Origin of the sequence: Xanthobacter variabilis (assembly GCF_043831965.2) — a bacterium.
Classification (GTDB): domain Bacteria; phylum Pseudomonadota; class Alphaproteobacteria; order Rhizobiales; family Xanthobacteraceae; genus Xanthobacter.
The window spans coordinates 4,435,495-4,493,165 of the sequence record NZ_CM195533.1; the positions used below are offsets into that span (position 1 = coordinate 4,435,495).

The window sequence follows — 57,671 nt, forward strand, 5'->3', positions numbered from 1 at the left end:
ACCCTCGGCACGCGCGGCTATCTCGGGCAATTTCTATATGAGTGGTTCGGCATCAGCCTGATGTTCACCACCGCGGGCGCCACCGTGGCAGCCGCAGTGGTGAGCTTCCCGCTGATGGTCAATGCCATCCGCCTCGCCCTCGATGGCGTCGACAGGGGCATCGAGACCGCCGCCCGCACCCTTGGCGCCAGCCGGCTCGACGCCTTCTTCACCGTGACCCTGCCGTTGATGACGCCCGGCATCCTCTCCGGCGCCCTCATCTCGCTGGCCTCGGCGCTGGGCGAATTCGGCGCGACCATCACCTTCGTGTCCAATGTCGAGGGCCAGACGCGCACCATTCCCCTCGCCATCTACAGCGCCACCCACATGCCGGACGGCGACGCCATGGCGCTGCGCCTCACCGCAGTCTCGGTGGTGCTGGCGCTGAGCGCGCTCGTGCTCGCGGAGATGGCAGACCGTCGCATCAAGATCGCGCTGGGCCGGATATGATCGATATTAACGTCACCCTTGACCGCGGCACCGGCTTCAAGCTCAGCGCGCAGTTCACTGCCCCGGATTCCGGTGTCACCGCTCTGTTCGGCCGTTCCGGCTCGGGCAAGACCACCATCATCCAGATCGTCGCCGGGTCCGTGCAGCCCAATAAGGGCCGCGTCCAGGTGGGCGACGAGGTGTTCGTGGACGTGGAGAAGGGCATCAACCTGCCCATCGAGAAGCGGCGCGTGGGCTATGTGTTCCAGGATGCGCGGCTGTTCCCCCACCTCTGCGTGGACAGCAACCTGCGCTATGGCCAGCGCCGCGCCAAGCACGACCACTCCATCAGCTTCGACGCGGTGGTGGACATGCTCGGCATCGGCCACCTGCTGAAGCGCCGGCCGCACACCCTTTCCGGCGGCGAACGCCAGCGCGTGGCCATCGGCCGCGCCCTGCTGGCCCAGCCCCGCCTGCTGCTGATGGACGAGCCGCTCGCCTCCCTGGACGAGCAGCGCAAGCAGGAGATCCTGCCTTATCTTGAGCGCCTGAGAGACGATCTGCGCCTTCCCATCCTGTATGTGAGCCACTCCATCGAGGAAGTCCTGCGCCTCGCCGACACGGTGACCGCCCTGAAGGACGGAACCATGATCGCCAGCGGCCCACTGGCGGATGTGCTCTCGCGCACGGATCTGGCCCCCGTTCTCGGCCGGTTTGATCTCGGGACCATCCTCGATTGCACCGTGAAGGCGCACGACACAAACCTCTCCCTCTCCACCCTCTCCTTCGCGGACGGGGAACTGCGCGTGCCACTGGTGGACCGGCGCGTCGGCTCTCCGGTGCGCGCGCGCATCCGCTCACGCGACGTGTCGCTGTGCCTCTCACGGCCCATTGATGTTTCGGTGACCAACCGATTGGCGGGCACCATCGGCTCCATCCGCAAGGAAGGCGGGCCTTATGCGAATGTGGAGGTGGTGCTGCCCCACGGCAAGCTCCAGTCGCTCGTCACGCTGGAAAGCGTGGAACGACTGGCGTTCGAGGAAGGCATGCCGGTGTGGGCCATGATCAAGGCTGTCGCGGTGGACAGCCGCTCGCCGAACTTCCCGCTGCAGGACGAGCCCTTCACCCCGCCTGCGCATTCAGCGGCGCCGGCTCTTCGCCTGGTTGCCGGGCGGTCTCATCCGCCAGAGCCTGAGTAAGCTCATCCAAGGTGGAGCGGGTGGCCTTGGCAGCCTGCCGCTCCATGGCGCGATAGAGCGCGATGAGCCTCTCGCCGAAAGCGGTCACCTCCGTCCCTGCCCCGCGCCGGCCGGGATAGGTCACGATCACCTTCTGCTCGAACATGCGATCGAGCTCATCCACCAGCAGCCACGCGCGGCGATAGCTCATGCCAATCGCCTTAGCCGCGGACAGGATGGAACGGTGCTCTCGAATAGCTTCGAGCAGCATGATCTTTCCCGGGCCCAGGCGGCGTCCATCGGGAAAATCGACCCGCAGGAACAGGCGGGATGACAAGTCTTGGCTCACGGCGCCTCCTCAACGTCTCAGGGCCACATGCTTTGTGCCCTGGGGCGGGCGGACGGCACCCCCCAGTATCGCCCGACAAGCTTTCCTTTTACCGCAGATCCGGTGCCCACGCCACAGATCAACTTTTGCTGAGCACGCTCGCCACCGGCGGCCGCATCCAGCGCCGCTTTAAACCCGCGAAAAGTGAGCAGCCGCAGGCTTGGAAACCACGGGGAGAACGTCGCGGGTGCCTCGCGGCCCGGCGGAAAAGCCAGGACCAGCGCTCAGCCTGCGCAACACGCCGCAGTGCAGGCCCCAAGGGAGGTTCAGGCCCGCGCGGGCCGTCCGATCTGCTTGGCCTTGGCAATGCGGTTGTTGACGAGGCTGGAGAGGATGACGATCACCGCCACTGTGGTCACATAAGCGATGACCTGCATGCCCGTGGGCTCCGCGCGGTAACCCACGAGGGTGCGTAGCACCCGCCCGAGGGCGCCCTCGTCCGACAGCAGCCAGCTGCTGTTCCACACCGGATCCGCGAGCGACTGGATGAAGCCGGAATCCTGCAAGATCCCAACGACCTGCGCAGAGAGCCCCGCCGCCAGCAGCGTGATGACGAAAGCCGTCACCTTGAACAGATATTTCAAGGGCACCGCGACCAGCCCGCGATAGAGAATGAAGGCCACCACCGCGCCGGCCAGCAGCCCGAGCAGGCCCCCGCTGACCACGTTCGGCACGCTCTCCATGCCCGTGGACATGATGCCGTAGACGAACAGGACGATCTCGACGCCCTCCCGCAACACCGCCATGCCTACCACCACGGCGAGGGCTGTGAGGGGCTTGCGCCCTTCCTTCACATCCTTGCCCACCGCCTGCATCTGAATGACCATTTCGCGGCCGTGGCTCGCCATCCACACGACGGTCCACACCAGCATGACCACCGCCACCGCAAGAATGGAGGCGTTCAGCAGCTCCTGGCCCGACCCGTCGAAGAGGTTGGAGATGCGTTCGGCAAACACCGCGAGAACCGCCGAGCCGAGCATGCCGCCGAGCACGCCGGCGCTGATCCAGAGCCCGCGCCCACGGATGCCCTCGGACGCCGCGAGCACCACACCAATGACGATGCCCGCCTCGAGCACCTCACGAAATACGACGAGGAGGGCCGCCAGCATGTCACATCTCCTTTCAGGCCACACCGGAACCAAAGGCCAGACACCCGCCGCGACCCCGCAGGGTCACAGCCGCGCCACGGCCCGGTGCACCAGGAACTGAGTTGAAGCGCGAAGAACCGCTTCTGGAAGATTTCGCGAACAATTTAGAATGACTCAAAAATTCAGAGCTCAGCCCCATATTCATGGGCCGGATAGATGCCACTTATTTCTAACACTGCCGCCAGCTCCATGTCAGCCGGGCGCCATTAGATTGGAATGAGTTTAAATTGGCCTGACAGGCAGAGGCGCGGTGGAGGACAACCAAAGAGCGGCCGTTGGCAGGCGCTGCGCGCAATTCAACAGGAGCCGCACCCACGACCGGCACTTTGCAGCTGCCGCGAGCAGCATCATCCGCGTGAACGTGACTTTCGTCGAAAATGGAATACCAGGACCTGCAGCGAAGATGCTTGCACGCTGATACCTGTAATGTAATTTGACCTAGGGTCATCGCGACATAGAACAATTCCATTATTTGGCCACGACCTTGCGAGGCCGGCGACCCCTCCCTAAGCTGCCCGCGCTGGGGAGGCGGAGCCTTTGCGGTCGCCCCTGTCGTTTGAATGTTATTGGCCCGAACCAGGAGACAGGTTGATGCGCGCGCATTTCATTGCCGGCGCGATCGCCGCCGTGGTGAGCTTCGCGGCGCCGGCTTTTGCCGAAGCGCCCAAGCCCCGCGATGTGATCACCCACTATGCCGACCTTGCACAGACCATGTATGGCGCGTCCTACGAGACCGCCAAGCAGATGCAACAGGTCATCGACGCCTTCATTGCAGCCCCCAGCGCCGAGACCCAGCAAAAGGCGAAGGATGCGTGGAAAAGCGCCCGCACCTTCTACCAGCAGACGGAGGCCTTTCGTTTCGGCAACAAGATTGTCGATGACTGGGAGGGCAATGTGAACGCCTGGCCGCTGGACGAGGGCCTCATCGATTACGTGGACAAGTCCAAGTATGGTGAAACCTCGGACGAAAATCCGCTCTACACGGCCAATGTCATCGCTTCCAAGACGATCCGCATCGGCAAGAAGACCATCGACGTCACCAAGATCACTCCGGACCTGCTGCACGACCTGAACACGGCCGGCGGGGTGGAGGCCAATGTCGGCTCGGGCTGGCACGCCATCGAATTCCTGCTGTGGGGTCAGGACCTCAACGGCACCGGGCCGGGCGCCGGCGCCCGTTCCTGGACCGATTATGACCTGAAGGCCTGCACCAACGGCAATTGCGACCGTCGCGGCCAGTATCTGAAGGTAGCCACCCAGACCCTGGTGGACGACCTGAAGGAAATGACCGACTCGTGGGCCCCCAAGGGCGCCGCGCGCAAGGCGCTTTTGAAGAAGAAGGACAATGCGGGCCTGGCAGTCATCTTCACCGGCCTCGGCTCCCTCTCCTATGGCGAGCTGGCGGGCGAGCGCATGAAGCTGGGCCTGATCCTGCACGACCCGGAAGAGGAGCATGACTGCTTCTCCGACAACACCCACAACTCGCATTATTACGACGAAGTGGGCATCCGCGACGTGTATTACGGCCGCTTCACCAAGCCCGACGGCACCACCGTCACCGGCCCGTCCGTCGCCGATCTGGTGCGCGCCAAGGATCCGAAGGTCGCCGACGAGATCGACCAGAAGTCGGACGCCGCCCTCGCCGCGCTGAAGGCCATCAAGGACACCGCCGATTCCGGCGAGATGGCCTATGACCAGATGCTGGGCGAAGGCAATGAGAAGGGCGCCAAGCTCGTGCAGGCCGGTGTGGACGCCCTGGTGGCCCAGGCCCACGCCATCGAGCGCGGCGTGGCCGTCCTCAAGCTGCAGATCAAGGTTGAAGGCTCCCAGAGCCTCGACGAGCCCGCGGCCATCGGCAAGAAGTGAGGCTTTGGCGGTGATCTCACGCCGTGCATTGATGCTGGGAGGGGCCGCGGCGGGAGCCGCGGCCTTCGTGCCGTCCGCCCTCGTGGGCGAGGAGCTTCCCAAGGCCATCGACACCCTGCCCCCCGATGCCCCCCAGCGGCGCCTGTCGCTGGCGGCGGAGGAGATCAAGGTGCCCCTGCTCGGCGCGGACAAGCCGCCCACGCCCCGCTTCTGCTCCTATAATGGAAAGCCGTTCTTCACCCTGCGCGCCCCGCAAGGCACGCGCCTGATGGTGGAGTTCGACAACAGGCTTCCCGACCCGACCACGGTGCACTGGCACGGCATTCGCGGGCCCTACATCTTCGATGGCGTCGCGCCCATCACGCAGCCCGTCGTGCCCGCCGGGGGCCGCTTCTTCTACAATGTGCCGCTGCCCGATCCCGGCTTCTATTTCTTCCACCCCCATTGCGACGAGACCGGCCAGGTGGGGCGCGGGCTGGTGGGCCTTCTGTTCGTGGAGCACCCGCGCGAGAAGGAGGTGCATTTCGACCTGGAGCACATCATCGTCGTGAAGGACTGGCGCCTGGATGAAGCGGACGGCCGCTGGCTCCAGATGTTCACCGATGAAGGCGCCTCCACGGCCGGTTCCTTCGGCAATGTGCGCGCGGTCAACGGCTCCGTCGTTCCGCCGCGGGTGGAGGCCCCCGCTTATGGCGATGTGCGCGTGCGCGCCATCGTCGCCGACGCCACCCGCGTCATTGATTTCGGCTGCGACGTCGAAGAGGCGGCGGTCATTGCCATTGATGGCCAGGCCACAAAGCCCTTCACCCTCGATGATGCCCCTGATGGCATCTGGCGCATGGGCCCGGCCATGCGGCTCGATGTGCATGTGCGCATGCCGGCGCCGGGGCAGGAGGTGAAGATCTATGATTACCGCACCGCCGAGCCGTATCTGCTGACAACCCTGGTGGCCGTGGACAAGGGGCGTAGGAAGGTCCCTTTCAAGCCCAAGGCGCTGCCCACGCCCTCCGAGCTGCCCCTGCCGGATGTGGCGAAGGCTTCCCACCTCGATTTCCTGGTGCAGACCGCAGCCGGGGCCACCGCCATCGCCCCGCCCTTGCCGCCGGACGATCCGCTGGCGAAGGCGCTCATCGATTCCCTGTGCGTGGGCGACAAGACCTTCTGGGCCATCAACCGCAATTCCTGGGGCGCGGGGGCGGACCTGCGCCTGCCGCCGCCGCTGAACGTGCTGCAGAACGGCGAGAGCTACGTGCTCACCATCACCAACGTGACCAAGCACGTTCACCCGATGCATCTGCACGGGCACGTCTTCAAGGTCCTCTCCTCCTCCAAGAAGAAGAACCTGCCGCAATTCCTGGCGGATACGGTGATCGTCGAGCCCAATGAGAGCGTCGAGATCGCCTTCAAGGCCGCCAGCGGCAACTGGGTGTTCCATTGCCACATCCTCGAGCACATGGATTCCGGCCTCATGGGCTGGTTCCGGGTGGCGTGATGGCCCGCACCAAGATTCATGCGGCGCTTCTCGCCACCGCCCTCGCCTGCGCCCTGCCGCTGGTGGCGACGCCAGCGCGCGCCCTTGACGATCTGGACGTGCACATGGGCAAGGCCCTGTTCAAGCGCCCCTGGACGCCCGCCCCCACCACAACCCAGGCCGATGATGGCCTTGGCCCCCTGTTCGATGCGCGCTCCTGCGCCTCCTGCCACCCGGCCAGCGGGCGGGCGGCGGCGGCCTTCGACGCAAAGGGCCAGGTGGAAGGGCGCGGCATGGTTCTGATGATCGGCCAGCCGGATGGCGCGGCCGATCCCGTTTATGGCCGGCGCCTGCAGATCGACGCGGTGCCGGGCCTCACGGCGGAAGGCATCATCGCGGCGGACGACACCGCCTTGCCGGATGGCCGGCGGGCGCGCAAGCCCCGCATCGACGCGCCGGCTTACGGCCCGCTCAGCGCCAGGAGCGGCCTCTCCCTGCGCGTTGCGCCGGACCTCCACGGTCGCGGCGCCATGGCGGCGGTCTCCGATGCCACGCTGTTGGCCTTGGAGCAGGAGCAGGCGGCGGGGCACGACGGCATTTCCGGCAAGGCGCGCCGCGTTCCGCAGGCGGACGGCAGCGTGCGCATCGGCCGGTTCGGCTGGAAAGCGAGCCACCCCACCATCGAGAGCCAGAGCGCGGAAGCCTTCTTCCTCGATCTCGGCCTGTCGAACCCGCTCCATCCCGAGCCCTGGGGGGATTGCACGGCGGCCCAGCCCGCCTGCCGCGGCGCGCCTCATGGCGCCCCTTATGGCGCCCCCGCCGCGGCGCCGGATGGCGCGCCGGACTTCGAGATCGGCGCGGCGGTGCTGGACCGCGTGGTGGCCTATGTGGCCTCGCTTCCGGTGCCCCACGGCGCGACGCCGAGCGGCGGCGAAGGCGCGCGCTTGTTCGCCTCCGTGGGCTGCGCCGCCTGCCACCGCCCCGAATTGCCGACAGCGGACGGCGGCAAGGCACGCCTGTATTCGGATCTGCTGCTCCACGACATGGGACCCGATCTGGGTGACACCATGCCGGAGCCCGGCGCCGGCGCGTCCGACTGGCGCACCGCGCCGCTCATGGGTATCTCGCAGGCCATCGGCCGTGATACCGGTCTGCTGCACGATGGCCGTGCCCGCTCCGTTTCGGAGGCGGTGGGATGGCATGGGGGCGAGGCCGCCCCGGCGGCGGCCCGCTTCCGCGCCTTGCCCGACCGCGAGCGCGCCGCATTGCTCGACTATGTTTCATCCCTCTAGGTTCTGGAAGTCGTAACGGATGCTTGAGAACATTGCCCGCCCAGCCTTCGCCACGGCGCGCAAGGCACTCGCCGGCCTCGCCTGCGCCGCGACGCTCGCCACGGCTCCTGCCCTCGCGGCGAACCCCACCTTCGACGCGCCCGCCGTCATCGAGAGCTGGCTTCTGCCACGCTATGACGCCTTGGCCGGCGCCGCCGAGGCCCAGAAGACCGCCTGGAGCAGCTTCTGCGCCAAGCCCGATGCCGACGGCATTGCGGGCCTGAAGGAGGCCTATGGCAAGACCGCCGACGCCTGGAACGCGGTGGAATTCATCACCTTCGGCCCCATCAGCAAGGAGCTGCGGGCCGACCGCTTCAGCTTCTTCCCCGACCGGCGCAACGGCATCGCCCGCGGCATGGCCGAAATCATCTCCGACAGCGATCCCGCGCGCCTCTCGCCCGAGCGTTTCCCGCAGGCGAGCGCCGCCGTGCAGGGCCTGCCGGCGCTGGAGCGGCTGCTTTATGAGCAGAGCGCCGCGGAGGCGCTGGCGACGGGGCCGGAATCGGCGCGCCGCTGCGCCTTTGGCGTCGCTGTCGCCATCAATCTCGCCACGATCTCCCACGACATTCGCAGCCAGTGGGGCGACCGCACCAGCGGGCTTCTGGGCGAGCTTGTCGCCGGCAAGGGCGACCCTGCCCTGTTCCCCGACGCGGCAGCGGTGCCCGGCATGATCCTCACTGACCTTTCCGGCGCCTTCCAGCGCGTGACCGACACCAAGATCCTGCCCGTGCTGGGCGCCGGCCCCTCGGAGGCCAAGCCCCTTTCCGCCGACAGCTGGCGTTCCGGCCGTTCCGGCCGCGTGGCCGCGAACATGGTGAAGAGCGCGGACGAGCTGCTGCGCACCATCGCGACCCAGATGCCGAGCCGGCCGCAATGGGTGGTGAACAAGGCCGCAAAGGAAGCGGACGCCGCCGCCGACAAGCTGCCCGCCGACCTCGGCGCCGCCGCGCAGACCGCCAGCGGCGCCGCGGCTCTGCAGGCGGACATCAAGACCTTCAAGGCCGCCCAGCTCGTGGTTTACCGGCCGATGGCCTCCTATTTCGGCATTTCCCTGGGCTTCAACGCCCTCGACGGCGACTGAGGAGTCCTTCGATGGGATCCGACGAAGAGCGCTCCACGTTTCTGCTCTCGCGCCGCGCATTTGTGGCCGGCGGGCTGCTGGCGGTTCCGGCCTTCTCGCGCCTCAAGGCGGCAACGGCGGACGCCGGCTGGCTCTCCACCGCCGGGCTCGCGGAGGGGTTTGCCGCCGTCTGCGTCGATGGCGCGGGTGACGCTGATGTGGATGCCCCGTCGGCTGCCCGCCTGCACGGGGTGGAGGCAAGCCCCACCGGTCCGCTGGCGGTGGCGGTCGGGCGGCGTCCCGGCAAGCTGGCGGTGGTGTTCCGGCGCGACCGGCCGGGCGTGCTCAGCACCCTGCAGCCGGGGGAAGGCCGCGTGTTCTCCGGCCATGGCCGGTTCTCTGCGGACGGCCGCTTCTTCTTCATGGCGGAGATCGAGCACAGCCAGCTGGAGAATGGCCGGCGGACCATGGGGCGCGGCGTGCTGACATGCCGCGACGTGGCCGGCGGCTTCGCCATCCGCGACCAGTGGTCCACCGGCGGCGACGGCCCCCATGACCTGATGCTCTCCGGCAACGTGCTGGTGATCGCCAATGGCGGCATTGAGCCCAACACGCCAGAGGCGCTCGACGCCGAGGTGACCGGCTCCACCATCGCGCTGCTGGACCCCTCTTCCGGCGGACAGAGGGGCGAGGGGCGGCTTAGCGCTGATCTCGCCAGCCTGTCGCTGCGCCATCTTTCCCGCGATGGAAACGGCAATACGGTGGTGGCCGCCCAGGACCTGCTGAAGGACGGGGTCGCCCGCCCGCTGCTATTCTCCATCGTCGCCGACGGCGCGCTGCGCCCGTTCGATGCGCCGGAAAACGCCTGGCGCGAGCTGCGCGGCTATGTGGGCTCGGTGGCCCATGATGCGTCGGGCCGCTTCGTGGCCTGCTCTTCCCCCCGCGGCGGACGAGTGGCCGTGTGGAAGGCCGACGGGCGCTATATCGGCGCCGTTCCATTGGTGGACGGCTGCGGCCTGGCCATGACTTATGAGCCGGGCAGCTTCATTGCCGCCAGCGGCTATGGCGAGGTGGTGCGCATCGCGGTGAAGGATGATGGCGTCGCCATCGTCGCCCGGCACACGGGCGGCCCCCGCTTCGACAACCACATGGTGCGCATCGGCTGAGCCCGGCCCGCAGCTTCCCCGGGACAGCTTAGCTAAAGGTATGACACCGGCGCGCAATTGTGCTGATCTTCAGGGCCGGCAATCGGCCGGCGCCTGAAGATGAGGTCTCGCCATGAAGTGGGTCGTTCTGGTGGGCAGCGTGCGCAAGGGTTCCTACAATGCCGCCATCGCCCGTGCGCTTTCGGGGCTCGCGCCGGAGGGCGTGAGCGTCGAGATCCTGCCGTCCATCGCCCTCTTGCCCATCTATGACGGCGACATCGAAGCAGCCGGCATTCCCGAATCCGTCACCGCTTTGTCGAACGCCATCACCGGTGCCGACGCGCTCGTGATCGTGACGCCGGAATACAACTATTCGGTCCCCGGCGGGCTCAAGAATGCCATCGACTGGCTCTCCCGGCTCAAGGAAAAGCCGCTGAAGGGCAAGCCCACCGTCCTCCAGTCCGCCTCCATGGGCGGGTTCGGCGGCGCGCGGGCGCAGTATCATCTCCGCCAGGTGCTGGTGTGCCTCGACGTGCCGGTGATGAATGTACCGGAAGTGATGGTGGGACAGGTCCATACCAAGGTTACCGACGGCACCCTGACCGACCAGGGCACCTTGAGCTTCATCGAGGGGCAGCTCGCCGCCTTCCACGATTTCGTGCGGCGCCAGAAGGCCGGCGCCGGCGCCTGAGCTGCCGCCGCGCGGCGTCCAGGCGATGCCGCGCGGCCGCACGGGCGTTGCAATCACAGGGAAGGTCCGCCAGCATGGCGGCCTGTTCAAGGGGCCCGGAAACAAGGGCCCGACAGCACCGCAGCCAAGACAGCATCGCGAACAAGACGGTGCCGGGAGGAAAGAGCTGATGCAGGGACTTGACCGCCACGGCGGCCGGAGTGTGCCTATTCGCGCCCCAGAGCAGGGAGACGGCAGCGCCGCCGCGACCCTGGCCCGAGCGCCCCAGCCCCCATCCCCTCACGGCCACGCGCATCATCCCCCGGCCGGCGCCGTCTTCTCCGGCCCGCCAAACGCGTTCACGCGCGCCGCGGCCGCGATCGAGAGCGTTCTGGCCGCGCTGGTGGAGTGGCCCGCCGGGCTGCTGGTGGCGGCGGAAATCGTCATTCTGTTCGCCGGCGTCATCTCCCGCTATGTCTTCCACGCGCCGCTCATCTGGTCCGACGAGCTCGCCTCCATCCTGTTCCTGTGGCTCGCCATGCTGGGGGCCGCCGTGGCGTTCCGGCGGGGCGAGCACATGCGCATGAACATCATTGCCGGAATGGTGGGGCCGGAGGCCCGCGCCTTCCTGGAGGTGATCGCGGTGGTGGCCGGCCTCGCCTTCTGCGCGCTGCTGCTGCCCCATGCGCTGGAATATGCCGAGGAGGAAGCCTTCATCCGCACACCGGCGCTGGACCTGCAGAATTCCTGGCGAGCGGGCGCCCTGTTCACCGGGCTCGGCCTGATGGTGGCCTTCGCGGTGCTGAAGCTGGCGCGGCTGGGCCGCCCGCTGCTGGTGCTGAAAGCCCTGGTGGTGGCCGGCCTCGTCATCGCCGGGTTCTGGATGGTGGGCCCGGCCCTGAAGGGGCTCGGCAACATCAACCTGCTCATCTTCTTCGTGGGCGTCGTGGCCTTCTGCGTGCTGGCGGGGGTGCCCATCGCGTTCGCCTTCGGGCTCGCCACCTTCGGTTATCTGGCGCTCACCACTCGCACGCCCATGCTCACCATGGTGGGCCGCCTGGACGAGGGTATGAGCCACCTCATCCTGCTGGCGGTGCCGCTGTTCGTGTTCCTCGGTCAGCTCATCGAGATGACGGGGATGGCGCGGGCCATGGTGAGCTTCCTCGCCAGCCTGCTCGGCCATGTGCGCGGCGGCCTGCATTATGTGCTGGTAGGCGCCATGTATCTCGTCTCCGGCATTTCCGGCGCCAAGGCGGCGGACATGGCGGCCGTGGCTCCCGTGCTGTTTCCCGAGATGAAGCAGCGCGGCGCCGACGAAGGCGACCTCGTGGCCCTGCTCTCCGCCACCGGTGCGCAGACGGAAACGATTCCGCCCTCCATCGTGCTCATCACCATCGGCTCGGTCACCGGTGTGTCCATCGCCGCCCTGTTCACCGGCGGGCTGCTGCCGGCGGTGGTGCTGGGGGCCATGCTGTGTTTCGTGGTGTGGCGCCGCCATCGCGGCGAAGACCTCTCCCATGTGAGGCGCGCCTCGGGGGGCGAGATCGGGCGCGCCCTGCTCATCTCGCTGCCGGCCATCGCCCTGCCCTTCGTCATCCGCGCGGCGGTCATCGAAGGGGTGGCCACCGCGACGGAGGTTTCCACCATCGGCATCGCCTATTCCGTGGTGGTGGGCCTTCTCATCTATCGTCGCTTCGAGTGGCGGAAGCTGAAGCCCATGCTGGTGGACACGGCCAGCCTGTCCGGCGCCATCCTACTCATCATCGGCACCGCCACGGCCATGGCGTGGGGGCTTACCCAGTCCGGCTTCTCGCGCGCGCTAGCGGAAACCATGACGCACCTGCCCGGCGGCGCCATCACCTTCATGGCGGTGTCGGTGGTGGCGTTCATCATGCTCGGCTCGCTGCTGGAAGGCATTCCCGCCATCGTGCTGTTCGGGCCGCTGCTGTTCCCCATCGCGCGGGCGGTGGGCATTCACGAGGTGCACTATGCCATGGTGGTCATTCTGGCCATGGGCATCGGCCTGTTCGCGCCGCCGTTCGGCGTTGGCTATTACGCCGCCTGCGCCATCAGCCGTGTCGACCCCGTCGCCGGCATGCGCCCCATCCTGGCCTATCTGGCGGCCCTGTTCCTGGGGCTCGTGATCGTCGCCGCCGTGCCGTGGATCTCCACGGGCTTCCTGTAATCGCGAAGGCTGGCGCCCGGGCTAGCCGGCGGCAGACATGAAAAGGCCCGCCGCATGCCTGCGGCGGGCCTTCTTTTTTGCGCGCGAAGTGGTCAGGCCGCGGCGACGAGACCGCCCTCGCCGGCCACCCGGCGCTGGTGATAGGGCGTGTCGCCGAACATCAGCTCGATCATGGCGAGGCGCCGGAAGTGGTGGGCGCCGATATATTCCATGGTCATGCCGATACCGCCGTGCAGTTGCACCGCCGTCTGCCCCACGAAGCGGGCCGAACGGTTGATCTGCACTTTGGCGGCGGAAAGGGCCACGCGGCGCTCGGCCGGGTCTTCCGCCTCCACCATCATGGCGGCGTAGAGGGCCATGGAGCGGGCCTGCTCCAGGGCCACGAACATGTCCACCGCCTTGTGCTGGAGCGCCTGGAACGAGCCGATGGCGACGCCGAACTGCTTGCGGGTCTTCAGATAGTCCACCGTCAGCGCGTTGAGGGCCTCCATCAGGCCCACCGCCTCGGCGCACAGGGCCCCGATGGCGCCTTCGACCACCCGCTCCACCACCGGCAGGCCCGCGCCCACGGTGCCGAGCACGGCGTCGGTGGGCACGAACACCTCGGTGAGGATGACGTCCGCCGCCCGGCCGCCGTCCTGGGTCGCATAGGCTTCAAGGGTGAGGCCAGCCGCATCCACAGGCACCACAAACAGGGTGATGCCCGCGTCGTCGCGCCGGTCGCCGGACGTGCGCGCGCTCACCACCAGGGTCTTCGCCGCGTCCGCGTTCAGCACCACGCTCTTGCGCCCATCGAGGCGGAAGCCGCCCTCCACCGCGCGGGCGGAGGTGGCGACATCGTTCAGGTCATAGCGGGCCTGGAGCTCTGAATGGGCGAAGGCCAGCCGGGCCGTGCCGTCGATGAGGCCCGGCAGCAAAGCCGCCTTCTGCGCCTCGCTGCCGGCAAGGCGCACCGCCCCACCGCCCAGGATCACGCTGGCGAGATAGGGCTCGGGCGCCAGAGCGCGGCCGAGAGCCTCCATCACCACCTGCGTTTCCACCGGGCCGCCGCCGAAGCCGCCATCCGCTTCCGCAAACGGCAGGCCCAGGAGGCCGAGTTCCGCCAGCTCCGCCCACTTGGTCTCGGCAAAGCCCAGATGTTCCGCGCGGGCAGCAGCCAGCTGCTCGATGCCGGGATACGTGTCGCTGGCCCAGCGCTGGGCCGTGTCCTTCAGGAGCGACTGTTCGTCGGTGAGATCGAAATCCATGCGCTCCTCCTCACAGGCCCAGGATCGCCTTGGCGATCACATTGTGCTGGATCTCGTTGGACCCGCCGTAAATGGACACCTTGCGGTGGTTGAAATAGACGGGCGCCGCCGCGTCCGCCCAGGCAAACAGGGCCTCGGCATCATTGTGCCCGGCATCGGGCCGCGAGGCGGGAAGCGCCTGGGGTCCGGCCAGTTCCACCAGGAGCTCGGTGGTCGCCTGCTGAAGCTCGGAGCCCTTGATCTTCAGGATCGAAGAGGCCGGATCGGGCTTGGTGGGATCGCGCGTCGCCTGCGCCGCCACCACGCGCATCTGCGTGATCTCCAGCGCCTTCAGCTCGATTTCCACCGCCGCGAGGCGCGAGCGGAAGTCGAGGTCGTCCCACATGGTGCCGGCACCGGCCGGGGTCACCTTGGCGAGACGCTTGATGCGGGCGATGCGCTCCTTCGACATGCCGATGCGGGCAATGCCGGTGCGCTCATTGGCCAGCAGGAACTTGGCATAGTCCCAGCCCTTGTTCTCCTCGCCCACCAGGTTCTCGACCGGAACCTTCACGCTGTCGAGGAAGACCTCGTTCACCTCATGCCGGCCATCGATGGTGATGATGGGCCGCACGGTGACACCGGGCGTCTTCATGTCGATGAGGATGAAGGAGATGCCCTTCTGCTTCTTCGCCTCGAAATCGGTGCGGGCAAGGCAGAACATCCAGTCGGCATACTGGCCGAGGGTGGTCCAGGTCTTCTGCCCGTCGATGATATAGTGGTCGCCCTCGCGCACCGCGCGGGTCTTGAGGGAGGCGAGGTCGGAGCCGGCGCCGGGCTCGGAGAAGCCCTGGCACCACCAGTCCTCCAGGCTCTTGATGCGCGGCAAAAAGCGCTCTTTCTGCGCCTCGTTGCCAAAGGTGGCGATCACCGGCCCCACCATGAAGCAGTTGAACTGCAAAGGCAGCGGCACCGCCGCCTGCATCAGCTCCTCCATGAAGATATAACGCTGCACGGCGCTCCAGGACTGGCCGCCATAGGCCACCGGCCAGTTGGGCACGGCCCAGCCCTTGTCGTTCAGGATGCGCTGGGAGGTCACGTAGTCCTCCCGCGCCAGCTTGCGGCCCTCGGAGACCTTGGCGCGGATCTCGGCCGGGATCTTCGTCTGGAAGAAGGTGCGCACTTCCTCGCGGAAGGCGATCTCTTCGGGTGTGAAGCGCAGATCCATGGCTCAGGCTCCCGGATTGATTTCGATGAGGCCCGCAGCCCCCATGCCGCCGGCGATGCACATGGTGACCACCGCATAGCGCACGCCGCGCCGGCGCCCTTCCAGCACAGCGTGGCCCACCAGCCGGGCCCCGCTCATGCCGAAGGGATGGCCCACCGAAATGGCGCCGCCATTCACGTTGCAGAGCTCGGGGTCGATGCCGAGGGTGTCGCGGCAATAGACGGACTGGGAGGCGAACGCCTCGTTGAGCTCCCAAAGGCCGATGTCGGACACCTTGAGCCCCTGGCGCTCCAAGAGGCGCGGCACCGCGTGGATGGGGCCGATGCCCATCTCGTCCGGCTCGCAGCCGGCGGTGGCATAGCCGCGGAAGATGCCGAGCACCTCCGCGCCCCGCCGCGCCGCCTCGGTGGAGGACATGAGCACGCTGGCGGAAGCGCCGTCCGAGAGCTGGCTGGCATTGCCCGCGGTCACGAAATAGTCGTCGCCGCGCACGGGCTTCAGCTTGGAAAGGCCCTCAAGCGTCGTCTCGGGGCGATTGCCCTCGTCCTTGGCGAGGGTGATGGTCTGGCGGGTGGTCTCGCCGGTGTCCTTGTTGGTCACCGCCTTCTCGACGGTGATCGGCACGATCTCATTGTCGAACAGGCCCGCCGCCTGGGCCGCCGCCGTGCGCTGCTGGCTCGCGAAGGAGAACGCATCCTGCGCCTCGCGGGTGACGCCATAGCGCTTGGCCACGGTGTCGCCGGTCTCGATCATGGTCACGTAGATGTCCGGCTTGTTGGCCATCAGCCAGTCATTGCGGAACAGCTCGCGATTGATGGGCTGCACCAAAGAGATGGATTCCACCCCGCCGGCCACCGCCACCGGCACGCCATCCATGACGATGCGCTTGGCGGCATGGGCAATGGCCTCCAGGCCCGAGGCGCAGAAGCGGCTCACGGTGACGCCCGTGGCGGTCACCGGGATGCCGGCCACCAGGGCGCCATGGCGGGCCACATTGCCGCCCGTCGCGCCTTCCGGATAGCCGCAGCCCATGACGACTTCCTCGACCTCCGCCGGGTCCACCTTGCCGCGCGAGAGGGCGTGGCGGATGGCGTGGGCGGCCATGTCCGCCCCCTTGGTGATGTTGAGCGCACCGCGCTGCGCCTTGCCGATGGGCGTGCGCGCGGTGGAAACGATGACGGCTTCGACCATGAACGCTTCCTCTTTTGATCTTCAGTGTGTTGTGTTGGCTTCCGCAGCCTTGATGGCCGCTTGTGCCGCGGCCTCGACCTCGGCTGCGGCTTCCGCCATGAGCACCTTGGGCAGGAGCTTGCCGACCGGGCTGCGGGGCAGTTGATCGCGAAATTCAAGGGCGCGGGGCATTTCGTGTCGCCCCAGCCGGTCGGCGAGGAACCCTGTCAGCTCCTCGAGGGTGAAGGGCGCGGCGCCGGCCTTGAGCTTCACATAGGCCTTGGCGGATTGGCCGCGATACGCATCGGGAACGCCGATGACGATCACCTCTTCCACCGCGGGATGCTCGTAAATGGCGTTCTCCACCGCCGCCGGATAGACGTTGAAGCCTGACGAGATGATCATGTTCTTGCGGCGATCCACGATCTCGAACAGGCCGCGCCCATCCATCCGCCCCATGTCGCCGGTGAGGAACCAGCCGTCATGGAAGGCGGACGCCGTTCCCGCCTCGTCATTCAGGTAGCCCTTGAACACATTGGGCCCGCGAATGGCGATCTCGCCCACCTCGCCCACGGGCAGCGCCCGCCCCGGCTCGTCCATGGCGACGATGCGCAGCACGAGCCCAGGGAGCGGAATGCCGATGAGCCCGGGCCGCCGCTCCACGCCGAACGGCACGCGCGAGCCGGCGGGCGCCGTCTCCGTCATGCCCCAGCCATTGTTGAGCTGGTTGCCGACCAGCGCCTCGATCTTCGATTGCACCTCGAACGGCAGCGGCGCCCCGCCCGAGACGCAGGATTTCAGAGTGGAGAAATCCACCGCCTCCACGCCCGGCCGATTCAGAAGCGCCACCCACATGGTGGGCACGCCGGAAAAGGCGCTGGCCTTCAGTTCGCTAATGTCGCGGATCAACGTTTCCACATCGAACCGCTGGCGCAGCAGCACCTCGTTGCCATCGCGCAGATGGCGCAGCAGCACGGTGGTGAGCGCGTAAATGTGGAACAGCGGCAGCACCGCCACCACCTTCTCGCTGCCCGGCACCAGCGGCCGGCCCATATCCCGCCACAGCCGATACATGCTCACCGCCGAGGTGAGATTGCCGTGGCTCAGCATGGCCGCCTTGGGCAGGCCCGTGGTGCCGCCGGTGAACTGCAGCACCGCAATGTCGTCCACCCCGGGCGGCGGTGCCATCAGGGGCGCATCGCTGAAGAGCTCGGAGAGGAGCCGCACGCCCGCGCACTCGGGAATCGGCAGCGGGGCCACCTCGCCCGCGCCCCAGCGGGCATCATCCCCCACCAGCACCTCATCCACCACGCCTTCCTCGAGCATTTCCAGGGCGCTGGGCAGGAAGCCGGGCAGATTGGTGGTGACGAGCCGGCGCGCGCCGGTCGCCTTCAGCTTGTGGACGATCTCGCGCCGGGCATCGAGGGCGCTGATGTGCACCACCCGCGCGCCCAGCCGCGTGAGGGCGAAAAAGCAGAGCGGGTGATAGGGCGTGTTGGGCAGGAGCAGCGCGACATTGTCGCCCCGCTTCACACCGGCCCCGGCCAGCCCGCTGGCAAGGCGCGCCACCTCGCGCGCCAGCTCGCCATAGCTGATCTTGGCACCGCGAAAATCGAGCGCCGGCTTGCCGCTGCCGGCCGCCACGCCAGCGGCGAGCAGATCCGGCAGAGTCGTGATTTCCAGCCCCGCCGCCCAGTCGCAGACCTCCGGGAAGGCGGCCTGCCAGGGGAGCGCCGATGGGTGCGGCGCCGAAGCGCCAGAAGCCGCCATCACGCCGCTTCCTTCGCCGAGAAGGTACCGGCGCCTTCCGCCAGACGCTTCAGAAGCGGCGCGGGCTTGAGGCTGTCGTCCCCCGTCTCGGCGGCAAGCTCTTCCAGGCCGGCGACGATCTTGGCGAGACCCACATCCTCGGCCCAGTGCATGGGACCGCCGGTGAAGGACGGCCAATTGTAGCCGTTCGCCCAGATGATATCGATGTCGCCCGCCCGCGCGGCGATGCCCTCTTCCAGGATCTTCGCGCCCTCATTCACCATCGGGTAGAACAAGCGAGCCTGGATCTCCTCCTTGGAGAAGCTGCGGCGGGTGATTCCCCGCGCCTGCGACAGCGCCACGATGAGCGCCTCCGTCTCCGGATCGCGCGCACCGGCGCGGGCGCCGGCGGGATAAAGATAGAAGCCGCGCCCCGTCTTCTGGCCGAAGCGACCCTGCTCAGCCAAAGCGTCCGCCACCGGGGCCTTCACCGCCTTGTCACCGGCCGCCTTGCGCGCGCGCCAGCCAATGTCGATGCCGGCCAGGTCCGCCATGGCGAAGGGGCCCATGCGGAAGCCGAAATCGGTCACCGCCGCATCCACCTCATGGGGCAGCGCGCCGGCCAGCAGCAGCCGCTCGGCGGCCTCGGTGCGCTTGGCCAGCATGCGATTGCCCACGAAGCCGTAGCACACGCCCACCGCCACCGGCAGCTTGCCCAGCTTGCGGCCAAGATCGAGGCTCGTCACCAGCACGTCGGGCGCGGTCTTCGCCCCGCGCACCACTTCCAGCAGGCGCATCACGTTGGCGGGGCTGAAGAAATGCAGGCCCACCACATCCTGCGGGCGCGACGTGGTAGCGGCGATGGCGTCCACATCCAGATAGGACGTGTTGGTGGCGAGAATGGTGCCGGGCTTCGTCACCTTGTCCAGGGTGCCGAAGATGTCCGCCTTCACGCCCATATCCTCGAACGCCGCTTCCACCACGATGTCGGCATCCGCCGCCGCCTCAAGCCCGACAGCCGGCAGAATGCGCAGCAGCCGCTCCTCCATGGCCTCCCGGGAGAGCGAGCCGCGCTTCACCGAGGTCTCGTAATTGGCGCGGATGCGAGCGACGCCGGCTTCCAGCGCCTCCGGCTTCACCTCGATGAGGGTCACGGGAATGCCGGCCTGCGCGAAGCACATGGCGATGCCGCCGCCCATGGTGCCGGCGCCGATGACCGCCGCCTTGGCGATGGGCCGCGCCTTCACCTCCTTGCCGATGCCGGGAATGCGGGCGGCCTCGCGCTCGGCGAAAAAGATGTGGCGGAGCGCCTTGGAGGAGGGATCCGCCACCAGCGTCTTGAAATGCTCCCGCTCCGCCGCAAGGGCGGCATCGAACGGCTTGTCCAGGCAGCCGCGCACCGAATCGACCAAGGCCGGCACGTTGGGAATGCGCGCGGAGCGCTTGAGCGCCTCCTCCGCCGCCGCTTCAAAGGCCGCGCGGTCCTCCACCGTGAGCTTTTCGGCGCGCTCACGCGCCTTGGTCCAGGCTCCCGCGTCCGCCAGCCGCAGCGCGGCGGCGCAGGCGGCGTCGACGAGATCGCCCGTCGCCACCTCGTCTGCCAGCCCGGACGCGAGAGCCTTTTCCGCCGGCACCGGATCACCGGACAGCATCATGGCAAAGGCGGGCGCGGCGCCGATGAGGCGTGGCAGGCGCTGGGTGCCGCCGGCGCCGGGAATGAGGCCGAGCTTGATCTCCGGAAGGCCCAACTTCGCGGCCGGCGCAACCACCCGGGCATGGCAGGCAAGCGCCACTTCCAGCCCGCCGCCGAGCGCCATTCCGTTGATGGCCGCCACCACCGGCTTCGCGCTGTCCTCAATGGCCGCAACCACATCGGGAAGGGAGGGAGGCGCCGGCGGCTTGCCGAATTCGGAGATATCGGCGCCCGCCACGAACACCTTGCCCTGCGCGGCGAGCACGATGGCCTTCACCGCCGGATCGGCCACCGCCTGCGCCACACCGGCGGCAAGGGCGGCGCGCACCGCCGCGCCCAGCGCATTGACCGGCGGATTGTCGATGGTGAGCACGGCGACGCCATTCAGGGTCGCGCTGTGGACCGGTGCCATGGATCCTCCCTATGGTTCTGCAATGCAGAATATCAATCTGCATTTTTGAAAGAGGTGCCGCGCAATTTCCGGATTGTCAATCCGCATCCGATGCCAGATATGGCTATTAGATACCGTCACAACATTTTTCGTTCTGACCTGCGGAATTCTTGTCTGCATAAATTGACACCGGCCCGGCCACCGTGCCATTCATCGATGGCCCTGGAGCGAACCGCCGCTCGAAGGGCTCAGAACGCGGAAAAACCGCGCAGCGGGGAGGAAGACGCAGCATGTTCCAGCGCCTGTGGCGCGGGAGCTTCAGGGCCCTTTGAACCGAAGGCCCACGCTGCTGGCGACGCCATGAATCAGCGCCACCTCCCCTTGCCGGATCACCCGCAGGAGCCGGAAGAGACGCCCGGGCCGCCCCCGGACGCAGCCTTCGTCTCCACCTGATCTTGGAAGCTTATCCGAACGAGCGCTCGTTCGGAATTGCTTTCCGGCGCTGGATACGCTCTGGGAGGAAAAACATGGTCCGCAAGATGATCGCGTCAGCCACGCTCGCCATCGCCCTCACGGCGGGCGCGACCGGCGCGAAGGCACAGGATGCCGGAAAGCCGGAGGCGCAGACCTTCACCATCGGCGCCCACATGCCGCTCACGGGCACGCTCGCCCGCTCGGGGCAGGCCTTCAACGAAGGCATGCAGGTGGCGGTGAAGATGTGCAACGCCACCTCGCCCAAGTATCAGGTGAAGATCGACCTGATCGACGACGAAAGCACCCCCGCCAAGGCCGTTTCCGCCGTGGAGAAGCTGGCGGCGGACGGCTCGGTGGCCATCATCGGCGGCTATGGCTCCAACATCATCGGCCCGGCGTCGGATGCTTCCGACAAGCTGGGCAAGGTCTACATCACCGCCGGCGCGGTCTCCGACGAATTGACCAAGCGCGGCCTGAAGACCTTCTTCCGCATCAACAACAATGCCGGCTACGAGCGCGGCATCGCAACCCTTATCGGTGATCTGAAGCCGCAGAAGGTTTCCATCATCGCATCCACCAAGGAAGCCCCGGCGCTGCTGGCGGAAGGCCTGGTGAAGGACCTTGAGGCCAAGGGCATCAAGGTGACCGTGCACAAGTTCGACCCCGCCATCACCGATTTCAAGCCGATCATCAACAAGATCAAGCTGCAGGACAAGCCGGACATCATCATGATGTCGGCCTACGAGAATGACTATGTGGGCATCATCCGCGCCGCCAAGGTGCTGAAGCCCAATGTGAAGCTCATGGTGGGCACCTGGTCGCTGGCCACCCCGAAGATGTACACCGAGTTTCCCGACCTCATGAACAACGTGGTCGGCACCTCCTTCCTGCCCTTCCCGGTGGAAGTGAAGAGCGAGGAAGGCAAGAAGTTCGCCGAGGTCTACAAGCAGATCTACAACAAGGACATCGAGTATCTCTCCACCCTCAGCTTCGTCGAAACGATGGTGCTGTGCGAGGCCATCTTCCGCGCCGCCGAGGACGGCTCGCTGGAGAAGGGCGGCCTTGCGGAGCAGATGCGCAAGACCGATCGCGACAGCCTGCTCGGCCGCATCCAGTTCGACGCCACCGGCGACAACCCCAACTTCTCGCTCTCCATGGGCCAGCATCGCGACGGCAAGATCGTGCTCGTCTCCCCGAAGTCGGCCGCCAATGGCGAGGTCGTCTATCCGGGCCTGCCCTGGTGATCCTTTCCTGAGAGCCCCTCTCCCGCGGAGGCATCGCCTCCGCGGGTTCCTTCAGGACACGATGTTCCCCGTCGAGGTGACATGACCGATCTCATTTTGCAGGCGCTGTTTTCCGGCGTGCTCATCGGCGGCGTCTATGCGCTGGTGGCGCTCGGCCTGGCGCTCGCTTTCGGCGCCATGCGCATCATCAATCTGGCCCACGGCGAGCTGGTTCTGCTCGCCGCCTACATGGCCTATCTGGTGGAATCGCGCACCGGGCTCGACCCCTATTGGGCCATCCCCCTCGCTTTGGTGGTGGTGATGGCGGTGAGCTGGGCGCTGTTCGTGCTGGTGGACAAGATCAAGGACCACCGCGAGCTCAACTCGCTGATCCTCACCTTCGCCATCGGCATCATCCTCACCAACGCCATTCTGCTCATCTTCGCCAGCGACATGCGCAGCACCTCCTCCGCCTTCCTGCAGGATGCGGTGTCGTTCGGAGATCTGTTCGCCATGCGCGGCGAGATCATCGCCTTCGTGCTGTCCGTGGTGCTCATGGGCGTGCTGTGGTGGTGGCTCAAGTCGAGCTGGTACGGCCGCGCCGTGCGCGCCGTCTCCTCCAACCGCAATGCCGCACGCCTCATGGGCATCAACCCCGCGCGCATCGAAACGGTCTCATTCCTGGTGGCGGGGGCGCTGGCCTCGTTCGCGGGCGTCGCGCTCTACACCATGAGCGTGGTGCAGCCGGCCACCGGCCATGCGCTCACCGTGAAGGCCTTCATCATCACCGTGCTGGCGGGCGTGGGCTCCATTCCCGGCGTGTTCCTGGGCGCGGTGCTGCTGGGCGTCACCGAGGCGCTCACCGTCACCCTCGCCTCTTCCGCCCTTCAGGAGCTCGCCGGCATGGTGCTGTTCCTCCTGGTCCTCTTCCTCCTGCCGAACGGCCTGTTCGGCGCGCGCGCCCGGCGCGGCTGAAAGGCAAGCCATGAACATGACTTCGCCCGCAACTTCCGCCCCCGTGGCCGCCTCCCGCTTCCAGGGCCGCGGCGCCCTGCTCGGCGCCGGCCTCGTCATCCTCGCCCTTCTGCCGCTGCTGGCCGGCGCCAGCCCCTATATGCTGGGCCTTCTCATCTCGGCCCTCATCCTGTCCGGCCTGGCCCTGTCCTGGGCGCTCCTGGGCAATCTCGGGGGCATGGTGTCGTTCGGCCATGCCGCCTTCTTCGGCGTCGGCTCCTATGCCTCGGCGCTGCTGGCGGCGAAGCTCGGCGTGCCGGTGCTGCTGGCCATTCCGCTGGGCGGAGTGGTGGCCACCCTGTCCTCCATCGCCATGCTGCCGGCGCTGCGCCTGTCGGGCCCCTATTTCGCTTTGGCGATCCTGGCCTATGCGCAGATCTTCCGCATCCTCGCCACCGAGCTCGACTGGCTTACGGGCGGGGCGGCCGGATTGCAGCGCTTTCCGGGCCTGCCCACCATTTTCGGCATTGATCTGGCCGACCGCGCGGGCAGCTATGTGGTGGTGCTCGCCTGCGTGGTGCTGTTCGCGGTGGTCTATGTGCTGCTGCGCAAGAGCCATGTGGGCACCGCCTTGCGCGCCATCGCCGAGAGCGAGGACGCCACCCGCGTGGTGGGCGTGAACGCCACCCTGCTGAAGTCGTGGATGCTTTTCCTCTCCGCCTTCATGGCCGGCGTGTTCGGGGCGCTCAACGCGCACATCATCGGCTTTCTGGAACCGGACTACGCCTTCTCCGGCATCTGGAGCGTCATGCCCATCATCGCCGCGGTGTTCGGCGGATACCGCTCGGTGCTCGGGCCCATCTTCGGTGCGGTGGTGATCTACCTGTTCGACCAGGTGATCGCCAAGAGCCTGATCCCGGTGGGCCACCAGATCCTGCTCGGCATCGTGCTCGCCATCATGGTGCTGGTGGCGCCCAACGGGCTGGCCGGCCTGGTCACCCGCTTCTTCACCAAGGGCCAGTTCCCCAAGAGCCAGGAGAAGAGCCATGCTGGAGCTTGACGCCGTCACCGTCCGCTTCGGCGGGCTCACCGCGCTGTCCAACATCTCGTTCCACATCAAGCAAGGCGAGATCCTGGGGCTGGTGGGGCCCAACGGAGCGGGCAAGACCACCCTGTTCAACTCCATCTCGGGCCTCGTAAAGGCGCGCGGGCGCATCACCTTCAACGGCACCGACGTCACCGGCCTGCCGCTGCACAAGCGGGCGCGGGCGGGCATCGGCCGCACCTTCCAGATCCCCCAGCCCATGCACCACCTCTCGGTGCGGGAGAATCTGGCGGTGGCCCAGGTGTTCGGCGCCGGACGGCATGACGAGGCGCGGATCGACGAGATCCTCGCCGTGATGGAGCTCTCCCACAAGGCGGACGCAGACGCGGCCACCGCCCTCGCGCTGCAGGAACTGAAGCGGCTGGAGATCGCCAAGGCGCTCGCCACCGAGCCCAAGCTGCTGCTGCTCGACGAGGTGCTGGCGGGCCTGGAGAGCAACGCCAAGCGCTCCTTCATGATGAAGCTGAAGGAGCTGCACAAATTGTTCGGCCTCACCATCGTGATCGTCGAGCACGACATCGAGACCATCTCGGGGCTCTGCACCCGAGCGGTGGTGCTGAATTTCGGCCAGCTCATCGCCGACGGCACGCCCACCGAGGTGTTCAACAATCCGGCCGTGGTGGAAAGCTATACGGGGACCGCCCATGCTTGAGACGCGCAACCTTTCCTCCGGCTACGGCGCCATCACCGTCCTGTGGGACGTGAACCTCACCTTCCGCGAGGGCGCGCTCACCGCCATCGTGGGACCGAACGGGGCCGGCAAGACCACCTTGCTGCGCACCCTCACCGGCCTTCTGCCCTATCAGGGCGAGATCCTCATGGGCGGCCAGCCGCTCAAGGGCAAGACCTGGGACCTCGCGGCCCAGGGCCTCGTCATGGTGCCCGAGGGCCGGCTCGTGTTCCGCGACATGACGGTGGAGGAAAACCTGTGCCTGGGCGCCTATCCCGAGCGCTGCCGGGCCGATCTCAATGCCAATATCGAGCGCATGTACGCCTTCTTCCCGCGCCTGAAGGAGCGCCGGCACCAGCTCGCCGGCTCCCTCTCCGGCGGCGAGGCGCAGATGGTGGCCATGGGGCGCGGGCTGATGGCAAAGCCGCGCATCCTGCTCATCGACGAGCCCTCCCTCGGCCTTGCCCCGGTGATCGTGAACGAGGTGTTCGACATCATCCGCAAGCTGAAGGAAGAGGGCACCACCATCGTTCTCATCGAGCAGAACACCCGCATTGCCCTGTCGGTGGCGGATGACCTGCATCTGATGCGCTCTGGCAAGGTGATCTTGTCCGAGAAGGCGGCCGGCATCGATCTCGATCGGCTGCACGACCTCTATTTCGCCCGCGAGGGCGCCAAGGAGGAGGCCGCCCAATGAGCGCCAGCCGCCTGCCGGAAGCCTTCCGAAACGGCCTCACTTTGCCGGTGATCGCCTCGCCCATGTTCATCGTCTCCGGGCCGGAACTGGTGATCGCCGAGTGCCTCTCGGGCATCGTGGGTTCGTTCCCGGCCCTCAATGCCCGCGCGCCCGACACGCTGGACGGCTGGCTTACCCGCATCAAGGCGGAGCTCGCCGCCGCCAAGGCCGCCGACCCCACCCGCCGCATCGCGCCGTTTGCCGTGAACCAGATCGTCCACGCCTCCAACGACCGGCTGGAGCGGGACATGGAGGCGTGCGTCGCCCATGAGGTGCCGCTCATCATCACTTCGCTGCGCGCGCCGGGGGATGTGGTGCGCCAGGCCCATTCCTATGGTGGCGTCGTGTTCCACGACGTCACCACCGTGCGCCACGCGGAAAAGGCGCTGGAAGCGGGCGTCGATGGCCTCATCCTGGTGTGCGCCGGCGCCGGCGGCCATGCGGGCACGCTGAGCCCGTTCGCGTTGCTGGGTGAGGTGCGGCGCTTCTTCGACGGGCCCATCGCGCTCGCGGGCGCCATCAGCACGGGCGAAGCCATCCTCGCCGCCCAGGCGCTGGGGGCGGATTTCGCCTATATGGGCACGCGCTTCCTGGCCACGGCGGAATCCCGCGCCGTGGAGCCCTACAAGGAGATGATCGCCTCCTCTTCGGCGGCGGATATCCTCTATTCGCCCTTCTTCACGGGCGTGCCGGGCAATTACCTGAAGCCGTCCGTCGTCGCCGCCGGGCTCGATCCGGATGCCCTGCCCCACCAGGACAAGAGCGCCATGAATTTCGGTTCCACCCGCGTGAAAGCTTGGCGCGACGTGTGGGGCGCGGGCCAGGGCGTCGGCACCATCGCCGATGTGCCGCCTGTGGCGGAGGTGGTGGCACGCCTCTCCAGCGAATATCAGGACGCCCGCGCCCGCCTTGCGGCCAGCGCGGCAAGCTTCGCCGCCTGAGCGGCCACCGAACACGAGGCGGCGCAAGCCCCCGCCACCCACAGGAGACGCCGCCATGAGCCCCAGCCTCATCATCACCGATCCGCACGAGGGCGTGCGCCAGCTCACCATTTCCCGCCCGGAGCGCCGCAACGCCCTCGACCGCGCCACCTATGGCGCCCTGGCCGAGGCGCTGAAGGCGGCCGCGCCCGATGACAGCGTGCGTGCCGTGGTGCTCACCGGCGCGGCCGGCTGCTTCACCGCCGGCAACGACCTCGCCGATTTCCAGGACACCTCCAATGCCGGCGAGCCCAGCGCGGGGCTCACCTATCTCGGCGTGCTCTCCACCTTCCCGAAGCCCGTGGTGGCGGCGGTGGAAGGCTTCGCGGTGGGCATCGGCACCACCATGCTGCTGCATTGCGATCTCGCCTATGCCGGGGCCGGCGCGCGCTTCCGCCTGCCCTTCGTCAATCTCGGCCTGTGCCCGGAGGGCGCTTCCAGCTACCTGCTGCCCCGCATCGCCGGCACCAAGCGCGCCGCGGAGCTGCTGCTTTTGGGCGAGCTGTTCGGCGCGGCTGAGGCGGCTGAGGCCGGCATCGTGAACGCGGTGACCGAGGAGGGCGCCGCCCTTTCCCACGCGCTGGAAAAGGCAAAAGCCCTCGCGGCGCTGCCGCCCGCGTCGCTCGCCGCCACCAAGAGCCTGCTGCGCCATGCCACCGCAGAGCCCGTCGCCCGCGCCCTGGCGCTGGAAGCGGAACACTTCCATGCGCTGCGGCTCCAGCCCGCCGCCCAGGCGGCGTTCGCGGCCTTCTTCAAGAGGTAAGGGATGAGCGATGCGCCCCGCCCCGAATCCCCGATAATGGGGGCACCGACGGCACCCCGCCGCGGCGCCCGCGCCCAGGCGCGGCGTGGCCCTGAAAGCCCGACCATGAGCGCGAACGACACGCCCCCGACCGAGATCGACACTGACGGCGAAGGCAAGGACGACCGCCACTTCGTCACCGCTCTGGCGCGGGGGCTGGAGGTGCTCGCCTGCTTCAAGCGGGGCGAGACGTTCCTTGCCAATCACGAGATCGCCGAGCGCTGCAAGCTGCCGCGCTCCACCGTCTCGCGCCTCACCTACACGCTGACGAAGCTCGGCTACCTGCATTTCGTGGAGGAAGTGGGCAAATATCGCCTGGGCACCCAGCTGGTGGCCCTCAGCACCGTGGCCCTGGGCGGGCTCGACGTGCGCCAGATCGCCCGGCCCGCCATGCGCGAATTGGCCAACTTCTCCAACGCCACGGTGGGCCTTGCCGTGCGCGACCGGCTCTCCATGCGCTATGTGGAATGCCTCAGGGGACCGGCCGCCATCTCGCTCAACATCGATGTGGGCGTGCGCATGTCGATGGTGCGCTCCTCCATCGGCCGCGCCTTTATCTCCGTCCTCACCGAGGCGGAGCGCGCGCCGCTGTTCGAGGAGATCAAGATGCTGGATTCCCTCGCCTGGCCCCAGGTGCGCGCGGACATCGAGAAGGCCATGGAGGACCACGCCACCCTCGGCTGCTGCTGCTCCTTCGGCGACTGGCAGCCGAGCGTGAGCGCCATCGCGGTGGGCTTCCGCCCCGGCGGCGGGCTGCCGCCCATGGCCATCAATTGCGGGGCCCCCACCGTCATTTCCGAACCCAAATTCCTGCTCGATGAGGTGCGCCCGCGCCTGATCGAGATGGTGCGCCGCCTGGACGGCGTGATGGGCGCCTGACGCCCCGTTCCCCGGAGTCCGTGTCGATGAGTGAAGCCGTGTCCCCGCAAGATGCCGCCGACCTGCCCCTGTCGGGCGTGAAGGTTCTGGATCTGTCGCGCATCCTGGCAGGCCCGTGGTGCGCGCAGGTGCTGGGTGATCTGGGGGCCGACGTCGTCAAGGTCGAGCATCCGGTGCGTGGTGACGACACCCGGGATTGGGGCCTGCGCACAGGCAAGACCAACACCTCCTATTTCGACAGCGTGAACCGCAACAAGCGCTCCATCGGCGCCGATCTCACCACCCCTGAAGGCCTCGCCCTGGTGAAGTCCCTGGCGCGGGAAGCGGACATCGTGGTGCAGAACTTCAAGACCGGCGGCGCCGACAGGCTGGGCCTGGGCTATGGGGACCTTTCCGCCGAAAATCCCCGCCTCATCTATTGCTCCATCGCCGGCTACGGCTCCGATGGCCCGGAAGCCACCCGCCCCGGCTATGATCTCGTTGTGCAGGGCGAGGCGGGCCTGATGGCGCTGAATGGCGAAGCCGACCAGCCGCCGCTGAAGTTCGGCGTGGCGGCGGTGGACCTGTTCACCGGCCAGTACGCGGCGCAGGCCGTGCTCGCCGCCCTCTACCAGCGCGAGCGCACCGGGCGCGGGCGCAAGTTGGAGTTGGCTCTGTACGACTGCGGCCTCACCCTCACCTGCTATTATGGCCTGGAAGCCCTGGCCCAGCAGAAGGACCCGCCGCGCTACGGCAATGCGCACCCCTCCATCGTGCCCTATGGCGTGTTCCCCGCCGCTGACGGGCCGCTGGTGCTCACCGTGGGCAACAATGCCCAGTTCAAGCGCTTCTGCGATGTCATCATCGAGCGGCCCGATCTGCCCGAGGATCCGCGCTTCGCCACCAATCTGGAGCGCTCGCGCAATCGGGCGGAGCTGCTGCCAATCCTGAAAGCCGAGCTGCTGAAGCATCGCCGCGCTGATCTGCTGGCGGCGCTCAAGGCGGCGGATATCCCGGCCGGCGAGGTTCTCGGCCTGCTGGAAGCCCTCACCTCCCCCCGCGCGGCCCAGACCGGAATGGTGGTGCGCCGCACCTCCCTGGACGGTGTCGACCAGAACGTGCTCGCCCCGCCCTATCGCTTCGATGGCGAGCGCCTGCCGGTACGCCGCATGCCCCCCCGCCTCGCCGAGCACACCGCCGACATCATCGCCGCGGGCACTCCCCTCGCGGACTGAGCGGTCCCGGGGGCGCTGCCGGCGATGGGAACCGGGGGGGCCGACCTAAGACCTATCGCCGCGCTCCCGCCCAATGCCATGGTGGTGACATCGAAGGGGGTGATATCCAGTCTCAACGCCGCGACTCGCGCCGCCGGCCGGAGGAAGCTCCGGCGGTGACGTGATCCGGAGACGGCTGGACAAGATCCATCGGCCTCCCGGCCCTGGTCCGGGCAGCCGATGACGTGTAGCGGTCGCCGGCGCGGACCCCTTTTCCCTCCGCGGGCTTCCCGCAAACGCGCCCAGATCCTGCGCCATGGCCACCATCACCGCGACCCTGCTGCTGCTTGTCGGCGTCGTTCTCAGCGGCTCCATCACCCGCGCTTTGCCCATACCGGTGCCCCTGCCGCTGGTGCAGATCGCCCTCGGCTTCTCCATCGCCGCCGTAGCGGACCTGGGCGTGGAGCTTCAGCCGGACATCTTCTTTCTCCTGTTCCTGCCGCCGCTGCTGTTCCTCGACGGCTGGCGCATTCCCAAGGAAGGGCTGCTGACGGACCGGGGCGCCATCCTGGAGCTGGCGTTCGGGCTGGTGGTGTTCACGGTTCTGGGGCTGGGTCTGTTCATCAACTGGATGATCCCGGCCATTCCGCTGGCCGTCGCCTTCGCCATCGCCGCCATTCTCTCGCCCACCGACCCCATCGCGGTGTCCGCCATCGCCGCCCGCGTGCCCATTCCCAAGCGGCTGATGCACATTCTGGAAGGCGAATCGCTGCTGAACGATGCCTCCGGCCTCGTGTGCATGCGCTTTGCGGTGGCGGCGGCGCTCACCGGCAGCTTCTCGCTGGTGGAGGCCGCCGGCACCTTCGTGTGGCTGGCTGCCGGCGGTATCGGAATCGGCATCGCCGTGACCCTGGGCGTGACCCAGGCGAAGAATTGGATTTCCCACCGGCTGGGCGAGGAAACCGGATCGCAGGTGCTCATCAGCCTGCTCATTCCCTTTGCCGCCTACCTGCTGGCCGAGCACCTCCACTGCTCGGGCATCCTCGCGGCCGTGGCGGCGGGCATCACCATGAGCTATGCCGAGCAGACTGGCCAGGCGCTCGCCATCACCCGCATGCAGCGCACCGCCGTATGGGACATGGTGCAGTTCGCCGCCAATGGCGTCATCTTCGTGCTCCTGGGCGAGCAGCTGCCCTCCATCATCTCCGGTGCCGCGCGGGTGGTGCGCGAGGCCGGGCATCACGAGCCCATCTGGCTGATCGTCTATGTGCTCGCCATCAATGTGGCGCTGGCGGCGCTGCGGTTCGTGTGGGCGTGGTTCTCGCTCAATTTCACCCTCTACCGCGCCGCGCGTCGCGGCCACCGCATGGAGCGGCCAAGCTGGCGCCTGGTGGCGGTGACCTCGCTGGCGGGCGTGCGCGGCGCCATCACCCTGGCCGGCGTGCTCAGCCTGCCCATCTTCATGAATGACGGCTCCTTCTTCCCCGGCCGCGACCTCGCCATCTTCCTGGCAGCGGGCGTCATCATCGTCTCGCTGGTGGCTGCCAGCATCGGGCTGCCGGTGCTGCTGAAGGGCCTGAAGCTACCGGCCGAGCCCACCCACCAGAAGGAGGAAGACCGCGCCCGCGCCGCCGCCGCCGAGGCCGCCATCAAGGCCATCGAGCAAGCCCAGCACAGCCTCTCCAGGGGGCGCCACGATGCGGACATCTACACGGAAATGAGCGCCCGCCTGATGGAGCTCTATCGCCAGCGCATCGACGGCCACGGCCGCGGCGGCGCCGATGGCGAGCGTTATCGCCAGGCCGAGAGCATCGAGCAGGAGCTGCGCCTTGCGGCGCTGCGCGCGGAGCGCCAGGAATTCTACCGCCGCGGTCGCGCCAACGAGCTTTCCGACGAAATGGTGCGCAAGCTGGTGCGCGAGATCGATCTTCAGGAGGCCCGCCTGCTCCCAAGCTGAGGGCGCCGGGCGGCCGCGACCCGGCGAGCCCCCTCACCGCGCGTCCTGGCTTTTCCCCCGCGGAGAGGCGCGGGAGACGGCGGCGAGATGGTCCGCCATCCACCGGGTAGCGGGGCCCAAGGCGTCGCGGGTGCGATGCACCACGCACATGGGCAGGGAAAGGCCGCTTGCGCGCCCGTCCCAATCCTCCGGCACGATGCGCACCAGATCACCGGAGGCAAGGTCCGCCTCCACCATCGGGCGCGGCATGGAGCCATAGCCCAGGCCCGCCCGCAGCATGGCGTGCTTGGCCCCAAGATCGCCGATGCGCCAGGTCTGGGTGGCATGCACCCCGCGATCAGGCTCGCCGGGCCCGGACCGCTCGGTGAGCACAAGCTGCACATAATCGCGCAGGTCCTCTGACGGCACCGGCCCGGTGCGCCCCGCCAGCGGATGGGAGGGCGCAGCCACCAGCACCAGTTCCACTTCCAGCAGCGGCACCCGCGTGAGCACCGACGTGTCGGTGGCCGAAGCCACCACCACGCCCAGCGCGCAGCCTCCGTCGGTGACGAGCTGGGCTGCGCCGCACAGGCTCTCCACATAAAGCCGGGTCTGGACCGTGGGAAAGTGCGCGCGAAAGCCCTTCAGTGCTTCCAGCAGCACCGGCATGGGAAACATGGAGTCCACCACGAGCGACAGCTCCGGCTCCAGCCCCCCGGCGATGCCGCGCGCCTCCATGCGCAGCGCGCCCACCGCCTCGGCGATGCGCCGGGCGCGCGGCAGCAGGGCGCGGCCGGCCTCGTTCAGCGTCGGGCGATAGGCATCGCGATCAAACAGCGGCACGCCGCACTGCTCCTCCAGCCGCTGCACCGCATAAGTGACCGCGGACTGGGTGCGGTTCATGGCTCGGGCCGCCGCCGAGAAGCTGCCCGTTTCCACCACGGTGAGAAACACCTGGATCTGATCGAGGGTCAGGCTGTCCATATCATCATCGTATTTTTCGATATTGAATGCCGAAAGTTTCCCAGTTTTTTTCGATGATGGGAAGTCCCACATTCCCCTCACGCAAACGGCGCCTGACGCCGGACCGCGAGAAAGGGACACCCTCATGTCCAGCACCGAAACCGCCGCCACCAAGAGGTGGCCCACCTTGTTCATCGCCCATGGCGGTGGCCCCTGGCCCTTCATGGCGCCCTCGGACGACCCCTCCGCGCGGTGGGACGGGCTCGCGCACTATCTCACCGGGCTCGATGCCAGCCTGGGTGCCCGGCCGAAGGCGGTGCTGGTCATCTCCGGCCATTGGGAGGAGAGCCGCGTCACAGTCAACAGCGGCACCCGGCCGGGCATGCTGTTCGACTATTACGGATTTCCGGCGGACACCTACCGGCTGAGCTACCCCGCCCCGGGCTCGCCTGAGCTGGCGGCGCGCGTGCGCGGCCTGCTGGAGGGTGCCGGCATCGCCACTGGCGAGGATGGCGCGCGCGGCTATGACCACGGCGTGTTCATCCCCTTCATGCTCATCTATCCCCACGCCGACGTGCCGGTGGTGCAGCTTTCGCTGCAGCGTGAGCTTGATCCCAGGGCCCATCTGGCCCTCGGCCACGCTTTGGCGCCGTTGCGGGACGAGGGCGTGCTCATCGTCGGCAGCGGCATGAGCTTCCACAATCTGCGGGCCTTCTTCAGCCCGGATCCGCGCGTCGCCCTCGCCTCCGAGGCGTTCGACGCGTGGCTCACCCAGGCTGTGGAGGACAAGGACCCGGCGGAGCGGGAAGCCCGGCTCGCGGCCTGGGCCTCTGCCCCCGCTGCCCTGGCAGCCCACCCGCGCAGCGAGCACCTGGTGCCGCTGTTCGTGGCGGCTGGTGCTGCGGGAACAGATCCCGGCCGCCGCGTCTTCCACGATCACATCTTCGGCAAGGCGTATTCCGGCTTCCAGTTCGGCTGAGCGCCCGGCCCATCACACGTTCCGCGTCCTGTCGGCGAGCAGGGCGCTGACTGCCCCCGCCCTCGCCGGCATCTTTCAAGGTAACATCATGCTCTCGAACGACTTCTTCGACGCCTGGCGCCCGCGCATCCTGTCCGTGCTGCGCATCATGGCCGCGCTCATGTTCCTGGCCCACGGCACGGCCAAGCTGTTCGGCTTCCCGCAGGTGCCCATGTTCGCGAACCTGCAAATTCTGTCGCTGTTCGGCGTCGCCGGGATCATCGAGCTGGTGGGTGGCGTGCTGCTGGCGCTGGGCCTGTTCACGCGACCGGTGGCCTTCCTCCTCTCCGGCCAGATGGCAGTGGCCTATTTCATGGTGCACGCCCCGCAGAATTTCTTCCCCATCCTGAATGGCGGTGAGCTGGCGGCGCTCTATTCTTTCGTGTTCCTCTATCTTGCCGTCGCCGGCGGCGGCGCCTGGAGCCTGGACAAGCTGCGCTCCGCCGACGCCTGAGCACCGGACTGAAGCCTTCCCCGCATCGCGACCATGGGGAAGACTCTCACCGACTGACCCGACACGTCTCCAGCGCCGCCGCGGCTCGTCCACGGCGGCGTTCATGTTTCCGCGTCAGGGCAGCGGCAGCATCATGGCGCAGCGGCGCCGACGCGGCAGGCCCGCCGCCGCCTCGCGATCGAGAATGCGCATCAAGGCGGGCGAGAGAGCGTCATCCTTCAGGGCCGCGAAGCCCAGCCGCGCATAAAAGGGCCCGTTCCACGGCACATCGCGAAAGGTCGTCAGCGTCAATGCCGTGAAGCCCCGGCCCGTGGCCCAGCCGCGCGCCGCCGCCAGCAAGGCGCGGCCGATGCCCTCCCCCTGCCGCTCGGGAACAACGCTGAGCTCATGGATGAGGAAAGCCGTATCCAGCGCGGCGCCATTCAGAAAGCCGATCGGCCTTCCGCCCGCATCCTCCGCCACCCAGGCGCCGCCGCTCGCGATAAGCTCGCGGTGGCACTGCTCCGACTGCACCGCGTCGTCCGCAATCCAGGAGAGATCGGGCAGCGCGCGGAACACCTCCCCCGCGGCACGTTCCACGGCCGGGAGGGCGGGAGCATCGGCAGCCACGGCGGGACGGACGCGGAAACGGCCCCCCTCAGAGCGTTCCATGCCGATATTGCTCCTCACAAAATCCGCCGTCTCCGCCCTTTGCGCGAAGGGCGGACGGAGGGAGCACCTTCAGGCGCACCGAATGGAGAGGCCGCCTCAGGCGGTGCGGAACATCATGTCGATGCGCGTTTCGCTGGCGCGGTGGATGTGGGAACGCGCGGCTTCCTCGGCCAATTCCGGTTTGCGGGCGGTAATGGCGTCCAGGATGGCGCGATGCTCCACCAAGGCCGAAGGCGAACGCCCCGCAGCCTCGAAGGTCGTGCCCGGCAGCAGCGTCAGCGCATCGGACAATTGCGCCAGCGCCTGCGACAGGTAGCGATTACGGGCCGCCTCATAAATCGCCTGATGGAACAGGCGGTTGAAGCGGGCCGTCTCGCTCGGGTCGTCGAGCACGTCCGCGCTCTGGTCCAGCAGGTCGGCCATGGCCTTCACCTCGGACGGCGAGGCATATTGGGCGGCGAGGGCCGCGGCGGCCCCCTCCAGCACCGCGCGCAGGAAATAGATTTCCCGCACCTGCTGCATGGAGAATTGCGCCACCGCGAGGCCACGGCCGGGCACCAGCTCCAACAGGCCATCTGCGGTGATGCGCCGTATGGCTTCCCGGATGGGGGTCCGGCTAACCTTGAAGTGCTCGGCGAGGTCGGCCTCTCGCAGCCGCTGGCCCGGCTGGAACTCTCCCGACCGGATCGCATCGCGAATCCGCTGGTAGGCGTATTCCGCACGGGAAAGATTGGTGTCCGAAGGCTCGTCCATGGTCCTCTGTCATCATCTGCGAGCCGGCCGGTGACAATCGCCCCACCCCGCCGGCGCATGCCGTATCCACTCGTATACTTCGATCCGGGGCCGACTGCATCATAAGCGTGCTGTCCGCGGCCGGCCGCGCGCACATGTCGCGGCGGCCGGGCGGTGTTGCCCGCGTGGTGCCACGGGGCACCCCATCCCGGGATACCCCGTCGCAAGGCATGCCCTCAGCGGCGCACGGCCACGACGGTCCGCCCGCGCACATGGCCCGCGAGGATCTCGCCGGCGAGGTCGAAGAGCTCATCCAGCCCAACCTCACGCGTCACCAGGGCAAAATCCGCCTCGGTGAGAAGGACCGCGAGCCGGTCCCACGCCGCGACCCGCCGCGCCACCGGACAATTCACCGAATCGACCCCGAGCAGCGCGACGTTGCGCAGGATGAACGGAAACACGGTGGTGACAAGCTCGGAACTGCCCGCAAGGCCGCAGGCCGCCACGGCGCCGCCATACGCGGTGGATGCCAGCACATTGGCCAGCACCGGCCCGCCCACCGTGTCCACGGCGCCGGCCCAGCGCTCGCCCGCCAGCGGCTTGCCGGGCGCGGCATAATCGGCCCGATCCACGATGGCGCTGGCGCCGAGGCTCTTCAGGAAGTCCTCCTCGCTGCGCCGGCCGGTGAGCGCGCTCACCTTGTAGCCGAGGCGCGACAGCAGGCGCACCGCCACCGAGCCGACACCGCCCACCGCGCCCGTCACCAGCACCTCGCCGCCGGCCGCGATGCCGTGGCGTTCCAGCGCATCCACGCAGAGCATGGCGGTGAGGCCGGCGGTGCCGATGGCCATGGCCTGCCGGGGGGAAAGGCCGGCCGGCAGCTTCACCAGCCACTCGCCCTTCACCTTCGCGCGCTCGGAGAAGCCGCCGGACCAGTTCTCGCCCACGCCCCAGCCGGTGAGCACCACCTTGTCGCCGGGCTTGAAATCCACGTGTCCGCTCGCGCGCACTGTCCCGGCGAAATCGATGCCGGGCACCATGGGAAAGGTGCGCAGGATGCGCCCGAGCCCCTTCAGGGCCAGCCCGTCCTTATAATTGAAGGAGGAGTATTCGACGTCCACCGTGACGTCGCCCTCCGGAAGGTCCGCCTCGGTGATCTGCTCCAGGGCGACAGCCTGTCCCCCCTCGGCCTTGCGCGCGACCAGCGCCCGGAACGTTTCCTGCGTCATGGGCCATTCTCCCTGGCATCTTGCGGGCTTGCCGCGCTCGCGGTGCCCTTGTGCGTGCCTATTGCGACCCGCTTTCGGAAACAAGCCCCGCCGCGGTGCGCAACCGACGGCGGCGGCCCGAGGGCGCTTCATCCCCCCGCCTTCGAGGGCTATAGGTGCGCGGTGGCGCGCGCCGGCGCGACCGCGGAACACAGTGAGGATCCGCCCATGCTTCAGGACCAGACCTACCCGAACGTCCAGCTCCATATTGACGGGATCTGGCGGGATGCCGAGGGTGGACGCCGCATCGCGGTCCTCAACCCGGCCACTGAGGAGGAGATCGGCAGCGTCGCCCACGCCTCCCGCGGCGACCTGGACGCGGCCCTGGAGGCCAGCGCCCGTGGCTTCGCCGTCTGGCGGAAGGTGTCGGCCTATGATCGCTCCAAGCTCATGCGCCGCGCCGCCGACCTCCTGCGCGAGCGGGCGGAGGGCATTGCCCGCCTCATGACCCAGGAGCAGGGCAAGCCGCTGGCGGAAGCGCGCGGCGAAACCCTCGCCGCCGCCGACATCATCGACTGGTTCGCCGAAGAAGGCCGGCGCGCCTATGGCCGCGTCATCCCCGCCCGCGCGCCGGGCGTCTACCAGCTCGTCGTCAAGGAGCCGGTTGGCCCCGTCGCGGCCTTCACGCCCTGGAATTTTCCCATCAACCAGGTGGTGCGCAAGCTGTGCGGAGCCCTTGCCGCCGGCTGCTCCATCATCGTGAAGGCGCCGGAAGAAACCCCGGCCTCCCCGGCTGAGCTCATCCGCGCCTTCGTGGATGCGGGCGTGCCCAAGGGCGTCATCGGCCTCGTCTATGGCGTGCCGGCGGAGATCAGCGAATATCTCATTCCCCATCCCACCATCCGCAAGATCACCTTCACGGGCTCCACCCCGGTGGGCAAGCACCTGGCGGCGCTGGCCGGCGCGCACATGAAGCGTGCCACCATGGAGCTGGGCGGCCACTCGCCGGTGATCGTATTCGAGGATGCCGACGTGAAGGCCGCCGCCCGGCAGATCGCTACTGCCAAGTTCCGCAATGCCGGCCAGGTCTGCGTCTCCCCCACCCGCTACCTGGTGCAGGAAAAGGTGTACCAGGAATTCGTGGACACCTTCGTTGCGGTGGCCAAGACGGTGAAGGTGGGCAACGGGCTCGACCCCGACACCACCATGGGCCCGCTCGCCAATGAGCGGCGCATCCCGGCCATGGAGGCGCTGATCGCCGATGCCCGCCAGCGCGGAGCGGAAGTGGCGACGGGCGGTGCCCGCATCGGCAACAAGGGCTATTTCTTCGAGCCCACGGTTGTAACCGGCGTGACCCACGAGATGCGCATGATGAACGAGGAGCCCTTCGGCCCGCTGGCCATGATGGTGCCCTTCTCGGATTTCGATGAAGCCATCACCGAGGCCAACCGGCTGCCCTTCGGCCTTGCCTCCTACGCCTATACCCGCTCCGCCAAGACCGCGACAGCGGTGGCGAACGAGGTGGAAGCCGGCATGATGACCATCAACCACCTGGGCCTGGCCCTGCCGGAAGTGCCGTTCGGCGGCGTGAAGGATTCCGGCTATGGCTCGGAGGGCGGCTCGGAAGCCATCGAAGCCTATCTCAACCCGAAATTCGTCTCCCAGGCCGGCGTTTGAGCGGCCTCGCCAGCGCCTGACATGAAAAACGGCGGCTCCCGAGGAGCCGCCGTTCTTTGTTTCAGGGCCGTGGAACGCAAGGCGCCGGGCGTCAGCCCTCCAGCTTGTCGATCTCCGGGGCGATGCCCTTGGAGGTGGGGGCGCCGTCGTCCAGGGCGGCAAGATAGTCCACCGCCGTCTGCCGATAGCGGGTCATGCCCTTGTATTCGGCCAGCTCCGGCCGCAGGCCGCGCAGCACGCGATGCAGGCGACGGCGCCACTTGGGCACCTTCACCAGATCGTTCAGCGGCGCCAGATAGCAGCGGATGCCGAACAGGATGGCATTGGAACGCGGCAGGCGGAACAGGGTCTGCAGTTCCACCCGCAGATGCACCTTGTCGCCCACATTCTCCGGCGTCACCGTGGTGCGGTCCGGCCCCCACACCGGATAATTCTCCGGCGAGGTGTCGAGGCGCGGATTGATGGTCATGGTCCAGTTGAGCCGGCGCACCGGCTGGCCATATTGCAGGCGCATCAGATATTTGAGCGCGCGTTCAAACACCCCGGCCTCGTGCGCCACCGGCACCGGCCCGTGCCACTCCATGAAGCTCATGCCGATATTGAACTCGAACGACCAGTCGGCCTGGGTGGTCACCATGCCGCCGTCCACATAGAGCATGTCGTCCCGCTGGTCCTGCAGGGTAAAGTCGCCCTGCACCTGGCGGGTGATGTACTCGAACGGCCCATAGGGCAGCGTCTCGGCCTTGCCGAAGGTGAAGGTCTGGTGGATGCCCAGCGGGCGGTTCACCCAGGTCCACACGTCACCGGCCTTCGACAGAGAGAAGTGCTCGGGATAGTCGGACGCCAGGCTCTCCATGATGAGCTCCAGCGTGTCCCATTCGGCGGTGGCCATATGGGGCAGCACCTGGCAGCGCTTGGGGTCTTCCTTCAGCACCCGCTCACGCTCGCGGCACTCGGCGATATAGTGCTCGTCAATGTCGAACGCCGCCTGGAAGGCAGCGGTGGGGCCACCCTTTACATGGGGCTCGATGTTCACCGAGTACATGTACTCGTCCTCGGGGAACGGGAACGGGAAACGCAGGATATCTTCCGGCGACTTCTTGAAGTTGAACGTGTCGCGGAAGGTTTCTGCGGGCTTGAACTGCACGGTCATCGTGGTCCCTCCACGGCTCAAAGATCAAGGACGAGGCGCGGGCCCCGGGCGCGCGACACGCACAGCATGACGAGCTTGCCCGCGGCCTTTTCCTCGTCGGACAGGAAGTCGTCGCGATGGTCCAGCTCGCCGTCCACCACGGCCGTGGCGCACTCGCCGCACGCACCGCCCCGGCATAGGCAGGACGCGGCCACGCCCGCCGCCTCGATGGCCTCGAGCAGGGTCTCGTTCTCCTTGACCTCCACCTCGATTCCCGAGCGCTTCAGGATGGCCTTGAACGGCAGGCCGCCGGCGGCGGCGCCGAAGCTTTCCTTGTGCACCTTGCCTTTCGGCCAGCCCAAGGCGGCGGCGGTGGACACCACCGCATCCATCAGGCTGTGCGGGCCGCACACATAAACGTGGGTGCCCAGCGGCTGGCGCGCGAGCAGGCCGGCGAGGTCGAAGGCCGCGCGCCCGCCGGTGTGAATGGCAATCTCGGCGTCGTCCGAGAACGGGGCCAGCAGGCGCTCGAACACCGGCGCCTCGTCCAGGGACGAGAGCTGGTGCATCTCGCAGCGTCCGCCCCGGCTCTTCAGCTCCGCCAGGAAGGAAAGCATGGGCGTGATGCCGATGCCGCCGCCAATGAGCAGGTGCTTCTTCGCGGTGGAGGCCAGCGAGAACAGGCTGCCGGGCATGGCCATGTCCAGCACGTCGCCGGGCGCGACCTTGCTGTGCAGGAAGGCCGAGCCGCCGCGCGACTGGGACACCTTGCGCACGATGATCTCGTAGCGCGCGCGCTGCCCGGGGGCGGAAACCAGCGAATAGGCGTTCTTCATCACCTTGTCGCCGTCGCGCAGGGTGAGCATCACGTGGCCGCCCGCGGGGGCGGTGGGGAACTCGCCGCCATGGGCGGGCTCGAAGGAGAAGCGCTTGAGGGTGGGCGCGAGCTCGGTGATCTCACGCACGCGCACGCTGAGGGTTCCGGCGTTCATTTGTAGAGCTCCTCGGCTGCGGGCACCTCGCCAGGGGCCTCGGCGTCCACCTGCACGCCCATGTAGGAGGCGAGGCGCTTGGAGAAATGGTCGCGGACGAACAGGGGCGCGCCGCAGCCGGTGCAGGTGACGATGGACGTGGTGACGCCCTCCATCAGCGTGCGGCAATGGACGCAATAGATGCGCCGCGCCTTCGGCCCCACATGGGCAAACTGCATCTCCTGCTGCGACAGCCCGGCGGCGGAGGCGATGTTGAACGCGTCCCACAGGAACGGCTCGGCGCCCACGGCGTAGAAACGCAGGCCCATGGTTTCACGGTCCAAACGCTCCTCCAGGGCCGAGAACATGTGGGAGGCGGAGCGGAACGGGCGCACCGTGCCCGGGGCCTGGTCCATCATGGGCGCGGCCGGCAGGGCGCTGGCATGGGCCACCGTCCAGGTCTCGAAGGCGGAGGGGTCAACCCCCTCCGCCAGCACTTCGGCCGGAATCTCAGCCCCCTCGACCAACAGGAGCTGATAGCGGGCGGCTTTGTCGCCCGCGATCTTGCCATAGGTCGGTTTACTCTTGATCCCTTGGTCGCTCATCTCGTTTCCGTTCAGTACACCGCGATGGAATGGGCGACGATGACGACCACCGCGCCCAGGAGGAGCGCCAGGTAGGGCAGCAGCCCGGCGCGGGTTCCGGCACCTTCCTCAGCCTTCAGGTGCATGTCTTCCAGCATGGCCGCCGGGAACTGGCCCTTGTCCGTCACATAGTGGCGGAAGGCGAACACCGGCAGGATGAGCGCGGCGCACACAAGACCCGTCACCAGCGTGCCGGCGCCCCAGATGTCCGCGCCCATGCCGAGCAGGGCCATATTCACGAAGGACAGCACCACGCCGGTGCCCAGAAGCCAGTTGGGCGCCTTGAAGGGACGCTCCCAGTTCGGGCGGTCGATGCGGTGAATCCAGGCCGCGTTGAGGTTGAGGAAGTTGAACAGAATGTAGCAAGAGTTCGAGATGGCGAGCACGAACACATAGTCCGACATCATCAGCAGGATGAGGTTGAAGCCGAGGTCCGTCCACATGGCGCGGGTGGGCGCGCCATTCTCGTTCACATGCGACAGGTACTTGGGCAGCCAGCCATCCACCGACGCCTGATAGAGCGTGCGCGAAGAGCCGGCCATGGACGTGATGATGGCCAGCATCAGGGCGAAGATCAGCATCACCACGATGATGTTGTGCACCACCGGGCCACCCTTGATCATGCCCGCCATGGCGGTCGCCACCCCCATTCCGGAATAGATGTCGGCGGAGAGGATGCCGTCATAGACGGCGGGCGTCACCACATTGCCCTGGGCGTCCAGCACCGCCGGCGTCACCATCTGGCCGAGGCCGAGCACGCCCTGGAAGGCGATGGGAACCACGGTGAAGACGAAGATGCACAGAAGGCCGGAATAAAGAATGGCCTTGAAGGTGTCGCGCGCCGGGTCCTTGAACTCGCGCGTGTAGCACACGGCCGTCTCGAACGCATAAGTGGACCACGCGGCGATGAAGAGGCCGCCGGCCATCAGCGTGATGCCCGCCATGTTCCACTGGCCGGCGATCACATGGCCCGCCTCATCCTTCGCCAGCGGCGCGAACGGCCCGAGATTGGCGGCCAGCACGTCTCCCGTAAAAAGCGGCACAAGGCCGATGAGGATCAAGGGCAGCAGCGCCGCGACACCGAGGATGACCTGCACCCGCGCCGTCTGGCTAATGCCCCGGTGCTGGATGGCGAAGGCGACGAGCAGCAGCGCCGCGCCCAGGAAGAAGGTGGCGTTGACGCGCAGCTCAAGGCCGCTCTTCAGCCAGTTGAGGTCCAGCAGCGTCAGCGACCAGGTGTTGATGGCGGAATCGGCCGGGAACAGAATGGAAAGCACATAGCCCGCCGCGAGGCCGGAGCCGATGGAGAGCACCGGAGACCAGGCGAGCCAGTTGCACCACACAGAAAACGGCGCCAGCAGCTTGGAATAGCGCACCCACGCGATGGCGCCATAAACCGAGGCACCGCCCGACTTGTGCGGGAACAGGCCGGCAATTTCGGCATACGTGAAGGCCTGAAGGAAACCGAAGGAGATGGACACGATCCAGATCACCCATGCGGGTGCGCCGACGGTGGCCGCAATGGCTCCAATGGAAAACAGGACGAGGGCCGGAACGCCGCTGGCGATCCAGAATGCCCCCGTCCAACTGATCTTTCGCTGAAGCTCGCCCGCCTCTGGGGCAGACGCCGCTTCCTTAAGCGCTGCAATGCTCATGGTTTGACCCCTCTTTCTGGAGGGAGTTTCTCCATACGAAAATTTATTGTCAATGAGGATATACAACTGACCCTAAGTAAGATCGAGCCGATTTTTTATCCATAGCGCTGCCCATTTTGCACGCACGAAGTCTATTTGGTGCGCAGCAGCATGGGACAGTGAAGCTGACGTAGATGTCTGGTGCATCAATACTTCCCATCGGCCGCAGAAACGCAACCAACCCGCGCAGCGTTTGCCGCGCGGGTTGAAATGGATTGCAGTGACACACCAGGGCGCCGGCGTTGGTCTTGTCCCCGCCGCCCCTGAGCTTAAGCTCAAGGGCCGAGCGCGGGACGCCCTCAGGCGCGAACGCGGGTCTTTTGCGGGTCGAAATGGGGGAAGGGCACGATGCGGGCGGGAATGCGCTTCTGCAACCCGTCCAGCTTGCCGATTTCCAGCGCCCTGCCGGTCTCGGCCTCGGCCACATCCACCCGCGCCAGCGCGATATTCGCCTTCAGGATCGGCGACTTGGTGGCGCTGGTAATGACCCCCACCTGGGCGCGGCCCACATAAAGCGGGTCGCCATGGCCCACATCCTCATTGGACTCGACGATCAGGCCGACCATCTTGCGGGCCGGACTGGCCTTGCGGCGCAACAGGGCCTCGCGGCCGACGAAATCCTCGTCCTTGTTCGCAACCGCAAAACCGATTCCGGCCTCGAAGGGGTCCGTCTGGTCGCAGAAGTCATAGCCGGCGAAGACGAGGCCCGCTTCCACCCGCAGCATGTCGAGCGCCGTCAGGCCCAGCGGCTTCATGCCCTTGGGCTCGCCCGCCGCCCACACCGCGTCCCACACGGCGGTGGCATCCTTGGGATGACACCAGATCTCGAAGCCCAGCTCACCCGTATAGCCTGTGCGCGACACCACCACCGGCGCGCCCAGCGACCCGCCGATGCGCGCCACGGCGAAGCGGAACCATTTCAGCTCGGTGATGGACGCCTGCGTGGGGGCGGTCCACATCACCTCAGAGAGGATCTCCCGGGAGAGAGGACCTTGCACCGCGATGTTATGGAGCTGGTCGGTGGAGGACTTCACCCAGGCCTTGAGGCCCCATTCGGCAGCCTTGTCGCGCAGCCACTTTCCGGTGAACTCCTCGCCGCACACCACACGGAAATTGGCCGGGCCGAGGCGGAACACGGTGGCATCGTCGATCATGCCGCCATGCTCGTAGCACAGGGCCGTATAGACCACCTGGCCCACGGTGAGCTTGCGGATGTCGCGGGTGACGGTGCGCTGAAGCAGCACTTCCGCATCCGGCCCCGTCACCTCGAACTTGCGCAGGGGCGTCAGGTCCATGATGGCGGCCTTCTCGCGGCACGCCCAATATTCGGCGATGGGGCCTTCGCCCGTGAAGCACGTGGGCAGCCAGAAGCCGCGATATTCCACAAAATTACGGGTCTTCTCCGCGATGCGCGGATGGAAGGCGCTTTCGCGCGTCAGGCGCGGCTCGGCTTCGGCATTCATGCGGAACGCTGTTCCCTTGGAGAAGTTCTCGGCGCCATCATAGACGCGCACGTGGATGTCGGTGGGCTCCCAGCCATTGGCGGAATCGATGTCGTCGGCGCAGGAGGAGGTGGCGCACACCAGATCCGTGAGCGCACGCAACAGCACATAATCCCCCGGCCGCGACCACGGCTCATCCATGGTGAGGGCGTTGGTGTGGTCGATGCCCGTATTGAAGAAGAAGTTGATGGCCGGCCAGCCGCGCTTGGGCTTGATGCCCAGGGGCTCCAGGACCGCATTGAAGTTGTCCGAGCAATTGGCGTGGCCCGGATACCCCATGTCGTCATAATATTTGGCCGAGCAGGCCAGCGCGAACGTGTCGTGCCGCCCCACCGTGTCTCGGATGGTTTCCACCAGCGCCACCTGGCGCTCGTCATAATACTTGGAGTGGAGCCCGGGTCCGGGATAGGCCGAGCCCATGAGCGTGCGCGTGGTGGTGGCATCCAGGCCATATTCCTGGCCCCGCTCCAGCGCCGCCGCGTCAAAGGCCAGGAAGTCCGAGCACTGGCGGCCCGAAACATCGATGATCTGGATATAGTCGCCCGCCTTCACCGTATAGACCCGCGCCTCGGCGGCCGGCACGCGAAGGTCCAGCTTCACCGTGCCCAAAGGCGGTGGCAGAGGCACCTCGGCGCCGGGAATGCGGGTGATGGAGACGAGCAGCTCGGTGGGCGGCGTCTGCTCGTCCGGCGCCATGGCGACGCCGGGGGCGCTGATCACCACCATGAGGTCGGTGGCGCTGGTCAGCGTGACGCTGCGGCCCGGCTCCTCCTGCGCGGCAAGCACCGGAACGGCCTTCTGCGCGGCCGGATCCACGCCGCGCGCCGCGAGCAGGCGGGCGATGTCCGTCGCCCCCTCGCCACCGGCCGCGAGCACCACGGAGAGGCTTTCACCCTCCGCGCCATCCAGACCCAGCCCGGCCCCGGCGGGGCGGCCCGTCACGTCAATGGCGAAAAGGTGCGCGGCTTGCAGCCCCTCGGGATCGACAATGGTGATCGCGTCACCGGCATGGAGCTGCGCCATGCCGCAGCCGCCCCCGCGCACCACGAAACGCTCGCCCGCGCGCGGGCCCACCGGCTCGCGGACACCGGCCACGGGCAGAAGAGACGCGTCCATCACACCCCCATCTCACCTGCGGGCGCCCGATGCGCCCGCCACTCCCATCAGTCTTCCGAGACGGCCAGAAGACGCCTACTCGACGGTGGCCAGCACACGATAGCGGCCCCGGTAATAAAGCAGCGGGGCCTCTTCCCCTTCCGCGTGCATGTGCACGACGCGGCCGACGAAGATCACATGGTCTCCGCCATCGTAATGGGCATAGGGCACGCACTCGAACACGGCATGGGCCGGCATCAGGCGCGGCGCGCCGCTCGGGCCATGCTCCCAGCTGGTGCCCGCGAACTTGTCCTCGCCGGCGGTGGCGAAGCGGTTGGAGACATCCTGTTGATCTTCCAGCAGGATGTTGACCGAATAGGCATCGACCTTCTCGAAACGCGACAGCGACAGCAGCTTGCGGGCCATGCAGAACAGGATCAGCGGTGGATCAAGGGAGACGGCCGAAAAGGAATTCACCGTCACGCCCATGAGCCCCTCATCATCACCCGCCATCACAACGGCGATGCCGGTGGCGAAGCGGCCGAGCGCGTTGCGCAGCTCGCGCGGGTCGAGGCGGGCGTCGAGATCAATGCTGGTCATGGGGCAATCCCTGGGAAAATCTCACGGATGAAACAGCGGCCGGCGCGCGCGGCGCCCGGCAGGGAACGCCCGCCCCGGCGGGGGCGGGCGGTGGCCTCTTCCGCCAACGGGTGCGGAAGAGGCCAGCACCCTACGATGATACGGAAGGTTTTCATCGCAGGGCACATGGGGCGCAAGATCAGGCCACCTTGGCGGTCTTGATCTCGGAGAGCAGCTTCTCGGCGAAGGCGCGCTTCTCCTCGTCGTCCATCTTCTTGACCTCGTTGTTCAGCACACGAGTATTGATGGACTTGTTCCAGTAGTCGAGCACTTCGAAGCCCAGCAGCGAGGCCTTGCCGACGAACTGCCGCAGCACTTCGTTGGTGGGGCCCATCACCCAGCCGGCCTTGCCGTCGCGCAGATAACGCTCGATCTCCAGGGCCGGCCGATAGCCGGTGCCGCCGGTGGCGTGCATCATCTTGTCAACCACATGGGTCACGTTCTTGGAGGCGGTGAACTTGAGCTGCCACAGCCAGTGCAGCAGCGGCGAGCGCGGCAGCACGTCCACGTCCTTGTGGATCGACCAGTCGCAATTGTTGGTCGCCTGGTCGAGCGCCGCCGCCATCTGGAAGTCGAAGGCGCGCACCGTGTTGGTGTCCATGATCGCCTCGCCCACATAATCCTGAATGGTGGGATAGTCGGCGACGCGCATGCCCACGTCATTGTGGGTCTTGCGGGTGGTGTGGCGCTTGGCGATGTCGATCACCGCCATCGAGATGCCATTCCAGCACGCGGAAGACATGGTGAGGAAGAACGGGTCCACCACCTCGTCATTGGACTTGGCGCCATCGCCGATCGGCCCAACCAGAGCGTGCTTCTCAATCACCACATTGTCGATGACGATGGGGCCGGACTGGTTGCCGTGGAGGCCGAGGCCGTCCCACTCCGCCGGGTTGGACTGCACCTGGTCCTTGGTGACGAGGAAGCAGGAAAGGTCCGAATAGTCGCCCGAGAAGCCGGGGCTGGTGGTCTGGATGATGTACCAGTCGGCAAAGCCGCCGGAGGTGGTCCAGGACGCCTTCTTGGTCACCTTCCAGCCATCGCCATGGGCTTCGGCCTTGGAGGAGATGGGGTACCAGAAGTGGGAGCCCGTCTCCGGATCCGAGTAGGACAGGGTGCCGATGAGCACGTCCTTGTCCAGCCGTTTCAGGATGTCGGTGAGCACCGGGTTGCCGTGGTGGCGCAGCAGCGCGGCCGCCGTGGCGCCCAGATGCATGGTGTAGCACATGGCCGTGGAGGGGCAGCCGTAGCGGGCGATGGTTTCCACCACCATCGCGGCGCACACATGGTTTTCACCCAGGCCGCCGAGCTCCTTCGGCACATTCAGGCTGAGAAGTCCGAGGGTGGCCAGGGCCTCGAAATTCTTGCGCGGATAGATATACTTCTGATCGCTCTCAATGGCGTTCGCGCGCAGGGTGGTCTCGCACAGAGCAATGAGCTTCTTCTGCAGCTCTTTCTGAGCCGGCGTCAGCAGCCATTGCGGGTCCCACTCGAAACCGAGGCCCCAATACTGCTCCGCACCCCACATCTTGACATCGGACATGACATAAGCTCCGCCAGGGCCGGTCCCTGACCTCGGGCCGGCCTGCAGTTGCGCCTTTCGGCGATCTGTTCCCCTCAGTGAACTTTTTTGACGCCGCAGAAACACACTGCCATCGATTGCGCGCTGTGCAAGCCCATTGATTGAGCATGAAACGGTCATTTCATGTGCAAGCGCAGCAAAGCTCCGGAAAGACAGGATGAGACGGGATCAATTCTTGGGCGGCGAGAACAATGAATTTCTTCACAAGAAAAGTAATTGACACCTAATGGGTGCCCTTTCAGGATGCGCGCCACAGGCGGAAGCCGCTCGCACGAATGCGGCGGCATCCTCCGCCAGTGTCCACAAGCGAAGGCCGTCCGGCCGGCAAGTGCGTTCAAAGAGGGGATGAGGATGACTGAAACCGTTTGGCGCCAATCGATTCTCAACGGGCGTCACCGCGAGCTCGGCTCGAAGCTCGAGGAATCGTGGAACAACATGGCCATACCCCAGCACTATGCCACCTGCCCCTATGAGGAGACCGGGGCGGTGCGCTACAAGGCCGGCCTCATCGACGTCTCGGCGCTGAAGATCATCAATGTCAGCGGCAAGGACGCGCTCGCCTTCATCAACCAGCTGGTCACCGCTGACATCGCCAAGGTGCCCGCCGGCCGCTCCATGATCGCCTCTTTGGTGGACGACAATGGCGGCCTCATCGATGACGTGCTGATCTATGTGGACGGGCCAGAGAATTTCCGCCTTTCCCATGGCGGCGGCGCGCTGGAAGAAGCGCTGCCCGTGGTCGCCAAGGGCTTCGACGTCACCTATGAGCGTGATGACGACATCCACATCCTCTCGCTCCAGGGCCCCAAGGCGCTCGACATCCTTGCGCCGCACACGCCCATGGACCTGAAGGCCCTGCCCTATTTCGGGCATGGCAAGACCACCCTGTTCGGCGTGCCGGTGTCGCTGGCCCGCGGCGGCTATTCCGCCGAGCGTGGCTATGAAGTGTTCTGCGCGGCCAAGGACGCCGTGGACCTGTGGGACAAGATCCTGGAGGCGGGCAAGCCGTTCGGTGCCATGGCCGTGTCGTGGGACTGCCTGGACATCGTGCGCGTGGAAGGCGCCCTGCTCTTCTTCCCGTTCGACATGCCCCACAAGGACACCACCCCCTGGGAAGTGCTGATGGACTGGTCGGTGGACCTCACCAAGCCGTCCTTCCGCGGCAAGGAGGCCCTCATCAAGCGCAAGGGCACCGAGCGCACCCACCAGGCCGGCATGGAGGTGCTCTCCGCCGCAGCGGTCACCCCCGGCTCGAAGATCTTCAAGGACGGCGCCGAGGTGGGCGTGGTGAACTCGGTCACCTACAGCCAGCACCTCATGAAGTCGCTGGCCCTCGTCTCGCTGAAGCCGGACGTGACCGCGCTCGGCACCGCGCTCACCGTGAAGGACGGCGACGCCACCTTCGAGGCCAATGTGGTGCGCACGCCCTTCTACGACCCCATGCGCCTGCGCACCCACCCGCTGGACGAGCGCGCCTGAGGCGACGACTTCTTCTTCCGGGGCGGCCCCAGAGCCGCTCCGGAGGGAGCAATTGATCTTTATGCAGGCAAATCGGTGTGCAAAATTTCGGCAGAATGCCCGAAGAACGCCGTTGCCTTCAGGGTATCACCTGCGTTTTATAAACGTATTGAGTTGGCGGCTAGGGTTCCGGCCTCATTGAGGCGCTGGTCCGAGAGCTGCTACCCGGGCGGGAGAAATCCGCACGGGCACGGCGGGGCAAAATCCCGGGAGACCTCAGTGGCCAGGAATTGGCATCACTAAAGGTCTCGCCAATTCCAGGTCTCGATAGGATCTCGCGTCAAAGCAAGACGCGCATCGAACCACGAGGGGAATTGGCGATGTCAGGCAAATACCACATCAAGAACATCCTCAAGGCCGGCGCGTTGGCGCTGGGTGTGCTCGCGGCCAGCGTGCCCCTGACGGCGCACGACGCATTCGCCGCGCCGAAGAAGGACTTCAAGCTCGCCTGGACCATCTATGTGGGCTGGATGCCCTGGGGCTGGGCGAAGGATGCCGGCATCGTCAAGAAGTGGGCCGACAAGTACGGCATCAATATCGATGTCGTTCAGGTGAACGACTATGCCGAATCGATCAATCAATACACGGTGGGCGGCTTCGACGCGCTGACCGTCACCAACATGGACGCGCTCTCCACCCCGGCGGTGGGTGGCGTGGACACCAGCGCCGTCATTATCGGCGACTTCTCCAACGGCAATGACGCCGTGATCCTGAAGGACAAGGACAAGCTGGCCGACATCAAGGGCCAGAAGGTCAATCTCGTCGAATTCTCCGTTTCCCACTACCTGCTGGCCCGCGCCCTCGCCTCCATCAATCTGGCGGAAAAGGACGTGAAGGTGGTTTCCACCTCCGACGCCGACATGGCCGCCGCCTGGAAGACCCCCGACGTGACCTCGGTGGTCACCTGGAACCCCATCGTCTCCGAGATCCTGGCCGACCCGAAGGCCCACAAGGTGTTCGATTCGTCGCAGATCCCCGGCGAGATCATGGACCTCACCGTGGTCAACACCCAGACGCTGAAGGACAACCCCGCCTTCGCCAAGGCCCTGGCCGGCATCTGGTATGAGACGCTCGCCATCATGACCTCGGACACGCCGGAGGGTAAGGCCGCCCGCGAGGCCATGGGCAAGGCCTCCGGCACCGATCTCGCCGGCTTCGAATCGCAGATGGCCGCCACCAAGCTGTTCGCCAAGCCGGCCGAGGCCGCCGCCTTCGCGCGCTCTCCCGAAGTGGGCGCCACCATGGACAAGGTGCGCCACTTCCTGTTCGACCATGGCCTGCTCGGCAATGGCGCCCCCTCCGTGGACGTGGTCGGCATCGAGCTCGCCGACGGCAACGTGCTGGGCGACAAGGCGAATGTGAAGTTCCGCTTCAACGACACCTACATGTCGGACGCCGCCGCCGGAAAGCTCTGAGCCCCAAGCTCCGCCGCGGCGCCTGCGCGAAAGCGGCTCGGCGCCGCCTGGGGGCGGGGTCCCTCAGCCCCGCCCCTCCTTCCCCGAACGCCCCCGCAGCACCGGCGCGCCCGGCGCGGCCCCAGCCGAATCCCGCCGAGAGAGGACCGTCGATGCGTCTCGTCAATCGATCGCCCGCCAAAGGATGGGCCCGTGTCCTGGCGCTGCTGCCCTTCGTCGCCGTGCTGGTGCTCTATCTGATCGCTTCCGCCGTGCGGCTTTCGGAGAACCCGGCCGACAAGCTCCTCCCGTCGCTGGCGACCATCGGCGACGCCATCGTGCGCATGGCCTTCACGGTGGATGTGCGCACCGGCACCATCCCCCTGTGGAACGACACGGCGGCGAGCCTCGGCCGCCTATTCGCGGGACTGGGCATCGCCACCCTCATCGGCGCGGTGCTCGGCATCGCCATCGGGGTGCTGCCTTATCTTCGGGCACTGCTCGGCCAGTTCGTGGCGGTGGTGTCCATGGTGCCGCCGCTCGCCATCCTGCCCATCCTGTTCATCACCATGGGGCTGGGCGAGGCCTCGAAGATCGCGCTGATCGCAATCGGCATCGCCCCGCTGCTCGTCCGCGATATCGCCTTGCGGGTGATGGACATGCCCCACCAGCAATTCATCAAGGCGCAGACGCTGGGCGCCTCGTCCTGGACGCTGGTGCTGCGGGTGGTGCTGCCGCAGATTTTGCCCCGCCTCATCGATTCGGTGCGCCTCCAGATCGGCCCCGCGTGGCTGTTCCTGATCTCGGCGGAGGCCATCGCCTCGGAGAGCGGGCTCGGCTACCGCATCTTCCTGGTGCGCCGCTATCTCGCCATGGACGTGATCCTGCCTTATGTCGCCTGGATCACGTTCCTCGCCTTCCTCATGGAAATCGCGTTGGTGCTGCTGCAGCGCCGCGCCTTCCCCTGGTTCGCCGCCGCGAGGACCGCCCAATGAGCCTCATCAGCGTCCGCCACCTGTGGAAGGAGTACGACGACCGCGTCGTGCTCGAGGACATCAACCTGGAGATCGAGGAGCGGGCCTTCGTGGCGCTGGTCGGCCCCTCCGGCTGCGGCAAGACCACCTTCCTCAAGATGCTGCTCTCGGAAGAGGTGCCCACCCGCGGGGTCATCGAGCTGGACGGCAAGCCCATTCCGGCCGAGCCGGGCCCCGAGCGGGGGGTGGTCTACCAGCGCTATTCCGTGTTTCCGCATCTGACCGTGCTGGGCAACATCGTATTGGCGAAGGATCTGGGGGCGCGCAACATCGGCGGCCGGCTGCTCGGGCGCGTGTTTGGCGCCGAGCTGCACGCCGCCAAGGCGAAGGCCCGCGAGCTGTTGGACGCGGTGGGCCTCTCCCACGCGGCGGACAAGTATCCAAGCCAGCTTTCCGGCGGCATGCAGCAGCGCCTCGCGCTCGCCCAGGCGCTGATGGCCGAGCCCCGGGTGCTGCTGCTGGACGAGCCCTTCGGCGCGCTCGATCCCGGCATTCGCGCCGACATCCATGTGCTGATGCGCAAGCTGTGGCACGAGCGGTCCCTCACGGCCGTGATGGTGACCCACGATCTGCCGGAAGCGTTCGGCCTTGCCACCCGCGTCATCGCCTTCGAACGGCGGCGCGACGAGCCCTCCGACGGCGGACGCTATGGCGCCCGCATCGCCAAGGATATCGGCATCTGGCCGCCCCGCGTCGCGGGCGCACCGACCGCCCATCCCTGAGCAACCTCTTTCCTCCCGGCCGGGACGACCCGGCGCCAACGGGCATCAGGCGGGACGACCCGCTCGTTCAAGGCGTTGAGACATGACACCATCGATCGACACCCGAGATGCCGAAAAGGCAGCCCTGATCGCCGCCCGCCGCCAGCGCTATGAGGAACTCAAGACCGCCGGCGACGCGGTGACCCCGCGCGTGCTGCCCGCCCCCACCGCCCGCGACGGCGCGCCCATCGCTCCCGAGGCGGTGCGCCACACCGAAACCATTCCCGGCGGCTGGTACTGGACCAAGGTGATCCGCCGGGGCGAGGGCCTGCGGCTTCTCAACACCGCCGGCAATCCGGGCGTCTCGGTGTTCGCCTGGAGCCTTGCTGACCCGTCCGAGCGCTATAACAGCGCCGACACGGTGAAGGTCCAGTGGACCGCCGACATCCGCAAGGGCCGGGTGCTGCTCTCGGACATGGGCCGCGTGCTGTTCTCCATCGTCGAGGACACCTGCTGCGCTCACGACCCCATCATGGGCGGCTCCACCCCCGCCTCGAACCTTGCGAAATATGGCGACGCGGCCCTTCGCAACACGCGCGAGAACATGTGGCTCGCCGCCGCCAAGCATGGCCTGGGCCCGCGGGATGTGGCTCCCGTCATCACCTTCTTCGCACCGGTCTCGTTCGTGGACCACAAGCCCGTGTGGCGCGACGGCATCGTTCAGAAGGGCGATTTCGTGGACCTGCGGGCCGAGCTCGACCTCATCGTGGCGGTCTCCAACTGCCCCCACCCGCTCGCGCCCGACACCGCCTTCGCCCCCGAGCCCATCGAGGCGATCGTCTTCCAGCTCCCCGAGCCCGCGGCCGACGATTTGTGCCGTACCGCCACCGCCGAAGCCCAGCGCGGCTTCGAGAACAACGCCACCTGGCTCCAGGCCTGACGGAGGGGATGATGACGACCGCTCAAACCATGACCACCACCCCCTTCTTCGCCGCCCCGGTGCTGGACGCGGCCAAGGCCGTTTACGACGTCACCGTGCCCGCCAACCGGCCGTGGTCCAAGGTGATCCAGAAGGGCCAGATCCTGCGCATCGTGGACCTCAAGGGCTGCCAGGCGGTGGACACCCTCGTCTATGACGCTCACGACACCTCCGAGCGCTATTCGGCCCAGGACACCATCCTCACCCAGGGCGCGCCCTATGTGACCACCGGCACGAAGCTCATGTCGAACTTCGGCAATGTGCTGGCCGTGGTGGTGGGCGATAGCTGCGGGCGGCACGACACCTCGGCCGGGGCCTGCTCGTGCGAGGCGAACACCGTGCGCTTCGGCCACCACACCCGCTACATGCACGCCTGCCGCGAGAACTTCGTGATGGCCGCCGCCCAACACGGCATGACGAAGCGGGACATCGTGCCCAACATCAACTTCTTCATGAACGTGCCCATTGAGAGCGACGGCAAGCTTGCCATCGTGGATGGCGTCTCCGCGCCCGGCGACCATGTGGACCTGCTCGCCGCCCGCGACATGCTGGTGCTCATCTCCAACTGCCCGCAGGTGAACAATCCCTGCAACGATTTCGACCCGACGCCCATCCGCGTCCTGGTGTTCGATCCGACCGTGGCCTGACGGATAAAGGTGAGCGCCATGTTCAAGAAGGTTCTCATCGCCAATCGGGGCGAGATCGCCGGGCGTGTCATCCGCACGCTCCGCAAGATGAACATCCAATCGGTGGCGGTCTATTCCGACGCCGATCGCTTCACCGCGCCTGTTCTTGCCGCCGACGAGGCCATTCACGTGGGCCCCGACGCGGCCAAGGACAGTTATCTGAAGGCCGACGCCATCCTCGCCGCCTGCAAGGCGACGGGGGCTGAGGCGGTGCATCCCGGCTACGGCTTTCTTTCGGAAAACGCAGCCTTCGCCGAGCGGCTGAAGGCGGAAGGCATCGCCTTCATCGGCCCGCGCCCGGAGCATTTGCGGGACTTCGGGCTGAAGCACACCGCGCGCGACATCGCGCGGGCCGCCGGGGTGCCGCTACTGCCCGGCTCGGGCCTTCTCGACGACGCGGATGCGGCGGTCGCGGCCGCCCATGAGGTGGGCTATCCGGTGATGCTGAAGAGCACCGCCGGCGGCGGCGGCATCGGCATGCAGCTCTGCGCCAATGAGGAGGAGCTGCGCACCAGGTTCGCCAATGTCCAGCGCATGGGCAAGGCCAGCTTCGGCGATGCCCGCGTTTATCTGGAACGCTTCGTCGCCACCGCCCGCCATGTGGAAGTGCAGATCTTCGGCCTGGGCGATGGCCGCGTGCTGACGCTCGGCGAGCGCGATTGCTCGCTCCAGCGCCGCAACCAGAAGGTCCTGGAGGAAACCCCGCCTCCCGGCCTCACCCTGGAGCAGCGCGCGCGCCTCGCGGATGCCGCCCGCAAGCTGGGCGAAGCCGTCTCCTATGAAAGCGCCGGCACGGTGGAATTCATCTGGGACGTGGCGCGCCAGGACTTCTATTTTCTTGAGGTGAACACCCGCCTGCAAGTCGAGCACCCGGTGACGGAAGAAGTGTTCGGCGTGGATCTCGTGGAATGGATGATCCGCCAGGCGGCGGGCGAATTCACCCCGCCTGCGAGCCTTGCCCCCAAGGGAGCGGCCATCGAGGCGCGCATCTATGCGGAGAACCCGCAGGCGGACTTCCGTCCCTCCACCGGCCGCGTGACGTCGCTCACCTTCCCTGAAGGCGCGCGGGTGGATGGCTGGATCGAGCGCGGCAGCGAGGTCACCGCCCATTACGACCCCATGCTCGCCAAGCTCATCGTCCACGGCGCCGACCGGGCCGATGCGGTGGCGAAGCTCCAGGACGCGCTGAAGGCGGCGCGCATCTACGGCCTTGAGACCAATCTCGATTATCTCGGCGCCGTCACCGCCGGCGAGGCCTTCGTTTCGGGCGAGGTGGCGACCAGCGTGCTGAAGGATTTCACCTTCCAGCCCCGCGCCATCGAGGTGCTGAACCCCGGCGCCCAAACCAGCGTGCAGGACGTGCCCGGCCGCATCGGCCTGTGGGACGTGGGCATTCCCCCGTCCGGCCCCATGGATGCGCGTTCCCACCGCCTCGCCAACGTGCTGGTGGGCAATCCCGAAGGCGCGGCGGCGCTGGAATGCACCGTCACCGGCCCCACTCTGCGCTTCCATCGCGATGCGGTGATCGCCCTCACCGGCGCCGACATGGGCGCGAAGGTGGAGGGCAAGAGCGTGCCGCGCTTCGAGCCGGTGGAGATCAAGGCGGGCGAAACCCTGTCCCTGAAGGCCGTCAGCGGTCCCGGCCAGCGGGCTTATCTGGCGGTGGCGGGCGGGCTCGACGTGCCGGATTTCATGGGCTCGAAGGCGACGTTCGGCCTCGGCGGCTTCGGCGGCCATGCCACGGGGACGCTGCGCGCCGGCGATGTGCTGAAGCTGGGCGATGCCCCCACCACGCCCGCCCGCAAAGCGGCAGCCGAAGAGATCCCCGCTCTCACCAATGAGTGGGCACTCACCGTGCGGTCCGGCCCCCATGGCGCGCCGGACTTCTTCCAGGTGGAGGACATTTCCGACCTCTTCACCCACCGCTACGAGGTGCATTTCAACAGCGCCCGCACCGGTGTGCGGCTCATGGGCCCGCAGCCCCGCTGGGCCCGCGCCGATGGCGGCGAGGCGGGCCTGCACCCCTCCAACATCCACGACAACGCCTATGCGGTGGGCGCCCTCGACTTCACCGGCGACATGCCCATCATCCTGGGGCCCGATGGCCCGAGCCTGGGCGGCTTCGTGTGCCCCGTGGTGGTGGCCAACGAGGACCTGTGGAAGGTGGGCCAGCTCAAGCCCGGCGACGGCGTGCGTTTCGTCTGCGCCGACGGCTATGTGGCGGAAAGCCCGCGCATCACCGCACCCACCGTGTTGCCGGCCGCCGAGGGGCTGACCCAAAGCCCGATCCTCGGCTCCATTCCCGATGGCGAGGTGCCGGTGGTCTATCGCCGCGCGGGCGATGCCTATCTGCTGGTGGAATACGGCCCCATGGTGCTCGACATCGCCTTGCGCCTGCGCGTGGGGCTGCTGGCGAAGGCCATCCGCGCCGCCAACCTGCCGGGCATCGTGGACCTGACGCCGGGCATCCGCTCGCTCCAGATCCATTTCGATCCCGACCGCATCTCCGGCGCAAAGCTCACGGCGGCGCTGGCGGAGCTGGAAGCGAGCCTGCCCCATGGCGAGGATGTCACCGTGCCCTCGCGCATCGTGCATCTGCCCTTGTCCTGGAACGACCCGTCCGTCCAGCTCGCCATGCGCAAGTATCAGGAGCTGGTGCGGCCGGATGCGCCCTGGTGCCCCTCCAACATCGAGTTCATCCGCCGCATCAATGGCCTGAATTCCATCGAGGACGTGCATCGCATCGTGTTCGAGGCGGATTACCTGGTGCTGGGCCTGGGCGACGTCTATCTGGGCGCGCCGGTGGCGACCCCGCTCGACCCACGCCACCGCCTCGTCACCACCAAGTACAATCCGGCCCGCACCTGGACCCCGGAAAACGCGGTGGGCATCGGCGGCGCCTATCTGTGCGTCTACGGCATGGAGGGGCCGGGTGGCTACCAGCTCTTCGGCCGCACGGTGCAGATGTGGAATTCCTGGCGCACCACGCGGGAATTCCCGGAAGGCCACCCCCACCTGCTGCGCTTCTTCGACCGCATCAAGTTCTATCCGGTCGATGAAAAGGAGCTGGCCGAGGCGCGCGCGGCCTTCCCCCATGGCCGCTATCCGCTGAAAATCGAGGAGACCCACTTCTCGTGGCGCGAGCACGCGCAATTCCTCAGCGAAAACAAAGCGGAGATCGACACCTTCCAGGCCCACCGCCAGGCCGCCTTCGAGGCGGAACGGGCGGACTGGAAGGCTCGCGGGCTCGACAGCTTCGTGGCCGAGGATGCGCTGGTGCTGGCGGCCGGCGAGGAAGAGCCCCTGCCGTCCGGTGCCACGGCGGTTGCCGCCCACATGACCGGCACGGTCTGGAAGGTGGTGGTGGAGGAAGGTGCGGTGGTAAAGGCGGGAGAGCCCATCGCCATCCTCGAATCCATGAAGATGGAGATGGAAGTTCTCGCCCCGGCTTCCGGTCGCCTTGTGGAAGTGCGCTGCAAGCCGGGCCGCACCGTGCGCGCCGGCGACGTGATCGCCGTCATGGAGGAGAGTGCCTGATGCTGCCGGACATGCTCGATATCTCGACCCTGAAGGCAGGCTATGGGGCCGGCACCTTCACCCCCCTCGACGTGATCGAGGAGGTGATCCGCCGTCTCCATCAGGCCACCGACCCCGCCATCTGGATCTCGCGCTTCTCCGATGACGAGTTGCGCGCCGCCGCGCGGGCGCTCATGGCCGAGGGTGGGCGCGAGGCGCGTCCCCTGTGGGGCATGCCCTTCGCGGTGAAGGACAATATCGACGTGAAGGGGCTGGCCACCACCGCCGCCTGCCCCGCCTTCGCCTATGAGCCGGCGCGGGACGCCGTGGTGGTCGAGCGCCTGAAGGCGGCGGGCGCGCTGGTCATCGGCAAGACCAATCTCGACCAGTTCGCCACCGGCCTCAACGGCACCCGCTCGCCCTATGGCGCGCCGCGCAGCGTGTTCAATGCCGACTATATCTCCGGCGGTTCCTCCTCCGGCTCGGCGGTGGCGGTGGCCTCGGGGCTGGTGGCCTTCTCGCTGGGCACCGACACGGCGGGCTCGGGCCGCGTGCCGGCGGC

The 57,671-nt window shown here is 67.3% G+C and carries 47 protein-coding genes, 1 pseudogene and 1 riboswitch (2 of these 49 only partly in view); of the genes and pseudogenes, 30 read left to right on the top strand and 18 right to left on the bottom strand.

Going from position 1 to position 57,671, the window contains the following annotated elements; genetic code table 11:
* Positions 1-489, top strand: the 3' portion of a protein-coding gene (modB, locus tag V5F26_RS19200) for a molybdate ABC transporter permease subunit (protein ID WP_234052966.1). Its footprint begins 204 nt before the window's first position; the window shows 489 of its 693 coding nt (coding positions 205-693); its start codon lies off the left edge, out of view; it ends in the stop codon at positions 487-489.
* A complete protein-coding gene (gene modC, locus V5F26_RS19205) occupies positions 486-1,667 on the top strand; it encodes a molybdenum ABC transporter ATP-binding protein (RefSeq protein ID WP_394946547.1) in 1,182 nt (393 codons plus the stop codon). The genes modB and modC overlap by 4 nt, the downstream gene beginning before the upstream one ends.
* Here the strand turns inward: modC and V5F26_RS19210 are convergent.
* Complete coding sequence (locus V5F26_RS19210; protein ID WP_234052968.1) at positions 1,591-1,995, bottom strand: winged helix-turn-helix domain-containing protein; 405 nt, start codon at positions 1,993-1,995, stop codon at positions 1,591-1,593. The genes modC and V5F26_RS19210 overlap by 77 nt on opposite strands.
* A gap of 305 nt (positions 1,996-2,300) precedes the next feature.
* Positions 2,301-3,143 (bottom strand): FTR1 family iron permease, encoded by an 843-nt coding sequence (locus V5F26_RS19215; protein WP_394946548.1) that lies wholly within the window; start codon positions 3,141-3,143, stop codon positions 2,301-2,303.
* A gap of 630 nt (positions 3,144-3,773) precedes the next feature.
* On the opposite strand from V5F26_RS19215, the gene V5F26_RS19220 reads away from it, so the two are divergent.
* The 7 genes from V5F26_RS19220 to V5F26_RS19250 all read left to right on the top strand — a co-directional run bounded on the left by V5F26_RS19220 (position 3,774) and on the right by V5F26_RS19250 (position 12,910).
* Complete coding sequence (locus V5F26_RS19220; RefSeq protein ID WP_394946549.1) at positions 3,774-5,048, top strand: imelysin family protein; 1,275 nt, start codon at positions 3,774-3,776, stop codon at positions 5,046-5,048.
* A 67-nt stretch (positions 5,049-5,115) separates the two neighbouring features.
* Positions 5,116-6,540, top strand: coding sequence for a multicopper oxidase family protein (locus tag V5F26_RS19225; RefSeq protein WP_394946550.1), 1,425 nt, complete (start codon positions 5,116-5,118; stop codon positions 6,538-6,540).
* Positions 6,540-7,811 (top strand): di-heme oxidoredictase family protein, encoded by a 1,272-nt coding sequence (locus V5F26_RS19230; RefSeq protein ID WP_394946551.1) that lies wholly within the window; start codon positions 6,540-6,542, stop codon positions 7,809-7,811. The genes V5F26_RS19225 and V5F26_RS19230 overlap by 1 nt, the downstream gene beginning before the upstream one ends.
* Before the next feature lie 19 nt (positions 7,812-7,830).
* Positions 7,831-8,931 carry an imelysin family protein gene (locus V5F26_RS19235; protein WP_394946553.1) on the top strand — a complete coding sequence of 367 codons (1,101 nt, stop codon included), beginning with the start codon at positions 7,831-7,833 and terminating at the stop codon, positions 8,929-8,931.
* A gap of 11 nt (positions 8,932-8,942) precedes the next feature.
* Positions 8,943-10,076: a DUF1513 domain-containing protein gene (locus V5F26_RS19240; protein ID WP_234052974.1), complete on the top strand. Its 1,134-nt coding sequence runs from the start codon at positions 8,943-8,945 to the stop codon at positions 10,074-10,076.
* A gap of 112 nt (positions 10,077-10,188) precedes the next feature.
* Positions 10,189-10,746, top strand: a complete 558-nt coding sequence (locus V5F26_RS19245; RefSeq protein WP_234052975.1) for an NADPH-dependent FMN reductase — start codon at positions 10,189-10,191, stop codon at positions 10,744-10,746.
* Positions 10,747-10,915: 169 nt separating this feature from the next.
* Positions 10,916-12,910 carry a TRAP transporter large permease gene (locus V5F26_RS19250; RefSeq protein ID WP_234052976.1) on the top strand — a complete coding sequence of 665 codons (1,995 nt, stop codon included), beginning with the start codon at positions 10,916-10,918 and terminating at the stop codon, positions 12,908-12,910.
* Positions 12,911-13,002: 92 nt separating this feature from the next.
* On the opposite strand, the gene V5F26_RS19255 is transcribed toward V5F26_RS19250, so the two are convergent.
* The 5 genes from V5F26_RS19255 to V5F26_RS19275 are packed head-to-tail and all read right to left on the bottom strand — an operon-like array spanning position 13,003 to position 20,388.
* Positions 13,003-14,157, bottom strand: coding sequence for an acyl-CoA dehydrogenase family protein (locus V5F26_RS19255; protein ID WP_394946555.1), 1,155 nt, complete (start codon positions 14,155-14,157; stop codon positions 13,003-13,005).
* A gap of 10 nt (positions 14,158-14,167) precedes the next feature.
* Entirely contained in the window at positions 14,168-15,364 is a 1,197-nt protein-coding gene (locus V5F26_RS19260) for an acyl-CoA dehydrogenase family protein (RefSeq protein WP_394058536.1), read from the bottom strand.
* Between the two features lie 3 nt (positions 15,365-15,367).
* Positions 15,368-16,555 (bottom strand): acetyl-CoA C-acyltransferase, encoded by a 1,188-nt coding sequence (locus V5F26_RS19265; protein WP_394058538.1) that lies wholly within the window; start codon positions 16,553-16,555, stop codon positions 15,368-15,370.
* A gap of 21 nt (positions 16,556-16,576) precedes the next feature.
* Positions 16,577-18,304, bottom strand: a complete 1,728-nt coding sequence (locus tag V5F26_RS19270) for an AMP-binding protein (protein ID WP_394946556.1) — start codon at positions 18,302-18,304, stop codon at positions 16,577-16,579.
* Positions 18,304-20,388: a 3-hydroxyacyl-CoA dehydrogenase NAD-binding domain-containing protein gene (locus V5F26_RS19275; protein ID WP_394946557.1), complete on the bottom strand. Its 2,085-nt coding sequence runs from the start codon at positions 20,386-20,388 to the stop codon at positions 18,304-18,306. Before V5F26_RS19275 ends, V5F26_RS19270 begins: the two co-directional genes overlap by 1 nt.
* Positions 20,389-20,894: 506 nt before the next feature.
* Here V5F26_RS19275 and V5F26_RS19280 point away from each other — a divergent pair.
* From V5F26_RS19280 to V5F26_RS19325, 10 genes are all read left to right on the top strand, one after another.
* On the top strand, positions 20,895-22,085 hold the full coding sequence (locus V5F26_RS19280) for an ABC transporter substrate-binding protein (protein WP_394946558.1): 1,191 nt from the start codon (positions 20,895-20,897) through the stop codon (positions 22,083-22,085).
* 81 nt (positions 22,086-22,166) lie between these two features.
* Positions 22,167-23,039, top strand: a complete 873-nt coding sequence (locus V5F26_RS19285) for a branched-chain amino acid ABC transporter permease (protein ID WP_234052983.1) — start codon at positions 22,167-22,169, stop codon at positions 23,037-23,039.
* Between the two features lie 10 nt (positions 23,040-23,049).
* A complete protein-coding gene (locus tag V5F26_RS19290) occupies positions 23,050-24,078 on the top strand; it encodes a branched-chain amino acid ABC transporter permease (protein WP_394058547.1) in 1,029 nt (342 codons plus the stop codon).
* Positions 24,065-24,775 (top strand): ABC transporter ATP-binding protein, encoded by a 711-nt coding sequence (locus tag V5F26_RS19295; RefSeq protein WP_394058549.1) that lies wholly within the window; start codon positions 24,065-24,067, stop codon positions 24,773-24,775. The genes V5F26_RS19290 and V5F26_RS19295 overlap by 14 nt, the downstream gene beginning before the upstream one ends.
* The gene (locus V5F26_RS19300) at positions 24,768-25,490 is read left to right on the top strand and encodes an ABC transporter ATP-binding protein (protein ID WP_394058551.1); all 723 of its coding nucleotides are present in this window, start codon (positions 24,768-24,770) and stop codon (positions 25,488-25,490) included. Before V5F26_RS19295 ends, V5F26_RS19300 begins: the two co-directional genes overlap by 8 nt.
* Positions 25,487-26,470 carry an NAD(P)H-dependent flavin oxidoreductase gene (locus tag V5F26_RS19305; RefSeq protein WP_394946559.1) on the top strand — a complete coding sequence of 328 codons (984 nt, stop codon included), beginning with the start codon at positions 25,487-25,489 and terminating at the stop codon, positions 26,468-26,470. Before V5F26_RS19300 ends, V5F26_RS19305 begins: the two co-directional genes overlap by 4 nt.
* A gap of 55 nt (positions 26,471-26,525) precedes the next feature.
* A complete protein-coding gene (locus V5F26_RS19310) occupies positions 26,526-27,272 on the top strand; it encodes an enoyl-CoA hydratase-related protein (RefSeq protein WP_394946560.1) in 747 nt (248 codons plus the stop codon).
* Between the two features lie 105 nt (positions 27,273-27,377).
* Complete coding sequence (locus V5F26_RS19315) at positions 27,378-28,190, top strand: IclR family transcriptional regulator (protein ID WP_394946561.1); 813 nt, start codon at positions 27,378-27,380, stop codon at positions 28,188-28,190.
* 26 nt (positions 28,191-28,216) lie between these two features.
* On the top strand, positions 28,217-29,404 hold the full coding sequence (locus tag V5F26_RS19320; protein WP_234052990.1) for a CaiB/BaiF CoA transferase family protein: 1,188 nt from the start codon (positions 28,217-28,219) through the stop codon (positions 29,402-29,404).
* 295 nt (positions 29,405-29,699) lie between these two features.
* Positions 29,700-31,340 carry a Na+/H+ antiporter gene (locus tag V5F26_RS19325; protein WP_394946562.1) on the top strand — a complete coding sequence of 547 codons (1,641 nt, stop codon included), beginning with the start codon at positions 29,700-29,702 and terminating at the stop codon, positions 31,338-31,340.
* Between the two features lie 33 nt (positions 31,341-31,373).
* Here the strand turns inward: V5F26_RS19325 and V5F26_RS19330 are convergent, their stop codons facing one another.
* Positions 31,374-32,303 carry a LysR family transcriptional regulator gene (locus tag V5F26_RS19330; RefSeq protein WP_394946563.1) on the bottom strand — a complete coding sequence of 310 codons (930 nt, stop codon included), beginning with the start codon at positions 32,301-32,303 and terminating at the stop codon, positions 31,374-31,376.
* A gap of 124 nt (positions 32,304-32,427) precedes the next feature.
* Here V5F26_RS19330 and V5F26_RS19335 point away from each other — a divergent pair, with 124 nt between their 5' ends.
* Both V5F26_RS19335 and V5F26_RS19340 read left to right on the top strand, forming a co-directional pair.
* Positions 32,428-33,261: a DODA-type extradiol aromatic ring-opening family dioxygenase gene (locus V5F26_RS19335; protein WP_234052993.1), complete on the top strand. Its 834-nt coding sequence runs from the start codon at positions 32,428-32,430 to the stop codon at positions 33,259-33,261.
* Positions 33,262-33,349: 88 nt separating this feature from the next.
* Positions 33,350-33,754 carry a DoxX family protein gene (locus tag V5F26_RS19340; protein WP_394946564.1) on the top strand — a complete coding sequence of 135 codons (405 nt, stop codon included), beginning with the start codon at positions 33,350-33,352 and terminating at the stop codon, positions 33,752-33,754.
* Between the two features lie 114 nt (positions 33,755-33,868).
* Here the strand turns inward: V5F26_RS19340 and V5F26_RS19345 are convergent, their stop codons facing one another.
* The 3 genes from V5F26_RS19345 to acuI all read right to left on the bottom strand — a co-directional run bounded on the left by V5F26_RS19345 (position 33,869) and on the right by acuI (position 36,366).
* A complete protein-coding gene (locus tag V5F26_RS19345; RefSeq protein WP_394946565.1) occupies positions 33,869-34,405 on the bottom strand; it encodes a GNAT family N-acetyltransferase in 537 nt (178 codons plus the stop codon).
* Between the two features lie 96 nt (positions 34,406-34,501).
* Positions 34,502-35,158: a GntR family transcriptional regulator gene (locus V5F26_RS19350; protein ID WP_234052996.1), complete on the bottom strand. Its 657-nt coding sequence runs from the start codon at positions 35,156-35,158 to the stop codon at positions 34,502-34,504.
* Between the two features lie 215 nt (positions 35,159-35,373).
* Positions 35,374-36,366, bottom strand: coding sequence for an acrylyl-CoA reductase (NADPH) (gene acuI / locus V5F26_RS19355; RefSeq protein WP_394058565.1), 993 nt, complete (start codon positions 36,364-36,366; stop codon positions 35,374-35,376).
* Between the two features lie 207 nt (positions 36,367-36,573).
* Here acuI and V5F26_RS19360 point away from each other — a divergent pair, with 207 nt between their 5' ends.
* A complete protein-coding gene (locus V5F26_RS19360; protein ID WP_394946566.1) occupies positions 36,574-38,022 on the top strand; it encodes an NAD-dependent succinate-semialdehyde dehydrogenase in 1,449 nt (482 codons plus the stop codon).
* Positions 38,023-38,113: 91 nt separating this feature from the next.
* Here V5F26_RS19360 and V5F26_RS19365 read toward each other — a convergent pair whose 3' ends face one another.
* The 7 genes from V5F26_RS19365 to V5F26_RS19395 all read right to left on the bottom strand — a co-directional run bounded on the left by V5F26_RS19365 (position 38,114) and on the right by V5F26_RS19395 (position 47,242).
* On the bottom strand, positions 38,114-39,175 hold the full coding sequence (locus V5F26_RS19365; RefSeq protein WP_394946568.1) for a heme-dependent oxidative N-demethylase family protein: 1,062 nt from the start codon (positions 39,173-39,175) through the stop codon (positions 38,114-38,116).
* A gap of 17 nt (positions 39,176-39,192) precedes the next feature.
* Positions 39,193-40,146, bottom strand: coding sequence for a PDR/VanB family oxidoreductase (locus V5F26_RS19370; RefSeq protein WP_234053000.1), 954 nt, complete (start codon positions 40,144-40,146; stop codon positions 39,193-39,195).
* Complete coding sequence (locus tag V5F26_RS19375; RefSeq protein WP_394946570.1) at positions 40,143-40,730, bottom strand: dimethylamine monooxygenase subunit DmmA family protein; 588 nt, start codon at positions 40,728-40,730, stop codon at positions 40,143-40,145. The genes V5F26_RS19370 and V5F26_RS19375 overlap by 4 nt, the downstream gene beginning before the upstream one ends.
* An 11-nt stretch (positions 40,731-40,741) precedes the next feature.
* Positions 40,742-42,424: an APC family permease gene (locus V5F26_RS19380; RefSeq protein WP_394946571.1), complete on the bottom strand. Its 1,683-nt coding sequence runs from the start codon at positions 42,422-42,424 to the stop codon at positions 40,742-40,744.
* Positions 42,425-42,762: 338 nt separating this feature from the next.
* On the bottom strand, positions 42,763-45,081 hold the full coding sequence (locus V5F26_RS19385) for a trimethylamine N-oxide demethylase (protein ID WP_394946572.1): 2,319 nt from the start codon (positions 45,079-45,081) through the stop codon (positions 42,763-42,765).
* A gap of 75 nt (positions 45,082-45,156) precedes the next feature.
* On the bottom strand, positions 45,157-45,660 hold the full coding sequence (locus tag V5F26_RS19390) for a flavin reductase family protein (protein WP_394058574.1): 504 nt from the start codon (positions 45,658-45,660) through the stop codon (positions 45,157-45,159).
* A 178-nt stretch (positions 45,661-45,838) separates the two neighbouring features.
* Positions 45,839-47,242, bottom strand: a complete 1,404-nt coding sequence (locus V5F26_RS19395; RefSeq protein ID WP_234053005.1) for an acyl-CoA dehydrogenase family protein — start codon at positions 47,240-47,242, stop codon at positions 45,839-45,841.
* 390 nt (positions 47,243-47,632) lie between these two features.
* Here V5F26_RS19395 and V5F26_RS19400 point away from each other — a divergent pair, with 390 nt between their 5' ends.
* From V5F26_RS19400 to atzF, 8 genes and pseudogenes are all read left to right on the top strand, one after another.
* A complete protein-coding gene (locus tag V5F26_RS19400) occupies positions 47,633-48,760 on the top strand; it encodes an aminomethyl transferase family protein (protein ID WP_234053006.1) in 1,128 nt (375 codons plus the stop codon).
* Between the two features lie 149 nt (positions 48,761-48,909).
* Positions 48,910-49,014: riboswitch (guanidine-I (ykkC/yxkD leader) on the top strand.
* A gap of 105 nt (positions 49,015-49,119) precedes the next feature.
* A complete protein-coding gene (locus V5F26_RS19405) occupies positions 49,120-50,214 on the top strand; it encodes a putative urea ABC transporter substrate-binding protein (protein ID WP_394946573.1) in 1,095 nt (364 codons plus the stop codon).
* 152 nt (positions 50,215-50,366) lie between these two features.
* A complete protein-coding gene (locus tag V5F26_RS19410) occupies positions 50,367-51,188 on the top strand; it encodes an ABC transporter permease (RefSeq protein ID WP_234053007.1) in 822 nt (273 codons plus the stop codon).
* A pseudogene (locus V5F26_RS19415) lies at positions 51,185-52,035 on the top strand (ATP-binding cassette domain-containing protein). The gene V5F26_RS19410 and the pseudogene V5F26_RS19415 overlap by 4 nt, the downstream one beginning before the upstream one ends.
* A complete protein-coding gene (locus V5F26_RS19420) occupies positions 52,032-52,868 on the top strand; it encodes an urea amidolyase associated protein UAAP1 (protein WP_394946575.1) in 837 nt (278 codons plus the stop codon). Before V5F26_RS19415 ends, V5F26_RS19420 begins: the two are co-directional and overlap by 4 nt.
* 29 nt (positions 52,869-52,897) lie before the next feature.
* Positions 52,898-53,554 (top strand): urea amidolyase associated protein UAAP2, encoded by a 657-nt coding sequence (locus tag V5F26_RS19425; RefSeq protein ID WP_394946811.1) that lies wholly within the window; start codon positions 52,898-52,900, stop codon positions 53,552-53,554.
* 18 nt (positions 53,555-53,572) lie between these two features.
* Positions 53,573-57,130 (top strand): urea carboxylase, encoded by a 3,558-nt coding sequence (gene uca, locus V5F26_RS19430; protein ID WP_394946576.1) that lies wholly within the window; start codon positions 53,573-53,575, stop codon positions 57,128-57,130.
* A protein-coding gene (gene atzF, locus V5F26_RS19435) for an allophanate hydrolase (protein WP_394946577.1) crosses the window boundary here: on the top strand, positions 57,130-57,671 show its beginning. Its footprint extends 1,276 nt past the window's final position; the window shows 542 of its 1,818 coding nt (coding positions 1-542); it begins with the start codon at positions 57,130-57,132; its stop codon lies off the right edge, out of view. Before uca ends, atzF begins: the two co-directional genes overlap by 1 nt.

Bases quoted from the DNA above. Each gene is read 5' to 3' on its own strand.
- modC (WP_394946547.1), top strand. From the start codon at position 486: ATGATCGATATTAACGTCACCCTTGACCGCGGCACCGGCTTCAAGCTC.
- V5F26_RS19215 (WP_394946548.1), bottom strand. From the start codon at position 3,143: ATGCTGGCGGCCCTCCTCGTCGTATTTCGTGAGGTGCTCGAGGCGGGC.
- V5F26_RS19220 (WP_394946549.1), top strand. From the start codon at position 3,774: ATGCGCGCGCATTTCATTGCCGGCGCGATCGCCGCCGTGGTGAGCTTC.
- V5F26_RS19230 (WP_394946551.1), top strand. From the start codon at position 6,540: ATGGCCCGCACCAAGATTCATGCGGCGCTTCTCGCCACCGCCCTCGCC.
- V5F26_RS19235 (WP_394946553.1), top strand. From the start codon at position 7,831: ATGCTTGAGAACATTGCCCGCCCAGCCTTCGCCACGGCGCGCAAGGCA.
- V5F26_RS19240 (WP_234052974.1), top strand. From the start codon at position 8,943: ATGGGATCCGACGAAGAGCGCTCCACGTTTCTGCTCTCGCGCCGCGCA.
- V5F26_RS19245 (WP_234052975.1), top strand. From the start codon at position 10,189: ATGAAGTGGGTCGTTCTGGTGGGCAGCGTGCGCAAGGGTTCCTACAAT.
- V5F26_RS19250 (WP_234052976.1), top strand. From the start codon at position 10,916: ATGCAGGGACTTGACCGCCACGGCGGCCGGAGTGTGCCTATTCGCGCC.
- V5F26_RS19255 (WP_394946555.1), bottom strand. From the start codon at position 14,157: ATGGATTTCGATCTCACCGACGAACAGTCGCTCCTGAAGGACACGGCC.
- V5F26_RS19260 (WP_394058536.1), bottom strand. From the start codon at position 15,364: ATGGATCTGCGCTTCACACCCGAAGAGATCGCCTTCCGCGAGGAAGTG.
- V5F26_RS19265 (WP_394058538.1), bottom strand. From the start codon at position 16,555: ATGGTCGAAGCCGTCATCGTTTCCACCGCGCGCACGCCCATCGGCAAG.
- V5F26_RS19270 (WP_394946556.1), bottom strand. From the start codon at position 18,304: ATGGCGGCTTCTGGCGCTTCGGCGCCGCACCCATCGGCGCTCCCCTGG.
- V5F26_RS19275 (WP_394946557.1), bottom strand. From the start codon at position 20,388: ATGGCACCGGTCCACAGCGCGACCCTGAATGGCGTCGCCGTGCTCACC.
- V5F26_RS19280 (WP_394946558.1), top strand. From the start codon at position 20,895: ATGGTCCGCAAGATGATCGCGTCAGCCACGCTCGCCATCGCCCTCACG.
- V5F26_RS19285 (WP_234052983.1), top strand. From the start codon at position 22,167: ATGACCGATCTCATTTTGCAGGCGCTGTTTTCCGGCGTGCTCATCGGC.
- V5F26_RS19290 (WP_394058547.1), top strand. From the start codon at position 23,050: ATGAACATGACTTCGCCCGCAACTTCCGCCCCCGTGGCCGCCTCCCGC.
- V5F26_RS19295 (WP_394058549.1), top strand. From the start codon at position 24,065: ATGCTGGAGCTTGACGCCGTCACCGTCCGCTTCGGCGGGCTCACCGCG.
- V5F26_RS19300 (WP_394058551.1), top strand. From the start codon at position 24,768: ATGCTTGAGACGCGCAACCTTTCCTCCGGCTACGGCGCCATCACCGTC.
- V5F26_RS19305 (WP_394946559.1), top strand. From the start codon at position 25,487: ATGAGCGCCAGCCGCCTGCCGGAAGCCTTCCGAAACGGCCTCACTTTG.
- V5F26_RS19310 (WP_394946560.1), top strand. From the start codon at position 26,526: ATGAGCCCCAGCCTCATCATCACCGATCCGCACGAGGGCGTGCGCCAG.
- V5F26_RS19315 (WP_394946561.1), top strand. From the start codon at position 27,378: ATGAGCGCGAACGACACGCCCCCGACCGAGATCGACACTGACGGCGAA.
- V5F26_RS19320 (WP_234052990.1), top strand. From the start codon at position 28,217: ATGAGTGAAGCCGTGTCCCCGCAAGATGCCGCCGACCTGCCCCTGTCG.
- V5F26_RS19325 (WP_394946562.1), top strand. From the start codon at position 29,700: ATGGCCACCATCACCGCGACCCTGCTGCTGCTTGTCGGCGTCGTTCTC.
- V5F26_RS19330 (WP_394946563.1), bottom strand. From the start codon at position 32,303: ATGGACAGCCTGACCCTCGATCAGATCCAGGTGTTTCTCACCGTGGTG.
- V5F26_RS19335 (WP_234052993.1), top strand. From the start codon at position 32,428: ATGTCCAGCACCGAAACCGCCGCCACCAAGAGGTGGCCCACCTTGTTC.
- V5F26_RS19340 (WP_394946564.1), top strand. From the start codon at position 33,350: ATGCTCTCGAACGACTTCTTCGACGCCTGGCGCCCGCGCATCCTGTCC.
- V5F26_RS19345 (WP_394946565.1), bottom strand. From the start codon at position 34,405: ATGGAACGCTCTGAGGGGGGCCGTTTCCGCGTCCGTCCCGCCGTGGCT.
- V5F26_RS19350 (WP_234052996.1), bottom strand. From the start codon at position 35,158: ATGGACGAGCCTTCGGACACCAATCTTTCCCGTGCGGAATACGCCTAC.
- acuI (WP_394058565.1), bottom strand. From the start codon at position 36,366: ATGACGCAGGAAACGTTCCGGGCGCTGGTCGCGCGCAAGGCCGAGGGG.
- V5F26_RS19360 (WP_394946566.1), top strand. From the start codon at position 36,574: ATGCTTCAGGACCAGACCTACCCGAACGTCCAGCTCCATATTGACGGG.
- V5F26_RS19365 (WP_394946568.1), bottom strand. From the start codon at position 39,175: ATGACCGTGCAGTTCAAGCCCGCAGAAACCTTCCGCGACACGTTCAAC.
- V5F26_RS19370 (WP_234053000.1), bottom strand. From the start codon at position 40,146: ATGAACGCCGGAACCCTCAGCGTGCGCGTGCGTGAGATCACCGAGCTC.
- V5F26_RS19375 (WP_394946570.1), bottom strand. From the start codon at position 40,730: ATGAGCGACCAAGGGATCAAGAGTAAACCGACCTATGGCAAGATCGCG.
- V5F26_RS19380 (WP_394946571.1), bottom strand. From the start codon at position 42,424: ATGAGCATTGCAGCGCTTAAGGAAGCGGCGTCTGCCCCAGAGGCGGGC.
- V5F26_RS19385 (WP_394946572.1), bottom strand. From the start codon at position 45,081: ATGGACGCGTCTCTTCTGCCCGTGGCCGGTGTCCGCGAGCCGGTGGGC.
- V5F26_RS19390 (WP_394058574.1), bottom strand. From the start codon at position 45,660: ATGACCAGCATTGATCTCGACGCCCGCCTCGACCCGCGCGAGCTGCGC.
- V5F26_RS19395 (WP_234053005.1), bottom strand. From the start codon at position 47,242: ATGTCCGATGTCAAGATGTGGGGTGCGGAGCAGTATTGGGGCCTCGGT.
- V5F26_RS19400 (WP_234053006.1), top strand. From the start codon at position 47,633: ATGACTGAAACCGTTTGGCGCCAATCGATTCTCAACGGGCGTCACCGC.
- V5F26_RS19405 (WP_394946573.1), top strand. From the start codon at position 49,120: ATGTCAGGCAAATACCACATCAAGAACATCCTCAAGGCCGGCGCGTTG.
- V5F26_RS19410 (WP_234053007.1), top strand. From the start codon at position 50,367: ATGCGTCTCGTCAATCGATCGCCCGCCAAAGGATGGGCCCGTGTCCTG.
- V5F26_RS19420 (WP_394946575.1), top strand. From the start codon at position 52,032: ATGACACCATCGATCGACACCCGAGATGCCGAAAAGGCAGCCCTGATC.
- V5F26_RS19425 (WP_394946811.1), top strand. From the start codon at position 52,898: ATGACCACCACCCCCTTCTTCGCCGCCCCGGTGCTGGACGCGGCCAAG.
- uca (WP_394946576.1), top strand. From the start codon at position 53,573: ATGTTCAAGAAGGTTCTCATCGCCAATCGGGGCGAGATCGCCGGGCGT.